The 57,671-nt window shown below is 63.6% G+C and carries 52 protein-coding genes and 1 pseudogene (2 of these 53 only partly in view); 38 read left to right on the top strand and 15 right to left on the bottom strand.

Going from position 1 to position 57,671, the window contains the following annotated elements; translation table 11 throughout:
- The 15 genes from NKH95_RS11365 to NKH95_RS11295 all read left to right on the top strand — a co-directional run.
- Window positions 1-970: the 3' portion of an FAD-binding oxidoreductase gene (locus NKH95_RS11365; protein WP_352891579.1), read on the top strand. 446 nt of this gene lie to the left of the window's left edge; the window shows 970 of its 1,416 coding nt (coding positions 447-1,416); its start codon lies off the left edge, out of view; the stop codon is at window positions 968-970.
- 95 nt (window positions 971-1,065) lie between these two features.
- A complete protein-coding gene (locus tag NKH95_RS11360; protein WP_023810148.1) occupies window positions 1,066-2,736 on the top strand; it encodes a thiamine pyrophosphate-binding protein in 1,671 nt (556 codons plus the stop codon).
- On the top strand, window positions 2,733-4,826 hold the full coding sequence (locus tag NKH95_RS11355; protein WP_352440889.1) for a hydantoinase/oxoprolinase family protein: 2,094 nt from the start codon (window positions 2,733-2,735) through the stop codon (window positions 4,824-4,826). The genes NKH95_RS11360 and NKH95_RS11355 overlap by 4 nt, the downstream gene beginning before the upstream one ends.
- Complete coding sequence (locus NKH95_RS11350) at window positions 4,823-6,442, top strand: hydantoinase B/oxoprolinase family protein (protein ID WP_352891577.1); 1,620 nt, start codon at window positions 4,823-4,825, stop codon at window positions 6,440-6,442. Before NKH95_RS11355 ends, NKH95_RS11350 begins: the two co-directional genes overlap by 4 nt.
- Window positions 6,439-7,641: a pyridoxal phosphate-dependent aminotransferase gene (locus NKH95_RS11345; protein WP_023810145.1), complete on the top strand. Its 1,203-nt coding sequence runs from the start codon at window positions 6,439-6,441 to the stop codon at window positions 7,639-7,641. Before NKH95_RS11350 ends, NKH95_RS11345 begins: the two co-directional genes overlap by 4 nt.
- A 3-nt stretch (window positions 7,642-7,644) precedes the next feature.
- Complete coding sequence (locus tag NKH95_RS11340) at window positions 7,645-8,457, top strand: NAD-dependent epimerase/dehydratase family protein (RefSeq protein ID WP_023810144.1); 813 nt, start codon at window positions 7,645-7,647, stop codon at window positions 8,455-8,457.
- A 163-nt stretch (window positions 8,458-8,620) separates the two neighbouring features.
- A complete protein-coding gene (locus tag NKH95_RS11335; protein WP_023810143.1) occupies window positions 8,621-8,845 on the top strand; it encodes an alkylphosphonate utilization protein in 225 nt (74 codons plus the stop codon).
- A gap of 257 nt (window positions 8,846-9,102) precedes the next feature.
- Window positions 9,103-9,405, top strand: a complete 303-nt coding sequence (locus NKH95_RS11330) for a DUF982 domain-containing protein (RefSeq protein ID WP_023810142.1) — start codon at window positions 9,103-9,105, stop codon at window positions 9,403-9,405.
- A gap of 452 nt (window positions 9,406-9,857) precedes the next feature.
- Entirely contained in the window at window positions 9,858-9,947 is a 90-nt protein-coding gene (locus NKH95_RS11325; RefSeq protein ID WP_023810140.1) for a K(+)-transporting ATPase subunit F, read from the top strand.
- Between the two features lie 21 nt (window positions 9,948-9,968).
- A complete protein-coding gene (kdpA, locus tag NKH95_RS11320; RefSeq protein WP_023810139.1) occupies window positions 9,969-11,672 on the top strand; it encodes a potassium-transporting ATPase subunit KdpA in 1,704 nt (567 codons plus the stop codon).
- A gap of 7 nt (window positions 11,673-11,679) precedes the next feature.
- Window positions 11,680-11,895 carry a hypothetical protein gene (locus tag NKH95_RS11315; protein ID WP_023810138.1) on the top strand — a complete coding sequence of 72 codons (216 nt, stop codon included), beginning with the start codon at window positions 11,680-11,682 and terminating at the stop codon, window positions 11,893-11,895.
- Window positions 11,892-13,985 carry a potassium-transporting ATPase subunit KdpB gene (gene kdpB, locus NKH95_RS11310; protein ID WP_128303165.1) on the top strand — a complete coding sequence of 698 codons (2,094 nt, stop codon included), beginning with the start codon at window positions 11,892-11,894 and terminating at the stop codon, window positions 13,983-13,985. The genes NKH95_RS11315 and kdpB overlap by 4 nt, the downstream gene beginning before the upstream one ends.
- Window positions 13,986-14,059: 74 nt before the next feature.
- Window positions 14,060-14,626: a potassium-transporting ATPase subunit KdpC gene (gene kdpC / locus NKH95_RS11305; RefSeq protein WP_023810136.1), complete on the top strand. Its 567-nt coding sequence runs from the start codon at window positions 14,060-14,062 to the stop codon at window positions 14,624-14,626.
- Window positions 14,627-14,680: 54 nt separating this feature from the next.
- Window positions 14,681-17,416: a DUF4118 domain-containing protein gene (locus NKH95_RS11300; protein WP_352629527.1), complete on the top strand. Its 2,736-nt coding sequence runs from the start codon at window positions 14,681-14,683 to the stop codon at window positions 17,414-17,416.
- The gene (locus NKH95_RS11295) at window positions 17,413-18,105 is read left to right on the top strand and encodes a response regulator transcription factor (RefSeq protein WP_023810134.1); all 693 of its coding nucleotides are present in this window, start codon (window positions 17,413-17,415) and stop codon (window positions 18,103-18,105) included. The genes NKH95_RS11300 and NKH95_RS11295 overlap by 4 nt, the downstream gene beginning before the upstream one ends.
- Window positions 18,106-18,117: 12 nt before the next feature.
- On the opposite strand, the gene NKH95_RS11290 is transcribed toward NKH95_RS11295, so the two are convergent.
- From NKH95_RS11290 to NKH95_RS11260, 7 genes are all read right to left on the bottom strand, one after another.
- The gene (locus NKH95_RS11290) at window positions 18,118-19,554 is read right to left on the bottom strand and encodes an MFS transporter (protein WP_023810133.1); all 1,437 of its coding nucleotides are present in this window, start codon (window positions 19,552-19,554) and stop codon (window positions 18,118-18,120) included.
- 210 nt (window positions 19,555-19,764) lie between these two features.
- Complete coding sequence (locus tag NKH95_RS11285) at window positions 19,765-20,244, bottom strand: DUF992 domain-containing protein (protein ID WP_023810132.1); 480 nt, start codon at window positions 20,242-20,244, stop codon at window positions 19,765-19,767.
- A 92-nt stretch (window positions 20,245-20,336) separates the two neighbouring features.
- Window positions 20,337-20,813, bottom strand: a complete 477-nt coding sequence (locus NKH95_RS11280; RefSeq protein ID WP_027037654.1) for a DUF992 domain-containing protein — start codon at window positions 20,811-20,813, stop codon at window positions 20,337-20,339.
- A gap of 202 nt (window positions 20,814-21,015) precedes the next feature.
- On the bottom strand, window positions 21,016-21,858 hold the full coding sequence (locus NKH95_RS11275) for a tetratricopeptide repeat protein (protein WP_027037653.1): 843 nt from the start codon (window positions 21,856-21,858) through the stop codon (window positions 21,016-21,018).
- 137 nt (window positions 21,859-21,995) lie between these two features.
- Complete coding sequence (rpsU, locus tag NKH95_RS11270) at window positions 21,996-22,274, bottom strand: 30S ribosomal protein S21 (protein ID WP_023810129.1); 279 nt, start codon at window positions 22,272-22,274, stop codon at window positions 21,996-21,998.
- A 177-nt stretch (window positions 22,275-22,451) separates the two neighbouring features.
- A complete protein-coding gene (locus NKH95_RS11265) occupies window positions 22,452-22,838 on the bottom strand; it encodes an SET domain-containing protein (protein WP_352440901.1) in 387 nt (128 codons plus the stop codon).
- Between the two features lie 109 nt (window positions 22,839-22,947).
- Window positions 22,948-23,706, bottom strand: coding sequence for an SDR family oxidoreductase (locus NKH95_RS11260; protein WP_352440902.1), 759 nt, complete (start codon window positions 23,704-23,706; stop codon window positions 22,948-22,950).
- A gap of 269 nt (window positions 23,707-23,975) precedes the next feature.
- Here NKH95_RS11260 and NKH95_RS11255 point away from each other — a divergent pair, with 269 nt between their 5' ends.
- The 8 genes and pseudogenes from NKH95_RS11255 (at window position 23,976) to NKH95_RS11220 (ending at window position 31,824) form a co-directional block, all read left to right on the top strand.
- Entirely contained in the window at window positions 23,976-25,229 is a 1,254-nt protein-coding gene (locus NKH95_RS11255) for a sarcosine oxidase subunit beta (RefSeq protein WP_352891574.1), read from the top strand.
- A complete protein-coding gene (locus tag NKH95_RS11250; protein WP_023810125.1) occupies window positions 25,229-25,669 on the top strand; it encodes a hypothetical protein in 441 nt (146 codons plus the stop codon). Before NKH95_RS11255 ends, NKH95_RS11250 begins: the two co-directional genes overlap by 1 nt.
- A gap of 11 nt (window positions 25,670-25,680) precedes the next feature.
- Window positions 25,681-25,992: a sarcosine oxidase subunit delta gene (locus NKH95_RS11245; RefSeq protein WP_023810124.1), complete on the top strand. Its 312-nt coding sequence runs from the start codon at window positions 25,681-25,683 to the stop codon at window positions 25,990-25,992.
- Entirely contained in the window at window positions 25,989-28,982 is a 2,994-nt protein-coding gene (locus NKH95_RS11240) for a sarcosine oxidase subunit alpha (RefSeq protein WP_352891573.1), read from the top strand. Before NKH95_RS11245 ends, NKH95_RS11240 begins: the two co-directional genes overlap by 4 nt.
- Complete coding sequence (locus NKH95_RS11235) at window positions 28,975-29,559, top strand: sarcosine oxidase subunit gamma (protein ID WP_352629510.1); 585 nt, start codon at window positions 28,975-28,977, stop codon at window positions 29,557-29,559. Before NKH95_RS11240 ends, NKH95_RS11235 begins: the two co-directional genes overlap by 8 nt.
- Before the next feature lie 59 nt (window positions 29,560-29,618).
- The gene (locus NKH95_RS11230) at window positions 29,619-29,849 is read left to right on the top strand and encodes a hypothetical protein (RefSeq protein ID WP_023810121.1); all 231 of its coding nucleotides are present in this window, start codon (window positions 29,619-29,621) and stop codon (window positions 29,847-29,849) included.
- 76 nt (window positions 29,850-29,925) lie between these two features.
- Window positions 29,926-30,711, top strand: coding sequence for a ThuA domain-containing protein (locus NKH95_RS11225; RefSeq protein WP_352891571.1), 786 nt, complete (start codon window positions 29,926-29,928; stop codon window positions 30,709-30,711).
- Between the two features lie 65 nt (window positions 30,712-30,776).
- Window positions 30,777-31,824 (top strand): annotated as a pseudogene (locus tag NKH95_RS11220) (Gfo/Idh/MocA family protein).
- A 50-nt stretch (window positions 31,825-31,874) separates the two neighbouring features.
- On the opposite strand, the gene NKH95_RS11215 reads toward NKH95_RS11220, so the two are convergent.
- From NKH95_RS11215 to NKH95_RS11195, 5 genes are all read right to left on the bottom strand, one after another.
- Window positions 31,875-32,123 (bottom strand): DUF680 domain-containing protein, encoded by a 249-nt coding sequence (locus tag NKH95_RS11215; RefSeq protein WP_023810118.1) that lies wholly within the window; start codon window positions 32,121-32,123, stop codon window positions 31,875-31,877.
- Window positions 32,124-32,295: 172 nt separating this feature from the next.
- Window positions 32,296-32,934 (bottom strand): TetR/AcrR family transcriptional regulator, encoded by a 639-nt coding sequence (locus NKH95_RS11210; protein WP_023810117.1) that lies wholly within the window; start codon window positions 32,932-32,934, stop codon window positions 32,296-32,298.
- 164 nt (window positions 32,935-33,098) lie between these two features.
- Complete coding sequence (locus NKH95_RS11205) at window positions 33,099-34,130, bottom strand: phosphotransferase family protein (RefSeq protein WP_352722276.1); 1,032 nt, start codon at window positions 34,128-34,130, stop codon at window positions 33,099-33,101.
- Window positions 34,127-34,612, bottom strand: coding sequence for a MaoC family dehydratase (locus NKH95_RS11200; RefSeq protein WP_023810115.1), 486 nt, complete (start codon window positions 34,610-34,612; stop codon window positions 34,127-34,129). Before NKH95_RS11200 ends, NKH95_RS11205 begins: the two co-directional genes overlap by 4 nt.
- Window positions 34,613-34,650: 38 nt before the next feature.
- On the bottom strand, window positions 34,651-35,466 hold the full coding sequence (locus NKH95_RS11195; RefSeq protein WP_023810114.1) for an SDR family oxidoreductase: 816 nt from the start codon (window positions 35,464-35,466) through the stop codon (window positions 34,651-34,653).
- Window positions 35,467-35,581: 115 nt separating this feature from the next.
- Here NKH95_RS11195 and NKH95_RS11190 point away from each other — a divergent pair, with 115 nt between their 5' ends.
- The 6 genes from NKH95_RS11190 (at window position 35,582) to NKH95_RS11165 (ending at window position 41,487) form a co-directional block, all read left to right on the top strand.
- Window positions 35,582-36,823: an acyl-CoA dehydrogenase family protein gene (locus NKH95_RS11190; RefSeq protein ID WP_023810113.1), complete on the top strand. Its 1,242-nt coding sequence runs from the start codon at window positions 35,582-35,584 to the stop codon at window positions 36,821-36,823.
- 52 nt (window positions 36,824-36,875) lie between these two features.
- Complete coding sequence (locus NKH95_RS11185) at window positions 36,876-37,913, top strand: zinc-binding dehydrogenase (RefSeq protein WP_023810112.1); 1,038 nt, start codon at window positions 36,876-36,878, stop codon at window positions 37,911-37,913.
- A gap of 215 nt (window positions 37,914-38,128) precedes the next feature.
- On the top strand, window positions 38,129-39,292 hold the full coding sequence (locus tag NKH95_RS11180) for a glycosyltransferase 87 family protein (RefSeq protein WP_023810111.1): 1,164 nt from the start codon (window positions 38,129-38,131) through the stop codon (window positions 39,290-39,292).
- Complete coding sequence (locus NKH95_RS11175) at window positions 39,285-40,274, top strand: glycosyltransferase (protein WP_023810110.1); 990 nt, start codon at window positions 39,285-39,287, stop codon at window positions 40,272-40,274. The genes NKH95_RS11180 and NKH95_RS11175 overlap by 8 nt, the downstream gene beginning before the upstream one ends.
- Window positions 40,271-41,080, top strand: coding sequence for a ChbG/HpnK family deacetylase (locus tag NKH95_RS11170; protein ID WP_023810109.1), 810 nt, complete (start codon window positions 40,271-40,273; stop codon window positions 41,078-41,080). The genes NKH95_RS11175 and NKH95_RS11170 overlap by 4 nt, the downstream gene beginning before the upstream one ends.
- A complete protein-coding gene (locus tag NKH95_RS11165) occupies window positions 41,077-41,487 on the top strand; it encodes a GtrA family protein (RefSeq protein ID WP_023810108.1) in 411 nt (136 codons plus the stop codon). The genes NKH95_RS11170 and NKH95_RS11165 overlap by 4 nt, the downstream gene beginning before the upstream one ends.
- A 61-nt stretch (window positions 41,488-41,548) precedes the next feature.
- Here the strand turns inward: NKH95_RS11165 and NKH95_RS11160 are convergent, their stop codons facing one another.
- From NKH95_RS11160 to NKH95_RS11150, 3 genes are all read right to left on the bottom strand, one after another.
- On the bottom strand, window positions 41,549-44,680 hold the full coding sequence (locus NKH95_RS11160; RefSeq protein ID WP_023810107.1) for an efflux RND transporter permease subunit: 3,132 nt from the start codon (window positions 44,678-44,680) through the stop codon (window positions 41,549-41,551).
- A complete protein-coding gene (locus NKH95_RS11155; RefSeq protein WP_023810106.1) occupies window positions 44,677-45,840 on the bottom strand; it encodes an efflux RND transporter periplasmic adaptor subunit in 1,164 nt (387 codons plus the stop codon). Before NKH95_RS11155 ends, NKH95_RS11160 begins: the two co-directional genes overlap by 4 nt.
- Before the next feature lie 192 nt (window positions 45,841-46,032).
- Window positions 46,033-46,860, bottom strand: coding sequence for a MurR/RpiR family transcriptional regulator (locus NKH95_RS11150; RefSeq protein WP_023810105.1), 828 nt, complete (start codon window positions 46,858-46,860; stop codon window positions 46,033-46,035).
- Between the two features lie 144 nt (window positions 46,861-47,004).
- On the opposite strand from NKH95_RS11150, the gene NKH95_RS11145 reads away from it, so the two are divergent.
- From NKH95_RS11145 to NKH95_RS11105, 9 genes are all read left to right on the top strand, one after another.
- Window positions 47,005-47,823 carry an N-formylglutamate amidohydrolase gene (locus NKH95_RS11145; RefSeq protein ID WP_023810104.1) on the top strand — a complete coding sequence of 273 codons (819 nt, stop codon included), beginning with the start codon at window positions 47,005-47,007 and terminating at the stop codon, window positions 47,821-47,823.
- Window positions 47,824-47,841: 18 nt separating this feature from the next.
- The gene (locus NKH95_RS11140) at window positions 47,842-49,404 is read left to right on the top strand and encodes an amino acid permease (protein WP_352891570.1); all 1,563 of its coding nucleotides are present in this window, start codon (window positions 47,842-47,844) and stop codon (window positions 49,402-49,404) included.
- 87 nt (window positions 49,405-49,491) lie between these two features.
- On the top strand, window positions 49,492-50,862 hold the full coding sequence (locus NKH95_RS11135; protein ID WP_352610298.1) for a glutamine synthetase family protein: 1,371 nt from the start codon (window positions 49,492-49,494) through the stop codon (window positions 50,860-50,862).
- 190 nt (window positions 50,863-51,052) lie between these two features.
- A complete protein-coding gene (locus tag NKH95_RS11130) occupies window positions 51,053-52,441 on the top strand; it encodes an aldehyde dehydrogenase family protein (protein ID WP_023810101.1) in 1,389 nt (462 codons plus the stop codon).
- A 17-nt stretch (window positions 52,442-52,458) separates the two neighbouring features.
- Entirely contained in the window at window positions 52,459-53,631 is a 1,173-nt protein-coding gene (locus NKH95_RS11125) for an iron-containing alcohol dehydrogenase (protein WP_352554230.1), read from the top strand.
- A 242-nt stretch (window positions 53,632-53,873) separates the two neighbouring features.
- A complete protein-coding gene (locus NKH95_RS11120) occupies window positions 53,874-54,980 on the top strand; it encodes an ABC transporter substrate-binding protein (RefSeq protein ID WP_023810099.1) in 1,107 nt (368 codons plus the stop codon).
- 63 nt (window positions 54,981-55,043) lie between these two features.
- Window positions 55,044-55,958: an ABC transporter permease gene (locus NKH95_RS11115; RefSeq protein ID WP_023810098.1), complete on the top strand. Its 915-nt coding sequence runs from the start codon at window positions 55,044-55,046 to the stop codon at window positions 55,956-55,958.
- A complete protein-coding gene (locus NKH95_RS11110; RefSeq protein ID WP_023759707.1) occupies window positions 55,955-56,746 on the top strand; it encodes an ABC transporter permease in 792 nt (263 codons plus the stop codon). The genes NKH95_RS11115 and NKH95_RS11110 overlap by 4 nt, the downstream gene beginning before the upstream one ends.
- Window positions 56,747-56,757: 11 nt before the next feature.
- Window positions 56,758-57,671, top strand: the 5' portion of a protein-coding gene (locus NKH95_RS11105) for an ABC transporter ATP-binding protein (protein WP_023810097.1). It continues 151 nt past the right edge of the window; the window shows 914 of its 1,065 coding nt (coding positions 1-914); its start codon is at window positions 56,758-56,760; the stop codon falls past the right edge of the window.

The following is a 57,671-nucleotide window of genomic DNA, read 5'->3' as shown; positions in this document are numbered from 1 at the left end:
CGGCGGCAGCCAGGCATTCCGGTATGGCATGATGCAAGACCTCGTGCTTGGCCTGGAGGTCGTGACCCCTGACGGGGCGATATGGAACGGGCTGCGCGCGGTGCAGAAGGACAATGCCGGCTACCAGTTGCGCAAGCTCTATTGCGGCGCGGAAGGAACGCTTGGCATCGTGACGCGGGCGATCCTGCGGCTCTACCCGATGCCGCAGCGGCAGGCGAGCGCGCTTGTCGTCATGCCCGATTTCGCTGCCGCGGTTTCGTTCGGCACCTTTCTGCGGGGCGAGGCGGGGGAATTCCTGACCGGCCTCGAGTTCTTCTCCGACATCGGGCTGGGACTGGCCCTCAAACACCTGCCCGACCTAGCCTACCAGTTGGTCTATGTGCTGGTCGAACTGGCATCGGCCGTCCCCCGCGTTCCACTCGACGAGATACTGGCTTCGGCGCTGGAGTGGGGGATGGAGCAAGGCCTGGTGCTGGACGGAGCATTGGCGGCGACGGGCGCGCATCGCGCACAATTCTGGCGGCTGCGAGAGGAGCAGCCGGAAGGACAGAGGCTGGAAGGCGAGCAGCTGAAGCACGACATCTCGGTGCCTCCGGGCGCTATCGCCCGTTTCGTCGAGGCCGGCGCAGAGATCTGCGACGACATTCTTCCCGGCGTGCGGATAAACCCGTTCGGGCATCTCGGCGACGGCAACATCCACTACAATCTGTCGCCGCCGGAAGGCCGCGCCGATTTTGACGGCAAGGCCGGGCGGTTCGCCGAGGCGCTATCGTCGCTCGCCACGGAAATGGGCGGCAGTTTCGCGGCCGAGCATGGACTTGGCCGCGCCAAGGTCGCCATGGCCGACCGAAACCGCAGTCCGTTGGAGCGCGAACTCATGGCGCGGCTCAAGGATGCATTCGATCCACGGGGAACGATGAATCCGGGCGTGCTGGTGCACGCTGCTCGGCAAAGAAAAACTTTCGAATAGACGGCATTTCTTGATTTCGCCCCGAACCGCCTGCGTGCACCTATGAACCGAAGGCAGGCTCGATCGACCTGCCGCCAAAGTGAGGATGTCGAAGCATGATCCGCAATGGCGGCCGCCTTCTCGTCGAGTGCCTGATCGGGCTTGGCGCGACCAGGAGCTTCGGCGTGCCCGGAGAAAGTTATCTGGCCGTCCTGGACGCGCTGCACGACACGCAGGGAAAGCTGGACTACACGCTTTGCCGCAATGAAGGCGGCGCGGCGTTCATGGCCTCGGCCTACGGCAAGCTTACCGGCTCGCCAGGCATCTGTTTCGTGACGCGCGGCCCAGGCGCCACCAACGCCAGCATCGGCGTTCACACGGCCATGCAGGACAGTTCGCCGATGATCCTGTTCGTCGGCCAGGTCGGCACCGACATGAAGGGCCGCGAAGCCTTTCAGGAAATCGACTACCGGGCGGTGTTCGGCACGGTCGCCAAATGGGCGGTCGAGATCGACGATGTCGCGCGCCTGCCCGAGATTGTGGCGCGGGCATGGACGACCGCATTGACCGGACGACCTGGTCCCGTCGTGGTCGCGCTGCCCGAGGACATGCTGACCACCATGACCGAAGCGGCTCCGCTCAGCGCACCGGTGGCCATTTTCGAGCCGGCGCCGGCGCCGGAAGCGATCGCTTCGGCCTTCAGGCTGCTGGCCAAGGCCGAGAGGCCGGTCCTGCTCATGGGCGGCGCCAACTGGACCGTGGACGGACGCGCGGCGCTACAGGCTTTCGCAGAGGTTTCCGACATCCCTGTCGTGGCGGCCTTTCGCTATCAGGACCAGTTCGACAACCATTCGCCGGTCTTTGTCGGCGAGGCCGGCGTCGGCATGGTGGCGCATGTCAAAGCCCTGCTCCGCGACGCCGACGTGATCCTGGCCGTCAATGTGCGTTTCGGCGAGATGACCACGGACGGCTATACGCTGCTGTCCGTGCCGTTGCCGCGCCAGAAACTGATCCATGCCCATGGCTCCGATCGCGAGATCGGCAAGATCTATGTGCCGGCCATCGGTATCCATGCCGGGCCGAACGCTTTCGCCCGGGCGTTGACGCCCGTCAAAGGCGGCTGGGCGGACTGGCGCGCGACGGCCCGCAAAGCCTATGAAGGGACATTCGGCGCGCCCGTCCAGCCCGGCCCGGTGGACATGGTGGAGGTCAGCGCCTGGCTGCGCGAAAACCTGCCTCCCGACGTCATTCTCACCAACGGCGCCGGCAATTTCACCGTCTGGCCGAACAAGTTCTTCAAGTTCGGGCCGGACGCACGGCTGCTCGCCCCGCAGTCTGGCGCCATGGGCTACGGCCTGCCGGCGGCAATTGCCGCCAAGGTTGCGTTTCCAGAACGCACGGTCGTCTGCTTTGCCGGCGACGGCGACTTCCAGATGAATTGCCAGGAACTCGGAACCGCCATGCAGGCTGGCGCGCAGCCGATCGTGCTGATCCTCAACAACGGCATCTACGGCACGATCCGCGCCCATCAGGAGCGCCACTATCCGGCGCGCGTTTCGGGCACGTCGCTCGAAAACCCTGATTTCGTGACACTGGCAAAGGCCTATGGCTTCCATGCCGAGCGGATCGAGGCGACGCGCGATTTCGCGGCGGCGTTCGATCGGGCGCTCGGATCCGTGACGGGAGCGGTCCTCGACATCGCCATATCTCCCGAAGCGCTGACGCCCCGACAGACCCTTTCCCAGATGCGTGACGCCGCGCTCGCTTCCCAGAAGGCCAAGGCATGACCTCCAAAGACGACATCCGTCTCGGCGCGGACATCGGCGGCACGTTCACCGACGTCGCGCTCGACCTCAGGGGAACGATCTTCTCCACCAAGGTGTTGACCAATTATGCGGCGCCCGAGCAGGCGATCCTGGACGGCATTGCCGTCGTCACGCGCGATGCCGGTATCGCGCTTGCCGAGATCGGCATCATCATCCACGGCACGACGCTGGCGACGAATGCGCTCATCGAACGCCGTGGCGCCAGGACCGCGCTGGTCACCACCGAAGGGTTCCGCGATGTCATCGAGATGCGTACGGAAAACCGCTTCGAGCAGTATGACCTCGACCTGCAGCTGCCGGCGCCGCTAATCCCGCGCGAGCACCGTTTCACGGTAAAGGGCCGGATCGGCGCGGAAGGCCAGGAGCTTCAGCCGCTCGACGAAGCCGCCCTGGAAGGCATTGCCGACCGGATCGGGGCCGGCGGCTTCGGCTCCGTGGCGATCGGCTTCATCCACGCCTACACCAACCCTGATCATGAGCGCCGGGCACGCGCTATCCTGTCCCGCAAGCTTACCATCCCGATTTCGATCAGCGCCGAAGTCTCGCCGCAGATGCGCGAGTTCGAACGCTTCAACACGGTCTGCGCCAACGCCTATGTGCGGCCGCAGATGGCGGACTATCTCGCGCGTTTCCAGACCCGCTTGAAGGAGATGGGCGCCGAGTGCCCGGTCTTCATGATCCATTCGGGCGGCGGTCTGATCTCGGTGGAGACGGCCTCGGAATTTCCCGTGCGCCTCGTCGAGTCCGGCCCGGCCGGCGGCGCCATCTTCGCCGCCGACATCGCCAGGCGATTCGGCCTGGAAAAGGTCGTCTCCTATGACATGGGCGGCACCACTGCAAAGATCTGCCTGATCGAGGATTATGCGCCACGCACCGCCAGAACCTTCGAAGTGGCGCGTACCTATCGCTTCTGCAAAGGTTCCGGCATGCCGATCTCCATTCCCGTGATCGAGATGATCGAGATCGGCGCCGGCGGCGGCTCGATCGCCTGGGTCGACGCCATGGGCCGCATCCAGACCGGTCCCGAAAGTGCCGGATCGGAACCTGGCCCGGCCTGCTACGGCCGCGGCGGCAGGCGCCCGGCCATCACAGATGCCGACCTGGTGCTCGGCAAGCTCGATCCCGACAATTTCGCCGGCGGCGCCATCAGGCTGGACACGTCCGCATCCGAACAGGCGATCCTGCGCGATGTCGGCGAACGCCTGTCGCTCGATGCCATGGCGACGGCCTTCGGCATCTGCGAGGTGGTGGACGAGAACATGGCCAATGCCGCCCGCGTCCATGCCGTCGAAAACGGCAAAAACATTTCCGACAACGTGATGATCGCCTTCGGTGGCGCGGCCCCGCTTCACGCCGCGAGGCTTTGCGAGAAACTCGGTATCGACCAGTGCATCGTCCCCAAGGGCGCGGGCGTCGGATCGGCGATCGGCTTCCTCAAGGCTCCGTTCGGCTACGAAGCCCTGGCATCCCGGCTGACGCGGCTGTCGCAGTTCAAGCCGGCCGAGGCCAATGCTTTGCTCGACGACCTCAAAGTGTCAGCCGAAAGCTTCGTGCGGGCAGGGGCCAACGGTACGATCACATGCGAAATCACCGCCTTCATGCGCTACGCCGGCCAGGGCTGGGAAATCCCCGTGCCGCTGCCGGACAAGCCGTTCGGCAACGATGCCGCAACCACGCTCGAGGATTTGTTCCAGGCGAATTACCAACGCTTCTTCGGCCGCGCCATCGAAGGACTTGGCGGCCTGGAAATCGAGATCGTCACCTGGTCCGTGAAGGCGACGGATGTCCGGCCTGCTGTCGCCAGGCACGAGCTGATCACCGGCAAGCGGACCACTCAGCCGGCAACAAGCCGCGCGGTGTTCGATCCGGCCAGCGGTGCGCCACGGACCTATGGCATCGTCGAACGGGAGGGGCTGTGCACCGGCGATCGGGTGGCGGGCCCGGTCATCATCGTCGAACGCGAGACGTCCACCGTCGTCACCACGAGCTTCGACGCCGTCATCCAGAGCGACGGCGCAATCCTTCTGATCCGCAAAGGCAGCCAGGCATGAGCGACATCAGTGAAATCCGCATGCAGGTTATGTGGAACCGGTTGATCTCGGTGGTCGAGGAGCAGGCCCTCACCTTGCTGCGCACGGCTTTCTCGACATCGGTGCGCGAATCCGGCGACCTGTCGGCGGGCGTGTTCGATCCCCGCGGCCAGATGCTGGCACAGGCGGTGACGGGAACGCCCGGCCATGTCAACACCATGGCCGAGGCGGTGCTGCATTTCATGAATGAAATCCCGCGCGAAACCATGTTCGAGGGCGACACCTACGTCACCAATGACCCCTGGTTGGGCACGGGCCACCTGCACGACATCACCATGGTGTCGCCGTCGTTCCTGAACGGCGAATTGGTTGCGTTCTTCGCCTGCACTGCGCATGTGGTCGATGTCGGTGGGCGCGGCTTCGGCGCTGACGGCAAGTCGGTCTACGAGGAAGGTATCCAGATCCCGATCATGAAGTTCGCGGAGAAGGGCAAGGTCAATTTCGATCTCGTCAGGATCCTGCGCGCCAACGTCCGCGAGCCGAACCAGGTCGTCGGCGATTTCTATTCGCTCGCCGCCTGCAACGAAGTCGGCCACCGACGCCTCGTCGACATGATGAAGGAGATCGGCCTGGCATCGCTGGACGGGCTTGGCGAGTTCATCTTCTCGCGCACCCGCGACGCCATGGTCGAACGCATCAAGGCGATGCCCAAAGGCAGCTGGTCGAACGCGCTGGTGACCGACGGCTACGACAAGCCGGTGAAGCTCGCGGCGACCGTCACGGTTCGGGACGCCGGCATCGAGGTCGATTTCACCGGTACCGACCCGATGAGCCGATGGGGCATCAACTGCCCGATCATCTACAGCAAGGCCTATGCCTGCTACGCGTTGAAATGCGTGGTGGCGCCCGATATTCCTAACAATGCCGCGTCGCTCGCCTTCTTCACCGTGTCGTCTCCGGTCAACATCCTGAACGCCGTGCGGCCGGCGCCGGTGGCGCTCAGGCACATCTTCGGCCACATGGTTCCCGATCTGGTGCTCGGCGCGATTGCCAAGGCGATGCCCGGCAAGATCCTTGCCGAGGGCGCCGGCGCACTGTGGAACATCCATATCTCGGTTCGGCCGGTCTCCGGCGGTTCGGGCCGCCGCGCCGAGGTGCTGATGTTCAATTCCGGCGGCATGGGCGCGCGCCCCGGTCTCGACGGATTGTCGGCGACGGCCTTCCCCTCCGGCGTCCATACGATGCCGATCGAGGCAACGGAGCACACCGGCCCGATCGTCATCTGGCGCAAGGAGCTGCGGCCCGATTCCGGCGGCGACGGCGAGTTCCGCGGCGGGCTCGGGCAGGTTATCGAAATCGAGGCGATCGAGGGCCATGAATTCGACTTTTCGGCCATGTTCGACCGCGTCAATCATCCCGCCCACGGGCGCAACGGCGGCGGGCCTGGAGTGGCCGGCGTGGTCAGGCTGGACGATGGCACGCAGATGCGGCCCAAAGGCTGGCAGCATGTTCCGGCCGGCCGTCGGCTGATCCTCCAATTGCCGGGCGGTGGCGGCTATGGCGATCCGTCCAAGCGCAGCACCGAGGCGCGGGCGAACGACCGCTCCAAGGAATACATTTCGGAGAACGGCAAATGAGCTACATTGCCTCGCGCCTGTCTGCGGTGAAGCCTTCGGCGTCCATGGCTGCTTCGCAAGCAGCCAAGGCCCTGCGCGCCAAGGGCGTCGACGTGATCGATCTTGGCTTGGGCGAGCCGGATTTCCCGACACCGAGCCACATCATCGAAGCGGCGCATTTTGCCGCGAAGGCCGGCCAGACGCTATACACGGGTGCCGCCGGCACGGCCGAGGTGCGCGAAGCCGTGGCCGGCAAGTTCCGCCGCGAAAACGGACTGGACTACACGGCGGACGACGTCGTCGTGGCCAATGGCGCCAAGCAGATCATCTTCAACGCGCTGATGGCGACGCTGGAGTCTGGTGACGAAGCGATCCTGCCGGCGCCCTACTTCGTTTCCTATCCCGAGATGGTGAAGCTGCTCGGCGGCACGCCTGTCGTTATCGAGTGCCCGGAAACTTCGGGCTTCCGGCTGACGCCGGAGTTGCTCGAAAAAGCCATCACGCCAAGGACGAAATGGCTGTTCCTCAACATGCCCGGCAACCCCTCCGGCGCCATATATTCGCAATCGGACCTGCGGGCACTCGGAGCGGTTTTGGCAAGGCATCCGCAGGTGCTGGTGCTTTCCGACGAGATTTACGAGCACATCCTGTTCGACAGACGCGACTTCGTCTCCTTCGGCAAGGCTTGCCCGGAACTCAGGGACCGCACCCTGATCGTCAACGGCGTCTCCAAATCCTATGCGATGACCGGGTGGCGTGTCGGCTATGCCGCCGGGCCGGCGCCGCTCACCAGGGCGATGGCGACCATCCAGAGCCAGTCCTGCACGTCCGTCTGCTCGATCGCGCAAGCGGCGACGGTGGCCGCGCTCAACGGCCCTCAGGACGAGGTGGCACGCTTTCGGCAGGCGTTCGAGGCGCGCCGCGACCTTGTCGTGGACGGCATCAGGCGAATCAACGGTCTTACGCTTTCGCCACCGGAAGGCGCCTTCTATGCCTATATTGGCTGCGCCAGCCTGATCGGCCGCAGGACCCCAAAAGGCGTCGTGCTCGAGGACGACACGGCAGTGGCGAATTATCTCCTGAACGAAGGGCGCGTGGCCTCGGTGCCGGGCGCCGCCTATGGACTTTCACCCTATTTCCGCATCTCGACCGCGACCGGCGAAGAGGTGCTGACCGAAGCGATCGCGCGCATCAACGCCGCCGTCGCGCAAGTGGAGTAGATCATGCCGCATTACGAACGCATCCTGATCACCGGCGCGGCCGGCCGCCTCGGTTCGGAACTGCGAAAGGGGCTGGTGCCGCTGGCAAAAACGATCCGCCTGGCAGGCCGCGAACCGTTCGGCGATCTTGCTCCACACGAGGAAGAAGCGGTCTTCGACCTCGCCGATATGGAGGCGACGATTGCCGCCACCAAGGATTGCGACGCGATCGTGCATTTCGGCGGCGCACCACTCGAATGCGAATGGCAAACCATCCTGGACTCCAGCATCCGCGGCTCCTATCACATCTACGAGGGCGCCCGGAAACACGGCGTGAAACGAGTCATCTATGCCTCCTCCGTACATGCCGTCGGCTATCACGAGGTCGAGGCGCATATCGGCGTCGACGTGCCGGTCCGTCCCGACAGCCTCTATGGCGTGTCGAAGAACTTCGTCGAGAGCCTGAGCCGGCTTTACTGGGACAAGTTCGGCATCGAGACGGCGTGCCTGCGCATCTTTTCATCCTTCCCCGAACCGGCGGACCGTCGCATGCTATGGTCATACCTCTCCTTCGCCGACTGTGTGCGTCTGGTCGAGGCAGCTCTCACCGCGCCGCGCGTCGGCCATACGATCTCCTTCGGCCTTTCCGACAACAAGGTGAAAACGGTCGACAACAGCGGCGCCAACCATCTGGGGTTTTCTCCGCAGGATAGTGCCGAGCCGTTCCGCGCAGCGGTCGAGGCGAAGACGCAGATTCCGGATCCCAAGGCGCCATCGGTGAAGTATCTGGGCGGGTGGTTCTGCGAGCTTGGCCATCCGGACGACGAGCCGGCGTAGCTATCGAAATACCAATCCGCTAGATGGCGCAGACCGGAAGCCGAGATGCGGCAGGCGATGGATTCACGCATGGTGGCGGAGATCGAGCAGGTTGTCGGCGGTCGTCATCGGTTTTGGGATTCTCACCTGATCTGGTAGTGGGATCCAAATCACAGGAGATGGCATGCCGAACGATGTACTCGTGCGCGACAGCAATGGCGCTCAATTGAATGACGGCGATTCCGTCACGCTGATCAAAGACCTCAAAGTCAAAGGCACTTCGGAGACGATCAAGCGCGGCACGTTGGTGAAGGCCATCCGGCTGAACGGCAATCCCGGCGAGATCGAATGCAACACCAAGCAAGTGAAAGGCCTGGTGCTCAAGACGGAGTTCGTGAAGAAGGCGTAAGCCTCAAGGCGGCAAGCGATCTCGATGGCTCCTTCGGGATTCCGGAAAGCCTGCCGTCGCCAAGTGGGTCGCGGAGCCATTGAGCGTCCGGCACCCGACAGTTGCGCTGTAAAATTGATGATTTCGCCGACCAGGCACAAAAAACCGCCAAGACCTAAGTCTGGAACCTCCTGCCGCTCCGCGCGTTTCACGGCGTCCCGTTCGCGGACCCGCCCGGATATCTCTCCAAGCGCGCGAAAAAACCAGGAGCCCGCTTCATGCACGACAAGCTGTTTCATTCACCGGTCGCACTGTCGGTCGGCCTCGGCTTCAAGCGCGAGATTGCCTCGCTGGCCGAAATGCACGATTTCCTCACCAATTGGACCACCTCCCGCCGCGGCCCGCTCTACCGAAATGCGGTGAAGGCATGTGATCTGGCCGTTCCAGGTTATGTGAGCGTCGAGCAGGCGCGCCGGGCGTTGCTCGAATTCGCGCAAGCCGCGGGCATCCTGTGGCCGGACCTCGAGCCGGTGGCGGGCGTGCACGCCGTTGCGCGTGGTTATGGCGGCTACGCCGCCTGAAGATTGATGTTCCCCGTGGCGGCTGAAGCCATACCACCATAGAAAGCTCGGCTGGCCCCCAGCCGGGCTTTCCCGTTTCCGGCAGCTCGCAAGGAAATCGCAATCCTGTGGTTGGCCGTGTGCCTTGGGCGACAATGCCTGGGTGGAGTGTTGGGAAGAGCCCGCGCAAAAATCTTTATGACATTCCTATTTCTTTCCACTGCGCCCTGTCTCGAACCTTTATGGCGATCGGGTCCATATTCCTTTCAGAAAACACAACCGGTTCCGTCGCCAAAGATGCGACGGGCCACTTCCGATATATTGCGAACTCTCCTGTCAAATTCGCAAAGTGCAAAAGAACAAAAGGAATAAACACAATGGATATAGCCGTTATCGGGATCGGAATTTTGTTCTTCGCCTTTTGTTTCGCCTACATCAAAGCTTGTGACGCGCTCTAGAGCGAGGCTGAAAAAATGATCATCGACTATATTCTCGGTGGCGGCGTTACGCTGTTCCTGCTCGCCTACCTGACATACGCCCTCGTTCGTCCAGAACGCTTCTGAAGGCACGGAAAGCCCACAGCCATGACACTGAACGGTTGGATACAGATCCTGGTCTATTGCGGGATCGTCATATTGCTGGTGAAGCCGCTCGGCGGCTACATGCACCGCGTCTTCAACGGCGACCGCACGCTGCTTTCGCCGGTCCTTCGCCCGCTTGAGCGCGGGCTTTATCGTATCTGCGGAACCAGCGAACGCGAGGAACAGCACTGGACCACCTACGCGGTCGCCCTGCTGCTCTTCAACCTCGCCGGCTTCCTGGCGCTTTATGCCCTGCAGCGTCTGCAGGGCAGCCTGCCTTACAATCCTGCCGGCATGACAGCGGTTGAACCAGGGCTGGCCTTCGACACCGCCGCCAGCTTCATGACCAACACCAACTGGCAGAACTATGGTGGCGAGAGCACGATGTCCTATCTCGTGCAGATGGCCGGGCTGACGGTGCAGAACTTCGTTTCGGCGGCCACCGGCATTGCCATCGCCATCGCGCTGATCCGCGGCTTTGCACGGGCCTCCGGCAAGTCGATCGGCAATTTCTGGGTCGATATGACCCGCTCCACACTCTATCTGCTTCTGCCGTTCTGCATCGTGCTGACGCTGGTCTATGTCTGGCTCGGCATGCCGCAGACGCTCGGCGCCTACGTCAACGCCACGACGCTGGAAGGCGCGCAACAGACCATCGCCGTCGGCCCGGTCGCTTCGCAGGTGGCCATCAAGATGCTCGGCACCAATGGCGGTGGTTTCTTCAACGCCAATGCCGCGCACCCGTTCGAGAACCCCGACGCGATCTCCAACCTGATCCAGATGGTGTCGATCTTCGCCATCGGCGCCGCCTTGACCAATGTCTTCGGCCGCATGATCGGCAACCAGCGCCAGGGCTGGGCGATCCTCTCGGCCATGGGCGTCATGTTCATCGCCGGTGTCGCCATCTGCTATTGGGCGGAAGCCGCCGGCAACCCGCTGGTGCATGCGCTGGGCATCGACGGCGGCAACATGGAGGGCAAGGAGACGCGTTTCGGCACCGCCCTGTCGGCGCTGTTTGCCGTCATCACCACGGCCGCTTCCTGCGGCGCGGTGAACGCCATGCACGGCTCGTTCACCGCGCTCGGCGGCATGATCCCGATCATCAACATGCAGCTTGGCGAAGTCATCGTCGGCGGTGTCGGCGCGGGTCTCTACGGCATCCTGATGTACATCGTCGTTGCCGTCTTCATTGCCGGCCTGATGGTCGGCCGCACGCCCGAATATCTCGGCAAGAAGATCGAGGCCAAGGAGGTCAAGATGGCTATGTTGGCCATACTATGCCTGCCGCTGGCGATGCTGATCTTCACGGCCATCGCCGTCGTGCTGCCGACCGGCGTGGCGTCGATGGGCAATGCCGGCCCGCACGGCTTCTCCGAGGTTCTGTATGCCTACACTTCGGCGGCGGCCAACAACGGTTCGGCCTTTGGCGGCCTCAGCGGCAACACGCCCTGGTACAACATCACGATCGGCATCGGCATGCTGATGGGCCGCTTCCTGGTCATCATTCCGGCGCTGGCCATTGCCGGCTCGCTGGTGGCGAAGAAAACGGTTCCGGCTTCCGCCGGCACCTTCCCGACCGATGGCCCGCTGTTCGTCGGGCTGCTGGTCGGCGTCATCCTGATCGTCGGTGGCCTCACCTTCTTCCCGGCGCTCGCCGTCGGGCCGATCATCGAGCACCTGGCGATGGCTCACGGGCAGACCTTCTGAGACCGTCATGTCCTGGTTCAATGCCATGCGCCGCAAGGTCGGCCACAGGGACGATCACGGAAAGGAGGAGAGACCTCCTCCTTTCCCGACCCTGTCGACGTTTCTCGGCCTTGCGGCAGTCATGCTCGTCCTCTGGCTGCTGGCCTACAGGCCGCCGCATTTCCTTTCGGCATCCAATCATCGGGTGCCGTCCAACAACACCGAAGCCGGAGCTTCAAAATGAGCAACTCGAAATCAGCCAGCATCATGGATGCCCGCATCTTGGTTCCCGCCATTGGCGGCGCCTTCCGCAAGCTCGATCCGCGCACGCTGGCCAGGAACCCGGTGATGTTCGTCGTTGCCGTCGTCTCGGCGCTCACCACGGTGCTGTTCGTCAAGGACCTGGTCACCGGAGGCGGCAATCTCGGCTTCACGCTGCAGATCATCATCTGGCTTTGGTTTACCGTGCTGTTCGCCAACTTCGCCGAAGCGGTCGCAGAAGGCCGCGGCAAGGCGCAGGCGGATTCGCTGCGCAAGGCACGCACCGAGACCCAGGCCAAGCTTTTGACCGGTGAAGACCGCACCAAATACAAACTCGTGCCCGGCACCAGCCTCAAGGTCGGCGATGCCGTGCTGGTCGAGGCCGGCGACATCATCCCGTCCGACGGCGAAGTGATCGAAGGCGTTGCTTCGGTCAACGAGGCTGCGATCACGGGCGAATCCGCGCCGGTCATTCGCGAATCCGGTGGCGACCGTTCGGCGGTCACCGGTGGCACCCAGGTGCTGTCCGACTGGGTCCGCGTCCGCATCACCGCCGCCTCCGGCCATACCTTCCTCGACCGCATGATCTCACTGGTCGAAGGTGCCGAGCGCCAGAAGACGCCGAACGAGATCGCGCTCAACATCCTGCTCGTCGGCATGACGCTGATCTTCGTGCTGGCCACCGCGACGATCCCGAGTTTTGCCTCCTACTCGGGCGGCTATATCTCGGTGACCGTTCTGGTGGCGCTGTTCGTCACCTTGATCCCGACCACGATCGGCGCGCTGCTTTCGGCCATCGGCATCGCCGGTATGGACCGTCTGGTGCGATTCAACGTGCTGGCCATGTCGGGCCGCGCCGTGGAAGCCGCAGGCGACGTCGACACGCTGCTGCTCGACAAGACCGGCACGATCACACTAGGCAACCGCCAGGCGACGCAGTTTCGCCCGGTCAAGGGCGTCACCGAACAGGAACTGGCCGACGCGGCCCAGCTTGCCTCGCTCGCCGACGAGACGCCGGAAGGCCGCTCCATCGTCGTGCTGGCCAAGGAGAAATACGCCATCCGCGCCCGCGACATGGCAACGCTGCACGCCACTTTCGTGCCCTTCACAGCGCAGACCCGTATGAGCGGCGTCGACATCGATGGTTCATCGGTGCGCAAGGGCGCCGTCGATTCCGTGCTTGCCCATGTCAACCAGTCGGCAGCCGCCGCCCATGGCACGCGCCCAAGCAGCGAATCCATCCGCGATCTCCAGTCCATCGCCGACGAGATCGCCAAGTCCGGCGGCACGCCGCTGGCGGTCGAACGCGACGGGCGCCTGCTCGGCGTCGTCCACCTCAAGGACATCGTCAAGGGCGGCATCAGGGAGCGTTTCACCGAACTGCGCCGCATGGGCATCCGCACGGTGATGATCACCGGTGACAATCCGATGACGGCGGCGGCGATCGCCGCGGAAGCCGGCGTCGACGACTTCCTCGCTCAGGCCACACCGGAGGACAAGCTGAAGCTGATCCGCGACGAACAGGCCAAGGGCAAGCTGGTGGCCATGTGCGGCGACGGCACCAACGATGCACCCGCCCTTGCACAAGCCGATGTCGGCGTCGCCATGAACACCGGCACGGTTGCCGCCCGCGAGGCCGGCAACATGATCGATCTCGACAGCGATCCGACCAAGCTCATCGAGATCGTCGAGATCGGCAAGGCGCTCTTGATGACGCGGGGTTCGCTGACAACCTTCTCGATCGCCAACGATGTGGCCAAGTATTTCGCCATCATTCCGGCGATGTTCGCCGTCTTCTACGTCGCACCGGGACAGACGACCGGCCCGCTGCAGGCACTCAACGTCATGCATCTGGCGACGCCGCAAAGCGCCATCCTGTCGGCCATCATCTTCAACGCGCTGATCATCATCGCGCTGATCCCGCTGTCGCTGAAGGGCGTCAAATACCGCGCCATTGGCGCCGGCGCGCTGCTCAGCCGCAATCTTCTCGTCTACGGCCTCGGCGGCCTCATCGTGCCGTTCGTCGGCATCAAGGCGATCGACATGATCGTCACCGCGCTTGGCCTCGCTTAACTCTTTGTTTTAACGCAATTCCGGACGGAAAACCGCTTCACACTTTTCCTGGAATTGCTTTGAGGAACATCTCCATGCTCACCCAGCTAAGACCCGCGATCATCATGATCGTCTTCTTCACGGTCCTGACCGGCCTGATCTATCCGATCGGCATGACCGGCATCGCCCAGGCGATCTTCCCGCGCCAGGCCAATGGCAGCCTGATCGAGAAGGATGGCAAGGTTATCGGCTCCGAACTGATCGGCCAGGGCTTTGCCAGCGACAAGTATTTCCATGGCCGCCCCTCGGCCGCCGGCGACGGCTACAACGCCGCCGCTTCGAGCGGCAGCAATCTCGGCCCGACCAATCCCAAGCTGATCGACCGCATCAAGGGCGATGCGGAAAGACTGAAGGCGGAGAATCCGAACCAGCCCGTCCCGATGGACCTGGTGACGACGTCCGGCAGTGGCCTCGATCCCGATATCAGTCCCAAAGCAGCCTACTTCCAGGTCGCCAGGGTGGCCAAGGCCAGGGGGATCGATGAAGCCAAGGTCAAGGCGCTTGTCGACAGTCAGGTCGAGGGCAGGGAACTCGGCTTCATGGGCGAACCGGTGGTCAATGTGCTCGGTCTCAACCTTGCGCTGGACGCCGCGAAACAGTGAATGGTGCGGGCTGGGGATCGACAGTATCTCCGGCGCCATCCATGATCGGTCCCGATGCCGGACGACAGAAACAACGACGCCAGACCTTCTCCCGACGCACTGCTTGACCATGCCGAGCGGGAAGGTCGCGGCCGGCTGCGGATATTCCTGGGTGCCGCTCCCGGCGTAGGCAAGACCTATGAGATGCTGATGTCGGGCCGCGCCAGGCTGACCGACGGCGTGGATGTGGTGATCGGTGTCGTCGAGACGCATGGGCGCAAGGAGACACTGGCCCTGGTCGAGGGTTATGAGGTCATTGCCCGCCGCAAGGTCGACTACAAGGGGCGCATCCTCGACGAGATGGACATCGACGCCATCCTCGCCCGGCGCCCGGCGCTGGTTCTTGTCGACGAACTCGCCCACACCAATGCGCCCGGCAGCCGCCATCCCAAGCGCTATCTCGACGTCCAGGAAATCCTGACGCACGGCATCGACGTCTACACGACGCTCAACATCCAGCATGTCGAAAGCCTGAACGACGTTGTCGCCCAGATCACCAAGGTCAGGGTTCGCGAGACGGTTCCCGATTCCATCATCGACCAGGCCGACGATGTCGAGATCATCGATCTCACTCCCGACGACCTGATCAAGCGGCTCGAGGAAGGCAAGGTCTATTTCCCCAACACCGCGCAGCGCGCGATCGAGAACTATTTCTCGCCGGGCAATCTGACGGCGCTCAGGGAGCTGGCGCTGCGCCGCACCGCGCAGCGCGTCGACGACCAGTTGCTGATCCATATGCAGGCCCACGCCATTCCTGGACCGTGGGCTGCGGGGGAAAGGGTACTCGTCTGCGTCGACGCGCGTCCGGGCGGGGCGGCGCGTATTCGCTACGCGCGCAGGTTGGCCGACCGGCTCCGTGCCCCGTGGACGGCGCTGCATGTCGACAGCCCTCGCTCGGCCAGCATGCCCGAAGCGGACAAGGATCGGCTCGCTACGAACCTGCGGCTTGCCGAACAGCTCGGCGCCGAGGTGACCACCATTCCCGGTCAGAACATCGCGCAGGACATTGTTCGCCATGCGACGGCGAACAATTTCACCCATATCGTGGTCGGCAGGCCGACCCGGTCGCGCTGGCGGGAATTGATCGAAGGCTCGCTCACCTACGATCTCATCCGCAACGCCGGTGACATCAGCGTCCATGTCATTTCAGGAACCGAACGCAACGCCGAGGTGACGTCGAGGAGTGTCAAGGCGGCGGACGAGCAGTGGCAGTTCGAGATCTGGCCCTATCTCAAGGCCACGGCCTTTGTCATCGGTTCGCTCGCCTTCGCCGTCGTTCTCGACCAGTTTCTCGACGTTCGCAACCTGGCGATCATTCTTCTCATCGGCGTACTGGCATCGGCGGTAACCGGCGGTCTGTGGCCGGCTCTGTACGCTTGTTTCGCCAGCGCCCTTGCTTTCAATTATTTCTTCCTGGAGCCTCGTTATACGCTGACGATCCGGGATCCGGAGAGCATCGTCGCGCTTGGCGTCTTTCTCGTCGTTGCGGTCATCGCCAGCAATCTGACGGCGCGCGTGCAGCGCCAGGCGGTCGCCGCCCGCTCGCGGGCGCGGGCCACGGAAGACATCTACCTCTTTTCAAAGAAGCTCGCCGGCGCCGGCACGCTCGACGACGTCCTTTGGGCCACGGCCTTCCAGATCGCCTCGATGCTGAAGCTGCGGGTGGTGCTGCTTTTGCCGGAAGACGGGACCATCACCGTCAAGGCCGGCTATCCGCCCGACGACACGCTGGCCGAAGCCGACATCGCCGCCGCCCGCTGGGCCTGGGAGCACAATCGTGCCGCGGGTCGCGGCGCCGACACGCTTCCAGGCGCCAAGCGCCTCTATTTGCCCTTGCGGACGGGGCGCACGGCCATCGGGGTCGTCGGCCTGGACAACGACAAGCAGGGTCCGCTGCTGACGCCCGAGCAGCAGCGGCTGCTTGACGCACTGGCCGACCAGGCGGCGGTCGCCATCGAACGTATTCAATTGGTTGCCGACGTCGACCGTGCCAAGCTCGCGGCCGAGGCGGACAGGCTGCGCTCGGCGCTGCTCACCTCCATTTCCCATGATCTGAAAACGCCGCTCGCTGCCATCATGGGCGCGGCTGGCACGCTGCGGGATTTTTCAGTCGCGCTTCCCGAACCGGACCGGGCCGAACTGCTGTCGACGGTGCTGGACGAATCCGAGCGGTTGAACCGCTTCATCGCCAATCTGCTCGACATGACCAAGATCGAGTCCGGCGCGATGGAGCCGAACTACGCCTTTCACTATGTCGGCGACATCGTCGGCTCCGCCTTGCAAAGGGCCAGGAAAATCATTGGCGAGCACAAGATCGAGACCGACATCCCCAAGGATTTGCCGATGTTGAAGGTCGACCCGGTGCTGTTCGAGCAAGCGTTGTTCAATCTTCTCGACAATGCGGCGAAATATGCCCCGGCAGGCTCGACGATTCGCATGCAGGGTTGGACCGACAATGGCTCCGTCCTGCTGCAAATCATGGATGAAGGGCCAGGCATTCCTCCCGGCGATCTGGAACGGATTTTCGACACGTTCTATCGAGTGCGCAAGGGCGACCAGATCCGCGCCGGTACGGGGCTCGGCCTGTCGATCTGCCGCGGCTTCGTCGAAGCGATGGGTGGCACGATCATGGCGGCAAACCGGACCGACGGTTCGGGCGCGGTGTTCACCATCAAAATGCCCAGGCCGGCAAATCCGCCCAATTTCGACGCTTCGAATACCGACGACCACGATGTGGGTGACCTGGCATGACAAACTCGAACGTCAGAATATTGGTCGTCGATGACGAGCCGCCGATCCGCAAGCTGCTGCGCGTCGGGCTCGGCAGCCAAGGTTATGCGGTCAGCGAGGCGCCGAACGCGAAGGTGGCGATCGAGCTGATGGAGGCGGAGAAGCCGGACCTCGTCCTGCTCGACCTTGGGCTGCCCGGCATGAGCGGCCATGAACTGCTGCGCAAATGGCGCGACGATGGTCTCGACATTCCAGTGGTCATCCTGTCCAGCCGGACCGACGAGGCCGGCATCGTCCAGGCCCTGGAACTCGGCGCCGACGACTATGTCACCAAGCCTTTCGGCATGAATGAGCTGGTGGCGCGCATTCGCGTGGCGCTCCGCCACAAGTTCCAGCAGCAGGGCGAGAAGCCGATTTTCCAGACCGGCGATCTCAGCGTCGATCTGGTCAAGCGCATCGTCAAGGTCGAGGGCAAGGAGGTAAAGCTCTCGCCGAAGGAATACGACATCCTGCGCATGCTGGTGCAGCACGCCGGCAAGGTGCTGACCCATCATTTCCTGTTGAAGCAGGTCTGGGGCGACTCGACCGACGTGCAGTATCTCAGGGTCTATGTGCGGCAGCTCAGGCAGAAGATCGAGAAGAGCCCCGACCAGCCGCGCTACATCACCACCGAGACCGGCGTCGGCTACCGCCTGCGCGAGGTCGAGTGAGCAGGCCAGGTTTTAGCCGATAGCTTCCCGTGGCTGGCCAAGCGGTCTGGAAACCCGCAAGGCCGCGAGGCAGCCGACAATGCCGAGCGGCACGAAGGCAAGAAACAACCACGACGCGACATTCGCCGCCGCGTCGTGGTTCAGACCTTGCGAAAAGCCGCTGGCGTTGGCGACGATGCCGGCGAGTGCGGCGCCCACGGCATAGCCGATGCGCTGCATGGTCGGCACCGCCGCCGAGGCGATGGTCTGCTCGCCCTCCGGCGCGGAGGCCACGATGACGCGCGTGAGGAAGGGCCAGGCCACGCCGAAGCCGCCGCCTTGCAGCAGGGCGCAGATCAGGATCAGCGGAATGGAGCCCAGCGGTATCGCATACGCAAAGCCTGCGATGCCGGCCGCGATCATCACCGCGCCGCCGACGATGATCAGCCGCTCGCGCTGCGGCGGCGCGTTGGCGACCAGGATCGACAGGATCGACCAGGCGATCGATTCGGCGGCGATGATGTAGCCGGTGGTCAGCAGCGGAATGTCGTGAAGACTGGTCAGCAACAGCGGCCCGTAGACGCCGAAGGAACAGGTCGCCACCGAAAAGGCGGCAACCATGGTCATGCCGGCGCCGACCGGCGTGCGCCACGAGAACAGCCGCGCCGGAAACAGCCGCGAACGCGGCTTCAGCGCGTCGATGGTGAAGAACAGCACCAGGCCTATCAGGCCGAAGGCCATCAGCAGCGAAGAGCGCAGCAAGGCGATGTCGACGCCGGCCGAGGCAATCAACACCACGGCGACGGCAAGGCAGCCAAGGGCCGCGAACGGGAAGGGCGGCGCCTTGCCCGTGCTCGTCTTGGGTTTCGTCGCCTGCGGCGTGTCGAGCACGATGAAGCTTGCCAGCGCCATGGCAGTGCCGCCGAGAGTAAAGATGCCGAAGGCCCAGCGCCATGACAACAGCTCGGTCATGATCGCGCCGAGCAATGGTCCGCTGAAGGCGGCGACGCCCCAGATCGCCGACATGATGCCGAAAAGCTGCGGCCAGATGGCGCGCGAGAACAGTCGTTCGACCGAGACGAAGGCCAGCGACACCAGCGCACCGCCGCCAAGTCCTTCGATCAGGCGGCCGGCGAGGAACAGTGGCATGGAAGGCGAGGTGGCGCATATCAGCGCGCCTGCTGCGTAGAGCAGCGCGGCGACCACCATGTTGGTGCGCAAGGGGACATAACTCACCAGTCGTCCGGCGGCTGCGCCGGCAACGATGGCGCCGAGTTCGTAGATCGCCAGCGACCAGCCGACGAGCTGTACGCCCGCCAGTTCGCCGACCATGGCCGGCATCACCGTTGCCACCATCGTCTCGTTGGTGGCGTGCAGCAGGATGCCGAGGCTGATGAAGCAGAAGCGCGCCAGGTCGCCGCTTGCCCACAATAAGCGCCAGTCGACCCTGTTCGTGCTGATCTCGGTCATTTCCACCCCTGTCTTGCATATCTCGACGCCAGCGCAGCACGCCAGAAGCCAGTACGGGTTTCCGGCAGGACCATGCGAATCGACAGCGCCGGATCGAGGCGTTGTGGCGTTCGGGGCAGGCTTGTAAAACCTCAACCGGGGTTGAGCTCAAGCGGTTTTTTTGAAGATCGTTCGCGCGGCAGCCTTTCCGGTTGCGGGTTCGTTGCGCGATCAGTTCTCGGTGCTGCGCAGCTGGAATTGGCTGACGCCGATCGCGAGGTTCATGCCGGTCTGCGTCTGCAAGCTGAGCGGCTGCAAGGTGAAGGCCTGAGAGGAGCCGCCGACCAGCAGATTGGCGCCGGCGCCGACGGCGGCCGTCACCTCCGCGCTGGCGCCGATGTAGTCGCCGGCCAGCGCACCCGGCGCATAGATGTTCTTCAGCGGCGTCAGCACGATCCACTGCATGACCGTCTGCTTCGTCGTGCCGATGTCGAGGCCGTATTTGTTGACAGCGCCGAAATAGGCTTCCGGCGCGAAGCTTTTGTCGGCGGGGTTAAAGGTGCAGCTCAGATCCTTGCTCGAGCCGAAGATGAAGCCGGTGCCGCCGCCTATGGCGCAGTCAAGCGTACCGACTTCCATGCCTCGGTCCTGCGCCTGCACCGCTCCGGATAGCGTGGTGAACATGGCGGCAGCTATGGCTGTCTTCAGCATGATGGTTCCCCTCCAAAATCAAACGGCGCGGAACCATCCTATCTGGTTCCGCGCCGCGGAGTGAGGGGCATGGAGCGCACGGCTCCATGCAATCACTTGAATGAATGGATCAACTGGAGCGAGGTCACGGCCACGGCAAGGTTGACGCCGGTCTGCGCCTGGACGCTGAGCGGCTCCAGCATGAAGGCGCTGTCCAGGCCGCCAACCAGCAGATTGGCGCCGCCGCCGGTCACCACGCTCGCTTCGGCGTTGACACCGTAGTAGCTGCCGGCGAGATCGCCTCCGTCACTGTCCCGGGTCGCAGCCAGCACGGCCCAGACGAGCTGGCCCTGATGCGTCTGGCCGACATCGAGGCCGATCTTGGAAATGACGCCTGTGTAAACCTCGGACGGCCCGTGATGATGAGGCCGGAAGACACAGGACACGCCCTTGTTGGAAGCGACGATATAAGCGGTGCCGCCGTCGATGGTGCAATCGAGCGTGCCGAGTTGCAGCTTGCCGGCGCTGGCCGGAGCCACCGCGAACATCGTCGTGGCGAGGGCAGCGGCGCAGGCGAGTTTCTTGATCATGGGAGGGTCCTTTCGCAAAATACTTTCAACAACGGCTTGGGTGGGTAGACCGTTCCGCCGAAAACTTGGCGCGATCAAGGCAGGGGCCGAAAGCCTCCTGCCGGGGTTAATGCGCGGTTGCGAAGTGCGTCCTTTCGGACACGCAAAGAATCCCGCGGCACTTGGATGTCATGCGGATTTGTATGGGAAGCCGAAACCGAGATCAGCTGACGCGGGCGAGGCCATCCTTGGCCGGCTGGTAGGTAGGGTCGAGGCGAACGGCTTCCTTATAGGATTTCGCGGCCTTCGCCTTGTCGCCGCGCCGCTCATAGATCAGCGCCTGGTTGGACCAGGCCTCGGCATTCCTGCCGTCGAGCTTGATCGCCATGTTGAAATCGGAGAAGGCATTGTCTTCGTCGTTGGTCGCCAGATAGGAGAGGCCGCGGCCATTGTAGGGTTCGGCGGCGTCCGGCGCCAGCGAGATGGCGGTCGAGAAGTCCTCGATGGCGAATTTGTGCTGGCCCTGGCTCTGATAGATCAGGCCTCGATTGTGGTAGGCGCGCGCGTCGGTCGTATCGAGCTGGATCGCCTTCTGAAAGTCGTTGAAGGCGTCCTGGGTGCGACCCGCCTTGCGGTAGAGATTGCCGCGGCCGATATAGGCGGCGTCATAGTTCGAGTTGATCTGGATCGAACGGTTGTAGTCCGCCAGCGCGGCTTCCTGGTTGCCGAGGAAGCGCTGGATGAGCGCGCGATTCGAATAGGCCTGGAAGAAATTCGGATTGAGCTGGATGGCTTGATTGAAATCCTTGAGCGCCGCCTGGTACTGACCGCCACGGCCATAGGCCGAGCCGCGCACATTGTAGCCTTCGGGATCCTGGGGATTGCGCTGGATGACCCCCGACAGCGAGGAAATGTTCTCGCTCGACCCTTGCGCCTTGTCGATGTTGTTGAATTCACCGGTCGGGCCTGCCGTTTGGCAGCCGGCAAGCGCCAGTCCGGAGAGCAGGGCTGCTGTCAGGGCGAAACCACGCAATGCGGTCCCGCGCTCCACGCTTGTTGCGTTCATGTCTGCCCTGTCCTCACTTCAAGCCGCGTCGTTCAGGTCCGGCTCCCCCTCCGGACCGGTCACATCAAACAAAAAGGTGGCGGCGATTCCACATCGCGCCACCTCTGATATCCTTCGAAAAGGACGAAAAATTGGCGTTAGAACCGCGGCGGACGCGGAGCGCCACCTGCACCGCCGGCGGCGCCAGCAGCGACCGGGCGCGGCGTCATCGGCAGCAGGCCTTCGCGCTGGGCGCGCTTGCGGGCCAGCTTGCGGGCGCGGCGAACGGCTTCAGCCTTTTCGCGGGCGCGCTTCTCGGACGGCTTCTCGTAGTGACCGCGCATCTTCATTTCACGGAAAATGCCTTCGCGCTGCATCTTCTTCTTGAGAGCGCGAAGCGCCTGATCAACGTTATTGTCGCGGACGAGTACCTGCACGGGCAATCCTGTCTTTCGGGTTTGATATCAACAGGCAAGCGGCCATAGCCACTAGCCTCCGCGGCGGTTTACACCACGAATTGTGGCGGCTGATAGCAGAATCATGCCGCGCTGTCCACAGCGGAAATGAATTTGCGGGGCCAGCCGCCGTCTGTTTGCCTTGATATAAGGAGCCGACTAGGCCGTCGCGAGGTGCAGCAGCTCGAAATCCTCGAAGAACTCGCCGTAGTCGCAGGTGATCTCCTCGCCCACGGCGATGTCGCGGGTCGCGGTGGCCCCGCCATATTGCGAAAAATCCGTATTCGGATTGCTGGAATGGTTCATGAAGCGGCCATTGTCGACTTCATAGACCAGGAAACCTGGCCGGTCCGGGCTCGGATAGGCATAGCGGTCGAGCAGCTCCCTGAGATGCGGGGGTGCCGTCTCGTATTTGTCCATGGGGATCAGCCGGTCGAAATCCGGATCGAGCCGCCAGATCGAAGCGCCTTTCCTGATCGGCTCCGCGGCGAACACGCCGACACCTTCGATCGCACTCGCAGTCACATAGGTTCTGATCAGCATCATGGTTCCAGACCCCGCTTTTGGACATAAACGGAATCGCCAAATCGCGGCGAAAAATCAAGAGCGGCCGTTTGCCTGGCGGCTATGAACATGCGTCCCGCCGCTGGAATCTTCACGTCCGGTTGATCGACACGCCGCCATCGGCAAACAGAGCCGCTCCGGTGGTGAAGCTCGAGGCGTCGGAGGCGAGATAGAGTGCCGAGCGGGCGATCTCCTCCGGCATCGCGATACGCTTCAAAGCATGCAGGCCTTCGACGAAAACCCGTGATTCCGGGGTCTTGAAGGTTGCCGCCGGTGTGTCGGTGCCGCCGGGCAGCAGCGCGTTGACCCGCACGCCTTTCGGGCCGTATTCGGCGGCCAGCACCTGTGTCAGTCCGATCAGGCCGGCCTTGCTCGCGGCATAACTAGTCATGCCGGGCATGCCGACTGTGTGACCAACGAAGGTGGAGGTGAAGATCAGCGAACCGCCGCCGCGCTCGATCATTGCCGGCACCTGGTATTTGGCGCCGAGAAACGCGCTGGTGAGGTTGGTGTCGAGCGTCTCGCGCCATCCCTCCAGCGGCAGGTCCGAAATCGGCCCCATCCGGCCAACGGCGCCGGCATTGTTGAAGGCGATGTCGAGCCCGCCGAACTTTTCGACCGCCAGATCGACAAGGGCCTTTGCATAGGCTTCGTCCCTGACATCGCCGGCAAGCGCGATGGCCGCGCCATCATTGTCTTCTATCTCGGCGACGAGCGTATCGAGCTCGGCCTGACGGCGGGCGGCGACGATGACCTTGGCGCCTTCCTCGGCAAAGAGTTTTGCCGAGGCCCGGCCGATGCCGGAACTGGCGCCGGTGACGATGGCGATCTTGTTTGCGAGTGCGAACATTTTTGCATCCTTTTCTTCGCGCCGGCCTGACCGGCAGTTGGGGTGCTTGGTCGCAGATCGAGGCAAGGCGAGCCACCCGATACGTGCCAAGATGCTGGAAAGCGCCGACGCACCAGATGCGTCTTTTTCACCACGGCGCAAAACGGCAAGCGCCGTCGCAAACAGCGCAAGGGTGGAAGCGCTGTTTCGCTAGTGATACACCTCGCGCGCCGGGACCGAACGAACGCCGGCCGCCATTCGCGAAGCCTTTTTGGGGCGAGGTTGGGACGTTGAAGAAATATTCGGTATTCGCCATCGCCCGGGAAGCCATGCGCGGCCACAAGGGCTGGGAGGAACAGTGGTCCTCGCCTGAGCCCAGGAAAGAATACGACGTCATCATCGTCGGCGCCGGCGGCCATGGCCTGGCCACCGCCTATTACCTCGCCACGGTGCACGGCATCACCAATGTCGCGGTGCTGGAAAAGGGCTGGCTCGGCGGCGGCAACACCGGCCGCAACACCACCATCATCCGCTCCAACTATCTCTATGACGAGAGCGCCGGCATCTACGACCACGCGCTGAAGCTGTGGGACGGGCTCAGCCAGGAGCTCAATTACAACGTCATGTATTCGGCGCGGGGCGTCATGATGCTCGCGCACAATGTGCACGACGTGCAGGTGCTGAAGCGTCACGTGCACGCCAACCGGCTGAACGGCATCGACAATGAGTGGCTGACGCCGGAGCAGGCGAAGGAATTCTGCCCACCGCTCAACACCTCCAAGGAGGCGCGCTATCCGGTGGTCGGTGCGGCGCTGCAGAGGCGCGGCGGCACGGCCCGTCATGATGCCGTTGCCTGGGGCTATGCGCGCGGCGCCTCGGCGCGCGGCGTCCACATCATCCAGAATTGCGAGGTCACCGGGGTCAAGCGGGCGGCCAATGGCGCGGTGATGGGCGTCGACACGACGCGCGGCTTCATCGGCGCCAAGAAGGTGGGCGTCGTTGCCGCCGGCCATTCCTCCGTCATCATGAACATGGCCGGCGTGCGCATGCCGCTGGAAAGCTATCCGCTGCAAGCGCTGGTGTCGGAACCGGTCAAGCCGGTGGTTCCCTGCGTGGTGATGTCGAACACGGTGCACGCCTATATCTCGCAGTCCGACAAGGGCGAGCTGGTGATCGGCGCCGGCACCGACCAGTATGTCTCCTACTCGCAGACCGGCGGCTTGCACATATTGCAGCATACGCTCGACGCCATCTGCGAGATGTTCCCGATCTTCACGCGCATGAAGATGCTGCGCTCGTGGGGCGGCATCGTCGACGTCACGCCCGACCGCTCGCCGATCCTGGCCAAGACGCCGGTGCCCGGCCTCTATGTCAATTGCGGCTGGGGCACGGGCGGCTTCAAGGCGACGCCGGGATCGGGCCATGTCTTTGCCCATACGATCGCCAGGGACGATCCGCATCCGATCAACGCGCCCTTCACCATCGAGCGCTTCCGCACCGGACGGCTCATCGACGAGGCGGCGGCGGCGGCGGTGGCGCACTGATGATGGCGCAGATGGCTGTCGCGATGCCGCTGATGCTGGCGGGGGAACAAGTGCTGGCGGGGGAACGGGGCATGTTCCATTTTCCCTCGCCGGACGAAGTGCGCACGCAGCCGATCAGCCGCACCGGCAACGAAACCGTCTGGCCGTTTTCGGTCGATGACGGCACGCTGGCCTGCGTCTGGAGTGGCGGCCAGAGAGTGGTGATGTTCTTCGAGGGACGACCCGAAGGACTCGACGAGGCCGAGACATTCCAGCCGCGTCAAGTCATCGTCACCACCGATCCGATGCAGCTCACCCTCGGCAACATGGCGTCCCGCGATCTGTTTCGTCCCGCTGCAAGCGTGGAAGAGCGCATCCGGCTCGTCGCACCGTTCGCGACCTTGGGACAGAAGCTTTGCGATCAACCGGCGGGCGCCCACGTCGGCCACGGCGAATTGTAGGAACCAGGACAATGCTTCTCATCCGCTGCCCCTATTGCGAGGAAGAGCGTCCGGAACTCGAGTTCCGCAACGCTGGCGAGGCGCACATCGCGCGCTCGGCCAATATGGCCGGCGAGAGCGACGACGATTTTGAAAAGTTCTTCTTCATCCGCTCCAACCCCAAGGGCATCATTTATGAGCGCTGGCGGCACATGCATGGCTGTGCGCGCTTCTTCAATGCCGTACGCGACACCGTCACCGACAAATTCGTCATGACCTACAAGGCCGGCGAGCCCAAACCCACCAAGCTGCCGAAAAACTCCAACGAAGTGGTTGCCAAATGAGCGGCGCGTTCCGCATTCCCGGCGCTGGCCGCTTCAGCCAAGCCAAGACCGCGCGGTTCAGCTTCGATGGCCAGTCCTATGCCGGCATCGAGGGCGACACGCTGGCCTCGGCGCTGCTCGCCAATGGCGTCCATCTCGTCGGCCGTTCGTTCAAGTACCACCGTCCGCGCGGCATCCTGTCGGCGGGCGCCGAGGAGCCGAACGCCCTGGTCGAAATCAGGCGCGACGCGGCACGCAAGACGCCGAACGTGCGGGCGACCGTGCAGGAGCTCTATGATGGGCTTGATGCGCAGTCGCAGAACCGCTGGCCGTCACTGTCCTTCGACCTCGGTGCGGTCAGCGATATCGCCTCGCCGCTGCTTTCGGCCGGCTTCTACTACAAGACCTTCATGTGGCCGAAAGCGGCGTGGAAGACGCTCTATGAGCCAAAGATCCGCGCCGCGGCCGGTCTTGGCGTTTCCCCGGACCAGCCGGATCCCGACCATTATTCATCGCGCTATGCGCATTGCGACGTGCTGGTGCTGGGCGGCGGTGCGGCAGGCATCGCGGCAGCGCTTGCGGCGGCCGAGACCGGCGTGCGCGTCATCCTCGCCGACGAGCAGGCCGAGTTCGGCGGCAGCCTGCGTTTCGAGAGCGGCGCGAAGATCGACGGCCAGGACGGTTTTGCCTGGGCGCAAGCTGCCGTGGCGAAGCTCGCCGCGATGGACAATGTCCGCGTGCTGTCGCGCACGACGGCGTTCGGCTACTATGCGCAGAATTTTATCGGGCTGGTCGAGCGTGTCAGCGAACATCTGAGGACCCCCGGCTACGATCTGGCGCGCGAGCGGCTTTGGCAGGTCCGGGCCAAGCGCGTGGTGCTGGCCTCCGGTGCGATCGAGCGCCACATGGTGTTTGCCGACAATGACCGGCCCGGCATCATGCTGGCGGGTGCCGCGCGCACCTATCTCAACCACTATGGCGTCGCCGTCGGCAGGAATGTCGGCGTCTACACCGCCAATGATTCCGCCTATGCAGCGGCGATCGACCTGAAGAAAGCCGGCGTCAACGTGGCGGCGATCGTCGATCTGCGCGACAATCCGACCGGACCGGTGATCGACGAGGCGAGGGCGCTCGGCATCGAGGTCAATTTCGGCCGCGCGGTGATCCGCGCCGGCGGCAAGCTCAGGGTCTCGTCGATGACCGTGCAGCCGAAGAATGGCGGCGGCGAACGCACCATCGCGGTCGATGCGATACTGATGTCGGCCGGCTGGACGCCGTCGGTGCATCTGTTCTCGCAGTCGCGCGGAAAGGTCGCCTTCAACGACGAGACCAAGCGCTTCGTGCCGGGCATCTATGCGCAGGACTGCGTCTCGGTCGGCGCCTGCAACGGCACCGACGGGCTGTCTGCGACGGTCGATGAGGCCTATGCGGCAGGCGCCAAGGCGGCCAGGGATGCGGGTGCCAAAACCGCCAAGGGCAGCAAGCCGAAGGTAGACGCCTCGGAGAGCTGGTCGCGCGGCATGCTGGGTGCAGCGCCCGGCGCCGGGTCGGATACGACGGTGAAGGCCTTCGTCGATTTCCAGAACGACGTCACCGCCAAGGACATCCGCCAGGCGGTGCACGAAGGCATGCGCTCGATCGAGCACGTCAAGCGCTTCACCACCAACGGCATGGCGACCGACCAGGGCAAAACCTCCAACATGCACGGCTTGGCGATTGCCGCCGAGACGCTGGGCAAGCCGATCCCGGAAGTCGGCCTGACCACGTTCCGGGCGCCCTATACGCCGGTCACCTTCGGCGCGATCGTCAGCCATGCGCGAGGTCCGCTGTTCGACCCGACACGCAGAACCGCGATCCATCCCTGGGCCGAGGCGCAAGGTGCCATGTTCGAGGATGTCGGCCAGTGGAAGCGCGCCTGGTATTTCCCCAAGGCGGGCGAGGACATGCACGCGGCGGTCGACCGCGAATGCGTCGCCGTGCGCAAGACGGCTGGCCTGTTCGATGCCTCGACGCTGGGCAAGATCGAAGTGGTCGGGCCGGACGCGGCCAAATTCATGGAGCTGCTCTACACCAACCCATGGGAGAAGCTGGAGCCCGGCCGCTGCCGCTACGGCATCATGCTGCGCGAGGACGGGTTCATCTATGATGACGGCGTCGTCGGCAGGCTGGCCCCCGACCGTTTCCACGTGACGACGACGACCGGCGGCGCGCCGCGCGTCATGAACCACATGGAGGACTATCTCCAGACCGAGTTCCCGCATCTCAATGTCTGGCTGACCTCGATCACCGAGCAATGGGCTGTTATCGCGGTGCAGGGACCCAAGTCGCGCGACATCATCGCGCCGCTGCTCGAAGGCATCGACATGTCGGACGAGGCGCTGCCGCACATGTCGGTGCGCGAAGGCAAGATCTGCGGCGTGCCGACGCGGCTGTTCCGCATGTCGTTCACCGGCGAGCGCGGCTTCGAGGTGAACGTGCCGGCCGACTATGGCCAGGCGGTCTGGGAAGCGCTGTGGGCCGAAGGCCAGAAGCATGGTGCGGCTGCTTATGGCACCGAGGCGATGCACGTGCTGCGCGCCGAAAAGGGCTACATCATCGTCGGCCAGGACACCGACGGCACGGTAACGCCGAACGACGCCGGCCTCGATTGGGCGGTCGGCAAGAAGAAGCCGGACTTCGTCGGCATCCGCGGCCTGACGCGGCCAGATCTGGTCGCCAAGGGCCGCAAGCAATTGGTCGGCCTGAAGACCAGGGATCCCAAGGTGGTGCTGGAAGAGGGCGCGCAGATCGTCGAGGACCCGAAGCAGGCGATCCCGATGAAGATGATCGGCCATGTCACCTCGAGCTACTGGTCGGAAAATTGCGGCCGCTCGATCGCTCTGGCGCTGGTCGCCGGCGGCCGCGACCGGATGGGCGAGACCCTCCATGTGCCGATGCCGAAGGGGGTGATCGAAGTGGAGGTTACCGGCATGGTGTTCTTCGACGAGACGGGAGGGCGCCTCAATGGCTAAGGCCGCTGCAAGAAAGACGGCTCCGGCTGCATCGCCTTCGGTCGAACGCCGTCCGGCGCTGGCTGGGCGCAGCACCACTGCCGCCAGCGTCAAGGTCGAGGTGCTGCCGCCGGCCGAGCGCGTTTCATTACGGGCGCCGGAGGCTTCGGTCGCAGCGCTTTCAAAGGCGCTCGGCGTGACCTTGCCGAACAAGCCGAAAACCGCTGCCGCGAACGGCGGGCGCACCGCTCTGTGGCTCGGCCCCGACGAATGGCTGGTCATCGATGAGGCCGACAACGATCCGCTCGCCGATTGCGCCAAAGTATCCGCGCTGCATTCGGCGGTCGGCGTCTCGCATCGCAACATCGCGATATCAGTGACGGGTGCCGGAGCGGCGGCGACCATCAATGCGGGCTGCCCGCAGGACCTGTCGCTCGACGCCTTCCCGGTGGGAGCAGCGTCGCGCACCATCCTGGGCAAGACCGAGATCGTGCTGCTGCGCACGGGTAACGACGCCTTCCGGGTCGAATGCTGGCGTTCCTTCTCGGACTATGTCTTTACTTTGCTGTCCGAGGGATCGCGCGACGCGGCGGTCTGAACTCGGAACGTTTTGCAGGGCACGCTCGTTCTGCATCCGCACGCCGAGGGAGAATGCCGATGCCGTCGAATTCCGCGCCGAAGTCGCCGGTCATAAAGACATCGGCTGTCCGCTCGCTCGAACACGAGCGGCACGAAGCGCCGAGCGCCGAAGACGAACTCGAGGAAGGCCTCGAAGACACGTTCCCGGCCAGCGATCCGATATCCATCACTGGAACGGCCATTCCTGGAGCTCCGGCAAAACCAGGCAAGGCCAAGACCGTGCCCGGGCGCAAGAGGCGCAAGCCGTAGTTTCCATCGGGCAAGATCTCATCGGGCCTTCTCAATCCCCTTGGACATGCTATTTAAAGCGCTTTGGGAGATGAAAATGCCGACAAAAGCGATCGTATGGGGCGAGAACGTCCACGAGCAGACCAATGAAGCCGTGCGCGACCTCTATCCCTTGGGGATGCACGGCACCATTGCCGCCGCCCTCAACCAGGACAAGGGCATCGAGGCGACCACCGCCACCTTGCAGGAACCCGAACATGGCCTGAGCGAGAAGCGCCTGGCGGCCACCGACGTGCTTTTGTGGTGGGGCCACGCGGCGCATGGCGAGGTCAAGGACGATATCGTCGAGCGGGTGCAGAAGCGGGTCTGGGAAGGGATGGGCCTGATCGTGCTCCATTCCGGCCACTACTCGAAGATATTCAAGCGGCTGATGGGCACGCCCTGTTCGCTGAAATGGCGCGAGGCGGGCGAGCGCGAGCGCGTCTGGGCGATCAACCGCGGCCACCCGATCGCGCAAGGCATCGGCGAGTGCCTGGAGATCGGCGAGACGGAAATGTATGGCGAGCCGTTCGCCGTGCCGGAGCCGCTCGAGACGGTGTTCGTCTCCTGGTACGAGGGTGGTGAGGTGTTCCGATCCGGGCTGACCTACCAGCGCGGTGCAGGACGGATCTTCTACTTCTCGCCCGGCCACGAGACCTATCCGATCTATCACAATGAGGGCGTGCAGCAGGTGCTGCGCAACGCCGTCCATTGGGCGCACAACCCGGCGCCGGCCTGGTCCGGCATCACCAACGCGCCGAACGTGCCGACGGATGCGGCCAAGGAGAAGATCGTGCAGAAGGGGCTGCGCCTGCATGCCGACGGCGACAACGGCCTGAGTTGATTCGGGCCTGAGCTGATCGGGGGCTTGAGTTGCTTAAGGCGTGAGTTGATTGGGGCTTGGGGCTAATGCACCGAATTCTTCTGCTCGGCACCGGCGGTATCGCCGGGCATCATGTCGAGGAGTTTGCCGAGATCCCGGGCTGCAGCATCGTCGCCTGTGTCGACCAGGTGCCCGGCCGCGCCGCAGCGTTTGCCGCCGTCAGCAAGATCGGCGAATCTTTCGAGAGCCTGGAGGCGGCGATCGCCTGGGGTCAGTTCGATGCCGCCATCAACGCGACGCCGGATGGTGCGCATATGGCGACGACGCTGGCGCTGCTTGCCCAGGGAAAGCATGTGTTTTGCGAAAAGCCGCTGGCGCCGAACCACGCCGACGCGCTTGATATGACCGAAGCGGCGAGGCTGCAGGGGTGGTCAACATGGTCAACCTGACCTATCGCAACTCACCGGCGATTCATGAAGCGCGGCGCATGGTGCTGGCCGGCGAGATCGGCGAGCTGCGCCATGTCGAGGCGAGCTACCGGCAAAGCTGGCTGGTCAGCCAGTCATGGGGCGACTGGCGGGTCGAGGACAAATGGCTGTGGCGCTTGTCCAGCCGGCACGGTTCAACCGGCGTGCTGGGCGACGTCGGCATCCACATCCTGGACTTCGCCACCTATGGCGCCGATCAGGACATCGTCAGCCTCCACGCCGATCTGGTGACGTTTCCGAAGGCCGAGGGCGAGCGCATCGGCGACTATCTGCTGGATGCCAATGACAGCGTGGCGATGACGGCCCGGCTCAGTTCCGGCGCGCTCGCCACGATCGCGGCGAGCCGCTACATGACCGGCCACGCCAACGATTTGTCGCTGGCCCTGCACGGCACCAAGGGCGCCATCAGGGTCGAGACCGACGGCAAGGCATCCAACCTGTCGGCCTGTCTCGGCGGCGATGTCGATCTTCAGCAATGGCGAACGCTGGCGCTGCCCAGTGTCAAGCGCAATGCGCGACGCTTTGCCGATGCGCTGGATACAGGCCGGAATCCGATCCGTCGTTCCGGCGTGCCGCCGACATGCAGAAGCTGATTGACGCGGCCTTCGAGAGTTCAGCGGCGAAGCTGCCGGTTTCGGTCAGCTGAAGTTTCCACCTGACCGGCTTGTGCCGGCCAGAAGTGATGTCCTGCAAATATCAGAACGAGCTCGGCACGATCCAAGGATTGATGTCGATGCCGAGGCGCGGACCTTTGCCTTCAGCGGTATTTTCCGTGGCGCCCTTCTTCTCGACCGAACCGGTCGAAGCGCAATCGAGCTTCACGTTGGTCTTGGTGTCAACGCAGGCCGCCACCGGCGCATGCTTGACGGGGTGGGTGGTGTTGGCGGCGAAGGCCGAGCCCGAAAGTGCCAGCACGGCGGCGAGGGTGAGGAGTATCTTTTTCATTGTCAGTCTCCGTTTTCGACGGGTGAATTTCTCTCGTACATGTACGATGCACTGTACATATACGCCCGTCGATCGCGAAGTTCAAGGAAAACCGTACGCGTACAATAAATTTTTTGTTAACCAAGAAACCCCCCAGGTCTGGAGGGGATACACAAACCAAAGGAAACGGCGTTCAGCAGTTGACCGGTGTCTCGGTCAGTGGCGGCACGTTTTGCGTGCTGAGCGTGGCAAGCGTGAAATCGCACATCCGCTTCACGAAGGCCTGCGGGTCGCCGAAGGGGTAGAACGGAAAGGTGATGAGCAGCGAGATCGTGCCGTGGCCGACCGCCCACAGCATGGTGGCGATGGCGCGCGGATCGCCCTGCAATTTGCCGGCGGCGACGCAGGCCTCGACCCTGCTGATCAGCACCTTCATAGCAGGGTTGCTCTCTTCCATTTCGTTGTAGCCTTCTGGCAGCTTGGTCTTTTCGGTCATGAACACGGTGCGGTATTCGTTGGGATTGCCGAGTCCGAAAGCGGCATATTCGGTCATCACCGCCTGCAAGGCCTCGATCGGATCGTCGGACGGATGCTCCTCGATGCGGCGGGCAAGCGTCTCGAATGCATCCTCGGCCAGAGCGAACAGGATGTCCTGCTTGTCGGCGAAGTAGGAATAGACCGACATCGGGGCGTAGCCGACCCGCTTGGCCAGCTTGCGGATGGTCAGGCCTTCATAGCCTTCCTCCTGGACGAGCTTGTGCGCGGCCTCGACCAGTTCGGAGCGCAGTTCGGCCTTTTGTTTCTCGCGGCGTGTCGGGACGCTCGGCGGCAAGATCTGGTGCCTTTGGTTGGTTGGTGTCTGGCTAAATTATATACGCTGTACGGAAACGGACAAGAGCGCGGGAGGTTCCCAAGCGGTATGCTTCGGATCGTGCCGACGCTTGTCGAAGTTGGCGGCACCCGTGATCAGCACCTTTGCTCCGTCAAAGCGGCCCATCACGCCTCCTTGTCGATCAGCTTCGCGGCAAGACGCGAAAGCAGCTTCACCGCCTCGCCATAGGTCCGGGCTTTTTCCGGATTGGAGGCGTTGCCGTCCAGCGCCCGCTTGTAGACGCCTTGGCAGATCGCGGCCAGCCGGAAGAAGGAAAAGGCCAGGAAGAACGTCCAGTTGCCGATACCGGTGAGCCCGCGCCGCCGGCAGTAGGCGGCGACGTAGTCCGTTTCGGAGGGCAGCCCGAGCGCCGCGCGGTTGATGCCGCCCAGGCCGCGAAAACCCGACGCGTGCGGCAGCCGCCATTGCATGCACTGATAGGCGATATCGGCGAAGGGGTAGCCTGATGTCGACAGTTCCCAGTCGAGCACCGCCAGAACTTTTGGCCGGTGGGGCGCGAAGATCAGATTGTCCAGCCGGTAATCGCCATGGACCAGGGAGACGCGGCCGTCATCCTCCGGTATGTGTGTCTCCAGCCAGGCAATCAACCGGTCCATATCGGCCACCGTGCCGGTCTCCGAGGCGCGGTACTGGCTGGTCCAGCGCGCCAGCTGGCGCTCGAAATAACTGCCCGGTCGGCCGAAATCGCCGAGCCCCACGGCCTCGACATCGACCTCGTGCAGCGCGGCAAGAGTGTCGTTCATGGCATCGTAGATGGCGGCGCGTTCATCGTTGTCGCGAGCCTCCGGCAGGGCCGGATCCCAGAAAATGCGGCCGTCCAGGAAATCCATCACGTAGAACATACGGCCGATGGGCGAGTCTTCCGCCGACAGATGCAGCATGGCAGGCACAGGCACGGCGGTGCCGGCAAGCGCGCTCATTACCCTGAATTCGCGATCGACCTGATGCGCCGATTTCAGCAATTGCCCCGGCGGCTTGGCGCGCAGCACATAACGGCCGCTTGCCGCCGTCAAAAGGTAGGTCGGGTTCGATTGGCCGGATTTGAACTTCTCAACTGCCTCAAGGCCGGAAAAGCCAGGTATGTTCGCCTCGAGGTAAGGCGCAAGCGCTGCCTGGTCCAGAACGGGATCACTCATGCCGTCTCGGGCTGGCGTTCGATCAAGGTCAGCGTCAACCAGCGCGCGGTCAGTGCCGGCTTCTTCGAACCCTCGATCTCGATCGTCACGTCATGCGCGGTCTGCACCCAGCCCGACGGCCTGACCTTGACGTCGGCCAGCACGAACCGCGTGCGGATGCGCGCGCCGGTCTTCACCGGCGCTAGGAAGCGCAGCGAATCGAAGCCGTGGTTGACGCCCATCTTGCCGTTTTCCAGCGGCGGCATGGTCTCGAAAGTCATCGCCGACAACAGCGACAGCGACAGGAAGCCGTGCGCGATGGTGCCGCCGAACGGCGTTTCGCGCATGGCCCGCTCCGGATCGCAGTGGATGAACTGGTGGTCGTCGGTGGCGTCGGCGAACTGATCGATCATGCGTTGCGTGACCGCCCGCCACGGCGACACGCCAACCTCCTTGCCGACACTGGCCAGAAGCACATCGAGACTGATCGGTTCCACGCTCATGTCCTCCAGTTCCCCCCGGCTTCTGTGGCCGGAAAATGTCATTCCTTGAACAAGGTCAGCCCATGCTGCACCGACTGTCCGCCGTCGATCGGCAGAATGGCGCCGGTGATGTAGCTGCCTGCACGGCTGCACAAATAGAGCGTTGCGCCGGCAATGTCATCCGGTGCGCCGATACGGCCGATCGGAACATGGCTGCCGACGTGCCTGGCCTGCTCATCCGTGCCCGTGGCGAATGCCGTCATCCGGCTCTGGAAGGGGCCGGGAGCGAAGGCATTGACGGTGATGCGGCGGCCGGCGAACTCGAGCGCAAGGGTGCGGGTCAGATGATGCACGGCTGCCTTGGACGCCGTGTAGGAATAGGCGTCGTCGGCCAGCGGCTGCGTGCCCATCACCGAACCGAGATTGATCACCCTGGCCGGATCGGCGTCGCTGGCGGCAGCGTCGAGCAGTGGCAGCAATTCGCGGGTCAGATGGAAGACCGCGGTGACATTGACGCCAAACACCTTGGCCCAAGCCGAATAGGGGAAGCTTTCCAGCGGCGCGCCCCAGGAGACGCCGGCATTGTTGACCAGAATATGCAGTTTCCCGGTCCGCGCCTTGACCGCGGCGACGAGTGCAGCGATGCCGGCTTCGCTAGAAACGTCCCCGGCGAAGCCCTCGGCCCGGCCCGGTGCACCAAGCTCGTTCAACTCTTCGGCGACCTGGATGCAATCCTCGCCCTTGCGCGACGCGATCATCACGCTGGCGCCGGCCCTGACCAGCCCGGTCGCCGCCATGCGGCCTATGCCGGTCGCGGCACCCGTCACCAGCGCGGTCTTGCCGGCCACCGAAAACAGCTCGTCCAGATAGCTCATCACAATCCTCCGCGCTCGGCATGCGGGCAAACAGTTCGCGTTGACAAGGCTATCCGAAGTACGGTCATCCTTGCCACTGACAAAATGCCTGGCATGCATGAAGGGTTAGCGACCGATGACGGAGATGAATCTCGGCATGACCGAGCGGCTGAAGCCGATCCACGCGCGCGTCGCGGCCATGGTTCGCGACGAGATCATGCCGCTCGACAGGGAATTCCTGAGCGAGGTGGGCAAGGCAGGCAACCGCTGGGTCTACAGTGCGCGCCAGAGCGAGATCCTCGAAGGGCTGAAGAAAACCGCAAGGGAGCGCGGCCTGTGGAATTTCTGGCTGACCGGCTCGGAACGCGGCTACGGCCTTTCCACCGTCGAATATGCCTATCTGGCCGAGGAGATGGGCAAGGCGCATCTTGGCGCCGAGACCTTCAACTGTTCGGCGCCCGACACCGGCAATATGGAGGTGCTGGAACGGTACGGCTCGGCCGACCACAAGAAAGAATGGCTGGAACCGCTGATCGAGGGCAAGATCCGCTCGGCCTATCTGATGACCGAGCCGGATGTCGCGTCGTCCGATGCCACCAACATTGCCATGCGCTGCGAACGCCAGGGCGACGACTACGTGCTCAACGGCGAGAAATGGTGGGCTTCGGGCGCCGGCGATCCGCGCTGCGCCATCTACATCGTCATGGTCAGGACCGGCGGCGATGACGAGCCGCAGCACCGCCGTCATTCGATGATCCTGGTGCCATCAGGCACAAGGGGTGTGACCAAGGTCCGGGCCATGCAGGTTTATGGCGATGACGACGCGCCGCACGGCCACATGCATCTTCGCTTCGACAATGTGCGGGTACCGACATCGAACCTGATCCTCGGCGAGGGCAGGGGGTTCGAGATCGCGCAAGGGCGGCTCGGTCCCGGCCGCATCCACCATTGCATGCGCGCCATCGGCCAGGCCGAGATGGCGCTCGAGATGCTGTGCCAGCGTTCCTTGCGCCGCGAGGCCTTCGGCCAGAAGCTGGCAAAGCTCGGCGCCAATTTCGACATCATCGCCGAATGCCGCATGGAGATCGAGATGGCCCGGCTGCTCTGCCTCAAGGCGGCGTGGATGATCGACCAGGGCGACGCCCGCGCCGCAGCCCCCTGGATCAGCCAGATCAAGGTGGTGGCACCCCGCGTCGCGCTCAAGGTCACCGACGAGGCGGTGCAGATGTTCGGCGCGCAAGGCATCAGCCAGGACACGCCGCTGGCGCGGTCGTGGACGCATCTGCGGACCTTGCGCCTTGCCGACGGGCCGGACGCCGTGCATCGCCGTCAGGTGGCGCGCACCGAGCTGAAGAAATACACGCAAGAAAAGGTCTGAGCGCCGGCATCGTCATCTGGCGATGCCGACAGTCCAAGCACGGAGTGTTCCAATGGCCGTCCCCTCCGAAATGAAGGCGCTGCTGCTGGTCGGCGACGGCTACACCAGGACGCCGAGCGGCAGTGTGCTGGAGGCGATGGAGCCGTATCTCGAGCCGGGCAACATCGCGGTGCCGACACCCGGACCGACGCAGGTGCTGATCAAGGTCAGCCTCGCCTCGATCAACCCCTCCGACATCGCCTTCGTCAAGGGCCAGTACGGCCAGCCGCGCGCCAAGGGACAGCCGGCCGGCTTCGAGGGCGTCGGCATCGTCGTCGCCAGCGGCGACGAGACCTATCCCCAAAGCCTGATCGGCAAGCGCGTCGCCTTTGCCACCGGCGTCACCAACTGGGGCTCGTGGGCCGACTATGCCGTCGCTGAAGCTGCTGCATGCATTCCGCTGCTCGACACGGTCCGCGACGAGGATGGGGCGGCGATGATCGTCAACCCGCTCACCGCGCTCGCCATGTTCGACGTCGTCAAGGAGGAAGGCGAGAAGGCCTTCGTCATGACCGCCGGCGCCAGCCAGCTCTGCAAGCTGATCATTGGCCTGGCCAGCGGAGAGGGCTTCCGGCCGATCGTCACCGTGCGCCGCGACGACCAGATCGCGGCGCTGAAAGCGCTCGGCGCGGCGCACGTCCTCAACGAAAAGGCGCCGGATTTCAAGGCAGCGCTGCGCGAGGTGATGAAGGCCGAACAGCCGCGCATCTTCCTCGACGCGGTGACCGGGCCGCTGGCTTCCGCCATCTTCGACGTCATGCCGAAGCGTTCGCGCTGGATCATCTATGGGCGGCTCGATCCCGAACACACTGTTATCCGCGAGCCCGGCCAACTGATCTTCCAGCACAAGCATATCGAAGGGTTTTGGCTGAGCGAGTGGATGCGCCAGTTCCGCGATCGCCGCGGCCCGGCGATCCTGGAAGCGCAGAAGCGTTTTTCCGATGGGCGCTGGTCGACCGACGTGACGGCGGTGGTGCCGCTTGCCGAGGCGATGGCGCGGGTGCCAGCGGAACTGGCCAAGCCGAACGGCAAGGTGTTCATCCGGCCTTAGGCCAATTCGAAAGATTCGAGCAGCTTGGACGGGAGGGGCCTCGGAGGGCTTTGCGGGCAGAGATTGCCGGTTATCCGCCGACGCGGGACCGTCAGGCCGATATCCTGGTCCATCAAGCCCCCTATGCCACGCCGCTGCGTCCGTGATATGCCGCCGCCATCGAATGCCGGGACAGGCTGGACTGAGCCTGTTCCGGGATTGTGTGGGGTGCCTTGATGACGATTTCCAAGCCGGTTTTCGACCGTTTGGGGTTTGGCCTGTGGATCGGAGCGTTCCTGGTCGTTCTTGCCATGGTCCTGTGGTCGCCGTACACGCGGACGGTATGGAAGGCCTATATAGATGGCAGCGAGGCGCTTCTGGCCGGTCTGCCACTCTACGACACCCAATCCGAGATGGGGTATCTCTACGCGCCGGCCTTCGCCGCGCTCTACACTCCAATAGTCAAGCTCGGTCCGCATCTGGGCGGCGTGATGTGGCACTCCCTCGGGTTTGCGGTGCTGACCTATGCCGCGATGCGGCAGGTGCGCAAGCTCGGTGGTGACGAGTTGATGTGGCTGCTTTCTTTCGGCCTCTTCCTCGCTGTGCCGATGGCGCTCGGCGCGATCCGCAACGGCCAGGCGACGATCCTTTTGACCGGCGCTTGCTGGCTTCTCACATTGTCGGCGCTGGAAGGACGACGGGCGGAGACGTTCTTCTGGGCTTCGCTCGCCATCATCGCCAAGCCGACCGCGATCATAATGCTGTTGTTGGTAGGAGCCCTTCGGCTTCGGTTGATACCGGTGCTGGTGCTGGCGGTGCTGTTCGTGCTCGCACTGCCTTACGCTTTTGCTCCCGCCGGCTATCTCAACGATCAGTATCGTGTCTTCGCCCAGATGCTGACCTCCATGGCCGTCGAGAACACCAGCCATTTCGTGTCCACCGATTTCACGGCACCGTTCACCACGATAGGGCTGCCGATACCGGAATTCGGCGCAACGATCGTGCGCATGGTCATGGCCCTGCTTACGCTTTCAGCCGTCATCTGGTTCGACCGCAGGCTCGAACAGGGAAAGGCGGCGCTGGCGATCTTCCTGACGGCCACCTTCTACATGTGCGTCTTCAACCCGCGCGTCGAACCCAACACCTTTGCCATGATCGCGGTACCAGCCGGTCTTGCCATCGCCCTGTTGTGGCGCGAAGAACGGGGCGGCGTCCTCGCCTCGGTGCTGTCGATGACGCTGTTCGTGACCGGGCTGAGCGGCGTCGAGCGCCATGTGCACGATTTCCTCTTCCCCTGGTTCCGGCCGGTCGCCGTCACTTTCATCGCCGGTTCGCTGATCTGGTGGTTCTGGGCCAAGGCACGGGAAAAGGTGGTGAATGCGGGAGTCGCGAATGGCTGAGTTGCGACAGAGCCTCGATATCGTTGCGCCATTCTTCAACGAGGCGGCATCGGCATCGGCCTTCGCGCGCCTGCTAGGCGAGCTCGAAGCGGCCGTGGCACAGCGCTTCGGCATGACCGTGCACAAGATCCTGGTCGATGACGGCAGCGGTGACGATGGCGCTGGACGATTTTCGCAAGCGCTGACGGGATCGTGGGAGATCGTCCGCCTCAGCCGCAATTTCGGCAAGGAAGTCGCTGTACTCGCCGGCCTCGACCAGTCGCGCGGCGACATGGTGCTGATCATGGACGCCGACCTCCAGCATTCCCTGGACATCAGCCTGAAGCTGATCGCCGAGCTGGTGGACCATCCGGACATCGACGTCGTCTTTGCCCAGAACGACCGCCGCGAGGCGAGCTGGCGGCGCAGCCAGCTTGCACGGCTTTTCTACAGCCTGATCAACAGCAGCCAGCGTTTCGATATTCCCGAAAATGCCGGCGACTTTCGCGTCATGCGCGGCGCTGTCGCGCGCGCTCTGACCAGCCTGCGTGACAAGCGTCGCTTCAACAAGGGCCTGTTTGCCTGGGCCGGCTTTCGCCAGAAGGCGTTGCCCTATTCGCCGGAAGGCCGCGCCAGCGGCACATCGAAATGGAGCCGGCTCAACCTCATCGCCTTCTCGCTGGAGGGGTTCACCTCGTTCTCCGTCATTCCGCTACGCCTGATCAGTCTTAGCGGGCTGCTCGCGGCGATGGCCGGCGCGCTCTATGGCGCCAAGGTGTTCTTCGAGGTGATCTTCTACGGCATTGCCGTTCCGGGCTACCCCAGCCTGCTGGTTGCCGTCGTTCTGCTCGGCGGCCTCAACCTGACCTTGCTTGGCCTGATCGGCGAATATGTCTGGGTGACGCTCAGCGAGAGCAAGGATCGGCCGGTCTATCTCGTGCGCGATGTCGTGCGCAGCGAGGCCCCCGCCGACCGGCCGGAGCCGGGCACTTCGAACAGATGACGCGGCGCATTCGCCTGATCGCTGACGATTACGGCCTGGCGCCTGGCGTTTCCGCCGGGATTCTCGATCTTCTCGATCGGGGGCGCCTGACCGGCACCAGCTGCATGACCGGCTTTCCCGAGTGGGCAAAGGAGGCAGAGCGCATAAAACCGCTGTGCGGCCGGGCCGCGGTTGGGCTGCACCTCACCTTGACCGACCAGTTGGCCGCCACCGGCCGGTCGGCCTTGGCGCCGGAAGGCCGGCTGCCACCGCTCCGCGCACTGGCCTTGCCTGTTCTGCGCGGCCGCATCGGCGACCGCCATGTCCATGCCGAGCTTGACGCCCAGTACGGCCGCTTCGTCGAGGCGCTTGGCCGCCGCCCCGATTTCGTCGACGGGCACCAGCATGTGCATTTCCTTCCCGTTGTGCGCACATGGCTGCGCACACGGTTTCCAGAAGGCGCCGACAGGCCGGCCCTGCGCGGCGCCCCGGCGCTGGCCGCAGGGTCGAAAGTCGCCGCCATTGCCGCGCTGGCTGCCGGGTTCAACCGCTCGATGCAGCGCGCGGGCTTCATCGTTTTCCAGCCGCTCGCCGGCATCTATGACTGGCGACAGCCCGAAAAGTTCGCTGCGGTTCTGCAGGCGGCCGTCGAAGGGTTGCCGGAGCGAGGGCTGTTCATGTGCCATCCCGGCCATGTCGACGAGACGCTGCGCGCGCGCGACACCATGCAAGATGTGCGCGAGGTGGAATTCGCGGCCCTCGCATCGGACGAATTCGGCGCTGGTCTGGCCCGCGCCGGCGTCGAGATCTTGGACGGCAAGAGATGAGCGAAGCCGATCGGCCCCAGCGTTCGGCCGGCAGCAAGATCGTCCGCTTCGCCATTGTCGGACTGGCGAACACGGCCATCGACCTTGCCAGCTTCTTCCTGCTGCTCAAGCTCGGGGTTCCGCCGGTGCCGGCCAACATCGCTGCCTGGTTCGTCGCCGTCACCTTTTCCTTCGCGGCGAACGGCTTGTGGTCGTTCGAGCGCAATCGAGCCATCCGGCTGCATGATGCGTTCCTTCGTTTCGCCACGCTTGGAGCGCTGATTTCGCTCGGTGTCTCCAGCCTCTCGATCGCGCTATTCGCCGGCATAATCGGGGTGTGGCCGGCGAAAATCGGGGGCGTCGTGGTGGCGGCGGTGCTGAATTTCCTCGCCGCGCGCTGGTCGATCGAAGGTCGGTTGCTGAGATAGCCGGAATTATTTTTCTTACGAAATTCCGGACGAAAAACCGCTACACACTTTCCTGGAATTTCTATTCTGCCGGCTCCACATTGGTGTAGGCGGCTTCCTCCAACTCGCGCTTCAGCCGGGCTTCCTCGTGGGTCTTCGGCGTGACGAAGCGGCCAAGCAGGAGATAGGCGACCGGCGTCAGGAACAGCGTCGAGACGGTGGCCAGCCCCAGGCCGCCGACGATGACCCAGCCGAGCGCGACGCGCGCCTCGGCACCGGCGCCGCTCGCCAGCACCAGCGGCAGGCCGCCGAGCACGGTGCAGATCATCGTCATCATCACCGGCCGCACGCGGATGATCGAGGCCTGTTCGATCGCCTCGCGCACGCCAAGCCCGCGGTCGCGCAACTGGTTGGCGAATTCGACGATCAGGATGCCGTTCTTGGCCATGACGCCGACCAAAAGCACCAGGCCGATCTGGCTGTAGGCGTTGAGACTGGTGCCCGAGAGGAGAAGCGCGAAAATCGCACAGGCCAGCCCGAGCGGCACCGTCGCCATGATGATGACGGCGCTGACAAAACTTTCGAACTGGGCGGCCAGCACCAAAAGGATGATGACCAGCGCGAAGCCGAAAATGGTGACCATGGCGCTGTTGGTCTCGCCTAGCGTCGCCGCCTCGGCCAGGGGCAGGATGCGGCTGCCTGGCGGCAGCAGCGGTGTGGCGATTTGCTCGGCGCGGGTGAGCGCGTCGCCAAGCGCGAAGTCGCCGCTGAGGTTGGAGGTGATCGCCACAGAGGGCTGCTGCTGTTCGCGCGACAGCGACGGTGGCACGGCGCGTTCGGTCAGCGTGGCGATGGTCGACATCGGCACGAAACGTCCGTCGGCTGTTTTCAGGAAGATGTTTTCCAGATCCGTCGGATCGTTGATCGGATTGGTGGTCGAGACCAGCTTCACGCCGTAGCTGCGGTCGGCGATGTAGACGTCGACGACGTCGTTGCCGTCGAGCATGGCCTGCAAGGTGTTGGCCAGTCCTGATATGTCGATGCCGAGGTCGGAGGCGCGCTCGCGGTCGATGGCCACGGCTAGCTGCGGCTGCGTCGGGTCGATCGACAGGCGCGGTGTCTGGAAGCGCGGGTCCTTCTGCATCTCGGCGATGATCTTCACGGCGGCATCGCCGAGTGCCTTGCGGTCGTTGCCGACCAGCGCGAACTGCAGGCCGTTGCCGGCGCCACGGATACCGAGGCTGTTGGGCTGCACCGGGAAGATGCGCACGCTCGGCACCTGCCTGGTCAGCTGGCTGATCTCGGCCATGATCTCCTGCTGGCTGCGGCTGCGCTCGTTCCACGGCGCCAGCGTCATCACCATGAAGCCGGAGTTGTAGGAGCCGTTCTGGCCGGCATTTTCGAAAGTGCTGCGGATCTCGCCGGAATCGCGCATCGGCTGGATCAGTCTCTCGATCTTCTGCATCTGCTGCGTTGTGTAGTCGAGGCTGACGCCTTGCGGGGCGCTGATGCGCAGAAGCACGGCGGCGCGGTCCTCGGTCGGCGTCAGCTCCTGGCGGATGGTGCCGAACAGCGTGAAGGCGGTGCCGGCGAACAGCACCGCGACCAGAAGCACGATCCATGGCGCGTCGAGGCAGGCGTGCAGGCTGCGCTTGTAGGCCGTATTGAGCGCGCCGCCGATGCGGGCGCCGATGCCATGGCCACCTTCGTGGTGGAGCGATGCGCTGGTCAGCATGCGCGAGGCGAGCATTGGGCACAGCGTCAGCGCCACCACGCAGGACAAGAGCACCGACATGGCAAGCACGAAGCCGAATTCGCGGAACAAGCCGCCGGTCTGGCCGGGCAGGAACGAGATCGGCACGAAGACGGCGACCAGCGTCAAGGTGGTGGCGATGACGGCGAAGAACACCTCCTGCGCGCCGAGCACGGCGGCGGCGCGCGGCCCCATGCCTTCGTTGCGTCGTCGCACGATGTTTTCGAGCACGACGATGGCGTCGTCGACGACCAGACCGGTCGCCAGCACCAGCGCGAGCAGGGTCAGGATGTTGACCGAGAAGCCGGCCAGATAGATGGCGGCGATGGTGCCGATCATGGCGACCGGCATCGACAGGCCGGGGATCAGCGTCGCACGCCAGTCGAGGAGAAACATGTAGATGACGATCAGCACCATGGTGACGGACAGGCCGAGCGCGATCTCGACCTCGTGCACCGCCCCCTTGACGAAGACAGCGTCGTCGCTGGTGATCTTGATCGACATGCCCTCGGGCAGGTTTTCCTGCAGCTTGGCGACGGCGGCCTGGACGCCGGTCGAGATGTCCAGCGTGTTCGATTCCGCCTGGCGGATGATGCCGATGCCGATGCCGGTCTTGCCGTCCGAGCGCAACGTGGTCTGGCCGACGTCGGGGCCGAGCGTGACGGTGGCGACATCGCGGATGCGCGTCGTGCCGCCGACAATTATGTTTTCGAACTCTTCAGGCGTGGTCACGTCGGCAGTCGTGCGGACGATCAGGTCCTGGTTGGTCGTGGTGATCGAACCGGCGGGGGAATCGAAGGCGACCGAGGCAAGGGCGGCCCTGAGGTCGGCGACCGTGAAGCCGAGGCTGGCCAGCTTGTTCTGGTCGACATCGATGCGGAAGATCTTGTCGCGGTCGCCATAGACCTGAACGTCGGCAACGCCGGGCACGGCGGCCAGCTCGTCCTCGATCTGGTCCTGGACCACCACGGTCATGTCCTGGATCGACATGTTGTCCGAGGTCACCGCCAGTCGCATCACCGCGTCGGAATTGGCGTCGGCCTTGACGATGCGCGGCGGATCGGCGGTGTCCGGCATCTGGTTGGCGACGCGGCCGACGGCATCACGCACGTCCGAGGCGGCGACATTCAGATCGACGCCATCGTTGAACTCGATGGTGACGCGGCTCGAGCCGAATGAGGAAGACGACGAGATCGACTTGACGCCGGAGACGCGGGCGACGGCGCCCTCGATGGTGTCGGTCAGTTCGCGATCGACGGTCTCGGCCGCCGCGCCCTCGAAGGTGGTGGAAACGGTGACCACCGCGCGATCGACGTCCGGCAGTTCGCGGATCTCGACGCCGTAGAAGGCGGCCAGGCCGGCGACCGCAATCAGTGTGTTCAGCACGAAGGCCATCACCGGCCTGCGGATGAACAGGGCGGTGAAGCCGGTCTCGCTGGCAGTGTTGGCGGGGCTGGTCATGTGCCTGCGGCGGCGTCCGCGGCGCGCTGCTCTTCGCCGGCGAGGCGGACCGCGCCGCCCTCGCTGACGCTCTGGGTGCCTTCTGTGACCACCATGTCGCCATTGTCGATCTCGGCGTCGATCAGCACGGTCTCGGTGTTGCGCTGTACGATGCGCACCGGGACCCGCCTGGCCTTGCCGTCCTCGATCTGCCAGACATAGGCGCCGTCCGCCCCCCACAGGATCGCCAGCGGGCTGACGGCCGGATAGGTTTGCCCCGGAAATTTCATGGTGATGCCGAACGACATGCCGGCGCGCAGTGAATCCGCCGGGTTGGCGATCTTGGCCTTGACCAGCAGGGTGCGGCTCTTTTCATCGATGTGGTTGTCAATGGCCGAAACGGTGCCGCTATAAGCATTGCTGGGATTGGCGATCGGCGTCGCCGTCAATTGTGCACCGATCTTGACGGCGGCAGCGAAGCGCTCGGGCACCAGGAAGTCGACCAGGATCGAGGACCGGTCGTCGAGCGTGGCGATGGCCGACTGGTTGGTGACATAATTGCCGGCCGAGATCGGCAGGATGCCGACGGTGCCGGCGATCGGCGCCAGAATCGACCGGCGCTGCAGTGCGAGTTCCGCATCCTGAAGCGCCAGCTTGGCGCCCGCCAGCACCACCTCGGCGTCAGCCACTGCGACTGGTGTCGCGGCATTGGAGGCACGAAGCGACCTGACACGGTCGAGTTTGGCCTGCGCATCCTGCAAGGCGAGCTTGGCGCGGTCCTGAGAGATCACTTCGGTCTCGGAATCCAGGGTGGCGAGAATCTGTCCCTTATCGACATGGCTGCCGGATTCGACCAGCAGTTCGGCGAGGCGGCCGGAGCTGTAGGGATTGACGGCCACCGAGGCGTTGGCACGGCCGGTGCCGATTGCCTGCAGGCGGTCGTTGATAACAGCCGAAGTGGCCGCAAGGGCGACCACGTTCACCCGCTGGTTGCCGCTATTGCGGCCGTTTGACTGCTTCGCGTTGGCGGCGCCGGTCTCAGCCGGGGGCGTTGCCGCGGAGGCCCAGTCGATGCCCCAGCGTGCCAGCACGTCCGGCGCGCCGGGATAAAAGCGCAGCCAGGCGGCTGCCGCCACCACCAGCACCACAAGTGCAAAAAGTATCTGTTTCCAGGCGGCCATCGGCACTCCGGTTGGTAAAACAATCCTTCCGTCTACCGGTTTCCCGAAATGAAGCAGACGCAGCGAGGCTATTGTAAGGCAAAGAAGCCGCCTCGATATCGCGTCTTTATGACAATTCTCCGGGGGCTGCGCACATTAAATATATGTAACGTTGAGAAAATATGCATAACGCTTTGGATCATCACACAGGCACTAACGCAGACTTTCCATCTCGCGAATGCGTTTGGCGCCTTCTGCTTCCAGTTGCCTGGTGACGGCGCCGATCAGCGTTTCGGCGACGACGAAAAGGGCAGCCGAAGAGTCCCATGCCGACGGCACCGCGGTTCGTCCGGCGATAACATGACGAGCAAAGCGGGCGATCGGCGACAGCCACTGGTCGGTGAACAGCACGATCTGGACGCCACGCTGATGCGCCTTTTCGGCGAAGCGGACGAGGCTGTCCTGGTAGCGCCTGATGTCGAAGATCACCAGCACGTCGCGCTTGCCCATGTCGATCAATCGGTCGCGCCACATGCTCTCCTGCCCGGCGAGGTGAAAGACATCCGGCTGGATGACAGCGAGGTGGGCGGCCATGTAGCGCGCCAGCGGATCGGTGAAGCGGCCGCCGATCAGGAAGGTCTTGCCGCGCCGGTCCGCTAGCCGGGCGGCGATGTCGGCAAGCTGCCTGTCGGACAGGTGTCTGAACGTCTCGCGCATGTTGTCGAGCGTCGCTTCCAGCATCGGCGACACCGTCCCACCACCAGGCGAGGGCGGATTGAGCGTCCTTGTCGCCGGCGATTGCAGTTGCGCCGCCAGTTCGTCCTGCAGGCTCGACTGGAATTCCGGATAGTTCTGAAAACCCAGCCGGGCGACGAAACGCAGGATCGTCGGCGAGGAGACGCCCGCCGCGGCCGAGAATTCAGCGACCGTTTTCAGGCCGATCATCGGATAGTTGGCGATCAGTGTCTGGGCCGCGCGCCGTTCGCCGGCCGGCATCGTGCCGAGGCGATCGGCGATCAGTTCGGCAATGCTGGAAATCATGTTTTCCCCACCCCTGGCCCGGCCGAAGGCCTTTTCCGAGATCGCATTTGACAAAGCCGGACAAACTGTATGAAATCATCCACAGGGACGCAATGAGGCAAAATACGTAACATACGATACAGCGCTCCCCGGGGACGGCACAGTATGGAGAAAGCACGGCCCGCCAGCCTTGCATCGTCTGATACCGTAAGGGTGACGAACCCCGGCGGATCGAGCCCTTTCGTGCTGACTTGCGATCACGCCTCGAACTTCCTGCCGGCCGAATTCGGTACGCTCGGCCTTGCCGCCGAGGACCTGTCCCGTCACATCGCCTGGGATCCCGGCGCGCTGCCGGTTGCCCGCCGCATGGCGCAGGCGCTCGACGCGACGCTGGTGGAAACTCGTATTTCTCGCCTTGTCATCGACTGCAACCGGCCACTCGACGCGCCCGACCTGGTACCGCCGGTCAGTGAGACAACGGCCATACCGGGCAATGCCGGCCTGTCGGAGAGCGAGCGGGCGGCGCGTGTTGCCCTGTCATGGCAGCCGTTCCACAACACGATTGCCGGTATCATCGACAACAGGCTGTCACAGGGTCAGCAAACCCGGCTGGTTTCGGTCCACTCCTTCACGCCGGTCTACAAGTCCATGAGCCGGCCCTGGCATATCGGCATCATCCACGACGAGGATCGCCGGCTGGCGGCGCCGCTGATATCGGCGCTGAAGCGGCTTGCCGGCGTCACCGTCGGCGTCAACGAGCCTTATTCGCCTGATGACCGCGTCTATTTCACGCTGGAACGGCATGCGCGCTCGCGCGGCCTGCCCTGCGCGATGATCGAAATCCGCAACGACGAAATCGCCGGCGAGACCGGGCAGCGGAAATGGGCGGATCTGCTCACGGGCATTTTTTCGGATCTGGAGCCAGAGGAGGCCGGATATTCCAGATCGCATTCAGTCGGAAAGTCAGTTCAATCGGCCAATTAGAACCACAGGGGAATGAAAATGGCAGGACCGGATTATACGGACGTTGACAAGAAGGAGGACCTGAAGGTTCTCCATGGCATGGGCTATGCCCAGGAACTGTCGCGAAGCATGAGCCGCTTCTCGAATTTCGCGATATCGTTCTCGATCATCTGCATCCTTTCGGGCGGCATCAACTCCTTCGCGCAAGCCACATCGTCGATCGGCGGCGCAGGTGCGGGCATCGGCTGGATCGTCGGCTGCTGCGTGTCGGGCTTCTTCGCCCTTGCCATGGCGCAGATCGCCTCGGCATTTCCGACCGCCGGCGGCCTCTATCACTGGTCGTCGATCCTCGGCAACCGCTTCACCGGCTGGCTGACGGCCTGGCTAAACCTGTTCGGCCTGATCACCGTGCTCGGCGCCATCAACATCGGCACCGCTTTCTTCTTCGTTGGAACGTTCGGAAGCTGGTTTGGCATCACCGGCACGCCGGGCGAAATCGTCGGGTTCGTCGCCTTCATCACCGTGCTGCAGGCGCTGTTCAACCATTTCGGCATCAAACTGACGGCAATGCTCACCGATGCTTCGGGCTTTCTTATCCTGGGCGCAACAGCAGTGCTGATCGTGGCCTGCCTGGTGTTCGCACCGGCAATCGACATCAGCCGGCTGTGGACGTTCACCAACTATTCAGGCGATGCGGGCGGCGGTGTTTTTCCGCAAACCGACTCCATGAGCTACCTGTTCCTGCTCTGCCTGCTTCTGCCCGTCTATACCATCACCGGCTATGACGCCTCGGCCCACACCTCCGAGGAGACCGTCAAGGCAGCACACTCCGTCCCGCGGGCGATCGTTTCGTCGGTGCTGTGGTCGTCGCTGATCGGCTGGGTGATGCTGTGCGCAATCGTTCTCGCGATCCCGGACCTGGCTGCCGGCGCCAAGCAGGGATGGAGCGTATTCTTCTCGACAATGGATGCAATCCTGCCGGTGTGGCTGAAGGAACTGCTTTATTTTGCAATCCTGATCTCGCAATTCCTCTGCGGCCTCGCCACCGTGACCTCGGCTTCGCGCATGCTGTTCGCCTTCTCTCGCGACGGCGGCATGCCTGTTGGCTCCGCGGCTCTCGCCAAGGTCAACCCGACCTGGCGCACGCCGGTCAATGCGATCTGGACGGCCGCGATCCTCGAGATCCTTTATGTGTTCCTTGCCCAGTTTATTTCGATCGGCGGCACCAACATCTACACCATCGTCGTCAATTCGACGCTGGTGTTCCTGTTCCTGTCGTTCACCATCCCGATCGCACTCGGCATGGTCGCATTCGGCACGGCCAAGTGGCCCAAGCCTGGCCCGTGGAACCTGGGCGCCGGACTGTTCAAGCTCTTCTGTGCGCTGTCGATTGTCGGCATGGTGATCATCTTCTACATCGCCATCCAGCCGCCGAACGACAAGGTGCTTTACATCACCATAGGCTTCATCTTGCTGACCGCCGTGCTTTGGTTCGGTTTCGAGAACCGCCGCTTCCAGGGTCCGCCGATCGGTGACCAGATTGCCAAACGCCAGGCCGCGATCAGGGCAGCCGAGGTGGCTATCGGCGAAGCTGGCGCCTGATATCGCCCTATATGGCCATGGCCGGCCTCGCGCCGGCCATGGCTACGTTTATCCCTTTCAATCGACAAGTGCTGGAGTGCCAAAGGAATGGCCGGAAATTTCTCGTTCGATCAGTTGAAGAAAGCGGTCTCCAGCGGTGAGATCGACACCGTGCTGGCCTGCATCGTCGACATGCAGGGACGGTTGGCGGGAAAACGCTTCCTGGCGCAGTACTTCATCGATTCCGCGCATGACGAAACGCATGGCTGCAACTATCTGCTGGCGGCCGACATCGATATGGAACCGGTGCCGGGCTACAAGGCCGCGAGCTGGTCGAAGGGCTATGGCGATTTCGTCATGAAGCCGGATCTCGCCACGCTGCGGCGCATTCCCTGGCTGGAAAAGACCGCACTCGTGATCTGCGACGTGCTCGACCACCACACCCATGATGACCTGCCGCACTCGCCGCGCGCCATCCTCAAGAAGCAGGTCAAGCGGCTGAGCGAGCGCGGCTATATCGGCTATTTCGCTTCCGAGCTCGAATTCTATCTGTTCAACGAGACATACGATTCTGCCCGAAAGAAGCACTGGCAGGGTCTCGACACCGCATCGCCCTATATCGGCGACTACCAGATCGGCATCACCACCAAGGAAGAAGGCGTCATGCGCCGGCTTCGCAATGAGATGGAAGCGGCCGGCATCCCGATCGAAAATTCCAAGGGCGAGTGGGGTCCGGGCCAGGAAGAGATCAATGTGCGCTATGCCGAGGCGCTCGACATGGCCGACCGCCACGTCATCCTGAAGAACGGCGCCAAGGAAATCGCCGAGTCCGAGGGCAAGGCGATTTCGTTCATGTCCAAGTATAATTACGGGCTCGCCGGCAATTCCAGCCACATCCACAATTCGCTGTGGAGCGCCGACGGCAAGACACCGCTGTTCTTCGACAAGACGGCCGACTGGACGCTGTCGACGCTTGGCCAGCAATGGGCCGCCGGCCAGCTCAAATACGCCAAGGAATTCACCTGGTTCCTGGCGCCCTATATCAACTCCTACAAGCGCTTCCAGGCCGGCACCTTCGCGCCGACTAAGATCATGTGGAGCGAGGACAACCGTACCGCCGGCTTCCGCCTGTGCGGCGAGGGCACCAAGGGCATCCGCATGGAATGCCGCATCGGCGGCGCCGACCTCAACCCGTATCTTGCGTTCGCCGCGCTGATCGCCGCAGGCCTCGCGGGCATCGACGAGAAGCTGGAATTGCAGAAGCCGTTCGTCGGCGATGCCTATCAGGCATCGCGCCTGCCGGAGATCCCGAAGACGCTCCGCGATGCGACCGAGACGCTGGCGAAGTCGAAGATGCTGAGGCAGGCGCTCGGCGAGGATGTGCTCGAACACTATGTCCACACCGCAAAGTGGGAGCAGTTCGAATACGACCGCCGCATTACAGATTGGGAACTGCACAGAGGGTTCGAGCGGTACTAGTATCGACTGTTCGTCGGCGCCGTCGGCGCCGTCCCTTACCCTTCCTCTCCGTGTGAAGAAAACGGAGAGGAGGCGAAGACGCTGGAGCTCCATCCTTCTCCCCGTCACTATGCGGGGAGGGGTGCCGGCAGGCGGATTAGGGGCAGCGTCAGCCCACAAGACTTTGTTGTAGAATGCGAGGACTTCCAAAATGACCGAAACGGTCAAACTCATATCCCCCATCGATGGCTCGATCTATGCCGAGCGGCCGATCGCGACCGACCAAGCGATCAACGCCGCGGTCGAGCGTGCCAAGGCGGCGCAGGAGAAGTGGGCTGAGACGCCGATCGTCGAGCGCGGCAAGTTTATGCTGGCCATGCTGGAAGCGCTGGTCGCGATGACCGACGAGATCGTGCCGGAGATCGCCTGGCAGATGGGGCGCCCGGTGCGTTATGGCGGCGAGTTCGGTGGTGTCAAGGAGCGCACCACCTACATGGTCGAGATCGCCGAGGCGGCGCTCAAGGCGGTGCCGGCCTCCAACCCGAAGGACGGCTTCCGTCGCTATGTGAAGAAGGATCCGCTTGGCGTGGTCATGGTGATCGCGCCGTGGAACTATCCCTACCTCACCGCCGTCAACACCATCGTGCCGGCGCTGATGGCCGGCAACACCGTGGTCCTCAAGCATGCGGCGCAGACGCTGCTGGTCGGCGAGCGCTTTCAGCAGGCTTTCGACAAAGCGGGCCTGCCCAAGGGCGTATTCCAGAATGTCGTGCTCAACCATGCCCAGACCGAGAAACTGCTCGGCTCGGGCAAGATCGACCATGTCAATTTCACCGGTTCGGTCGGCGGCGGCCGTGCCATCGAAAAGGCCGCGGCCGGGACCTTCATGACGCTCGGCCTCGAACTTGGCGGCAAGGATCCGGCCTATGTGCTGCCCGACGCCAAGATGGACCATGCGGTCGCCAATCTGGTCGACGGCGCCTTCTACAATTCCGGCCAGTGCTGCTGCGGCATCGAACGTGTCTACGTGCACGAGAAGGTCTATGACGAATTCGTCGAAGGCTTCATCGCCGAGACCAAGAACTATGTCGTCGGCAACCCGCTCGACCAGGCGACGACGATGGGACCGATGGCGCAGGCGCGCTTCGCCGACCTGATCCGCGAACAGAAGGCCGAAGCGCTGCGCAAGGGTGCCAAGGCGCACATCAATATGAAGGTGGCTAACGACAAGGCGGGTTCGCCCTATCTGGCGCCGGAAGTGCTGACAGAAGTCGACCATCAGATGAGCGTCATGCGTGAGGAAAGCTTTGGCCCGATCGTCGGCATCATGAAGGTGCGCAACGACGAAGAGGCGATCGCGCTGATGAACGACAGCCCCTACGGGCTGACCGCTTCGATCTGGACGCGCGATACCGAGCATGCGGTGGCGATCGGCAACCGCGTCGAAACCGGCACGGTGTTCATGAACCGCTGCGACTATCTTGACCCGGCCTTGGTCTGGACCGGCGTCAAGGACACCGGCAAGGGTGCGGGCTTGTCGGCCATCGGCTACGATAATCTGACCCGGCCGAAATCTTTCCATCTGCGCGAAGCCATCTGATTTATTGAAAGACAAAAATGTCCAAGCTGATCTCCAAATGGAACTATCCCACCACCGTCCGCTTCGGCGCCGGTCGCATCAAGGAATTGCCCGAGGTATTGACGGCCACCGGCATCAAGCGGCCGTTGTTCGTCACCGATCCGGGCCTGGCGAAACTGCCGGTCGTCGCCTCGACCTTGAAGATCCTCGACGATGCGAAGGTCCCTTACGGCGTTTTCTCCGAGGTCAGGCCGAACCCGGTCGAATCCAACCTGACCGCCGGCATCGCCGTGTTCAAGAAGGGCAAGCATGACGGCGTCATCGCCTTCGGCGGCGGCTCGGCGCTCGATCTTGGCAAGCTGATCGCCTTCCAGGCCGGGCAGACGCGGCCGGTGTGGGATTTCGAGGATGTCGACGACTGGTGGACGCGCGCCAACTCGGATGCCATCGCGCCGATCATCGCCGTGCCGACCACCGCCGGGACCGGATCGGAGGTTGGCCGCGCCGGCGTCATCACCAATGAGGCCACGCACACCAAGAAGGTCATCTTCCATCCCAAATTGTTGCCGGCTATCGTCATTGCCGATCCGGAGCTTTCGGTCGGCATGCCGGGCTTCATCACCGCCGGTACCGGCATGGATGCGCTGGCCCATTGCCTCGAAGCCTATTGCGCGCCCGGCTACCATCCGATGGCCGACGGCATTGCTGTCGAAGGTGTCCGGCTGGTCTTCGAGAACCTGCCCAAGGCCTATGCCAACGGCAGGGATCTCGTTGCGCGCGCCCATATGATGAGCGCCGCTGCCATGGGCGCCACCGCCTTCCAGAAAGGGCTCGGTGCCATCCATTCGCTTTCGCACCCTGTCGGCGCGCTCTACGACACCCATCACGGTATGACCAACGCGGTGTTCATGCCCTATGTTCTGGCCTTCAACCGGGACTCCATCGAGGAGCGTATTGGCCGGCTCGCCGCCTATTGCGGCATCAAGGGCGGCTTCGACGGCTTCGCCAAAGCCATCATCAAGCTGCGCAAGGAATTGAAGGTGCCGCATGCGCTGCCGGGCCTTATCAAGGGGCTCGACATGGACAAGAAACGTAAGGCGCTGATCGCCGACATGGCGGTGGTCGATCCGACCGCCGGCGGCAACCCGGTCAAGCTGACCAAGAAGGCGGCGCTGACCTTGCTCGAAAACGCCATCGCCGGCACGATCTGAGGCGTTTTCCGCGCCGCAAAGTGATCTGAAAAGGGGCTATGAAAACAAGGGGGAGGATGACGGGCAAGGCAAAAACTAGTTAGCCGGAAAAAGAATCGCGGAGCGATTGCTACATCAGGTTAAAAAGAGTTTACTTTTTCGCACTGCGAGCAGCCGCTTTCACAAAGCTTTCATCTGGCTGTCACATGAAAACGATACCGCATCGCAGGCGTCCAACGGCGTCAGTTCAACGGAGAGAACACATGTTCAAATTCACGGGGAAAGTGCTTTCCCTTTCGGCCGCGACCCTGATGGTGTCGTCGGTGATTTCGTCCGCGGATTCGATGGACGATCTCGTCAAGGCCGCCAAGGCGGAAGGCCAGCTCACCACCATCGCGCTGCCGCATGACTGGTGCGGTTACGGCGACGTCATCGCCGGCTTCAAGGCGAAGTATCCGGAAATCACCGTCAACGAACTCAATCCCGATGCCGGTTCCGGCGACGAGATCGAGGCGATCAAGGCCAACAAGGACAACAAGGGCCCGCAGGCGCCTGACGTCATCGACGTCGGCCTGTCCTTCGGTCCGACCGCCAAGGCCGATGGCCTGATCCAGCCCTACAAGGTGTCTACCTGGGACTCGATCCCCGACAGCGCCAAGGATGCCGAAGGCTTCTGGACCGGCGACTATTACGGCGTGCTTTCCTTCCAGGTGAACAAGGACCTCGTCAAGGAAGCTCCGGCCGACTGGGCCGACCTGCTGAAGCCGGAATTCGCCAACTCGGTAGCCCTTGCCGGTGATCCGCGTGCCTCGAACCAGGCGATCCAGGCGGTTTATGCCGCCGGCCTGTCGTCAGGCGCCGCCGCCGGTGAAGCTGCCGGCACCGCGGGCCTCGACTTCTTCAAGAAGCTCAATGCCGCCGGCAATTTCGTGCCGGTCATCGGCAAGGCTGCGACGCTCGCCCAGGGCCAGACCCCGATCCTCGTCACCTGGGACTACAACGCGCTCGCCGGCCGCGACACGCTGAAGGGCAATCCGCCCGTCGACGTCGTCGTGCCGAAGACCGGTGTTGTCGCCGGTGTCTATGTGCAGGCGATCAGCGCCTACGCGCCGCATCCGAATGCAGCCAAGCTCTGGCTCGAATACCTCTACTCGGACGAAGGCCAGATCGGCTGGCTGAAAGGCTATTGCCACCCGATCCGCTTCAACGATCTCGCCAAGAACGGCAAGATCCCGGCTGAGGTGCTAGCCAAGCTGCCGCCGGCCGAAGCCTATGCGTCCGCCGTGTTCCCGACACTCGACGAGCAGGGCAAGTCCAAGGAAGCCATCACCAAGAACTGGGATGCCGTCGTCGGCGCCAACGTCAAGTAATTCACACCATGCCGGGCGGCCTCGCGGCCGCCCGGTCCTTCTCTCGAAGACGGTAGCCGGCGCATGACCGATATCTCATTGTCCGACCACGCTGTTACCGGGAAGACCGCGCCTCCCGCCGAAGCACGCAGCATGCGGCTGCCGACCCAGTGGCTTGGCGTTGCACCGTTCTTCATCTTCGCCATCATGTTCCTCATCCTGCCCACGCTCTATCTGATGCTGGGTGCATTCCAGAACGATGCCGGCGAATTCACTCTCGAAAACATCGCAGCGCTGGCGCAACCGTCCATCGTTGCCGCCTACTGGATTTCTATCAAGATCAGTCTTGCTTCATCGCTGATTGGCGCATTCGCGGGCCTGGCGATTGCCATTGCCATCGTGCGTGGTGGCCTGCCGGACTGGATACGTTCGGCGACACTGACGTTTTCCGGCGTGGCCTCCAATTTTGCCGGCGTGCCGCTGGCCTTTGCCTTCCTCGCCACGCTCGGCCGCCTCGGCCTTGCGACGGTGATCCTAAACACCGTGTTCGGCCTTAACATCTACGCGCATGGCTTCAACATCCTGTCATTCTGGGGCCTGACACTGACCTATGTCTATTTCCAGATACCGCTGATGGTGGTGATCATCGTGCCAGCCATCGACGGGCTGAAGAAGGAATGGGGCGAGGCAGCCGCGACGCTGGGCGCGACCATGTCCCAGTACTGGCGCATGGTGGTCATTCCGGTGATCTGGCCGAGTTTCCTCGGCACCGTGATCCTGTTGTTCGCCAACGCCTTCGGCGCCATCGCCACCGCCTATGCGCTGACCGGCTCGTCGCTCAACATCGTGCCGATCCTGCTCTATGCCCAGATCCGTGGAGATGTGCTGCACAATGCCCATCTCGGCTATGCCATCGCCTTCGGTATGATCGTCATCACCGGTCTTGCCAATGTGTTCTACATCTGGTTCCGGACCCGTTCCGAGAGGTGGCTGAAATGAAGTCGGGAAAGTTCTGGGCCTGGCTCGTCTTCGCTCTTGGCGCGGCCTACTTTTTCATCCCGCTGATCGCGACCGTGGAGTTCTCGATGCGCATGCGGCGCGGGGAGTACTCCTTCGACGCGTACAAGGTCGTGTTGGGCGACGCCCGTTTCCAGGCCACCTTCGGCTATTCGGTACTGGCCGCCGTTTTCACCATCATTCTCGGTGTGCTGATCGTGGTGCCCGCCGCTTATTGGATCCGGCTTCGGCTGCCGCAATTGCGGCCGATCGTCGAGTTCATTACCCTGTTGCCGCTGGTTATCCCAGCCATCGTCATCGTCTTCGGCTACATCAGAATGTACGGGTCGAATTCGCCGCTGCCGTTTCTGGCGACCGATACAGGCACCAATGCCTTGTTGGTCATCGGCTATGCGACACTGGCGCTGCCCTATATGTATCGCGCCGTCGACACCGGGCTTCGCACAATCGACGTACGCACGTTGACGGAAGCGGCACAGATCCTTGGGGCTGGCTGGGGCACCATCATCACCCGTGTCATCCTGCCCAACGTGCTGATCGCGGTGCTCTCGGGCGCCTTCCTCACCTTCGCCATCGTCATCGGCGAATTCACCATGGCCAGCCTGCTCAACCGGCCTGCCTTCGGCCCTTATCTGCAGAATATTGGTGCCAACCGCGCCTATGAGCCGGCGGCACTTGCCATCATCGCCTTCGCCATCACCTGGGGCTGCATGTCGTTGATCCAGATCCTGTCCCGCTTCGCGCCGAGATCGGCGAACCGTCCGAACTGAAAGTCAAAGCCATGGCCGACCCGTTCCTCTCCATCCAGCACGTTCGCAAATCCTTCGGCGCCACCACAGTGGTGGAGGATTTCAATCTCGACGTCGAGCGCGGCGAATTCGTCTCCTTCCTGGGTCCGTCCGGTTGCGGCAAGACCACCGTCCTGCGCATGGTCGCCGGTTTCGAGGAGCCGAGCGCGGGCACGATCGTCGTCGGCGGCAAGGACATTACGCGGCTGAAGCCCAACCAGCGCAATGTCGGCATGGTGTTCCAGGCCTATGCGCTGTTCCCGAACCTGACCGTGGCGCAGAACATCGGCTTCGGCCTGAAGGTCGCCGGCATGCCAAGGGCGGACATCGATGCTCGTGTCGCCGAGATGCTCGGCATCATCAAGCTGCCGCAGATGGCGGATCGCTATCCCTACCAGCTCTCGGGCGGCCAGCAGCAACGCATCGCGTTGGCCCGCGCCATCGCGCCGAAGCCGAAGCTCTTGCTGCTCGACGAGCCGCTGTCGGCGCTCGATGCCAAGGTGCGTGTGTCGCTGCGCGAGGAAATCCGCTCGATCCAGAAGAAGCTCGGCATCACAACCATTTTCGTGACGCACGACCAGGAAGAGGCGCTGTCGATCTCCGACCGCATCGCCGTCATGTATGGCGGGAAGGCCGAGCAGGTCGGCACGCCGTTCGAGATCTACAACCGCCCGGCGACCAAGTTTGTCGCCAATTTCGTCGGCACGCTGAACGTGCTGGAAGGCACCGTCACCGATGCGGCTGCAGGCACGGTGCGGGTCAATTCCGAACAGGTCTCGCTTAAGGGCAAGCTCAACGGTTCCAAGTCAGGCGACACGCTGTCGCTGGCGTTGCGGCCTGAGGCAATCTCGCTCGGACGACAGCCCGGCCGCGATTCCAGCCTTTCGGGAGAGATATCCGAGGTGCA

Origin of the sequence: Mesorhizobium sp. M0848, from assembly GCF_040319805.1 — a bacterium.
Classification (GTDB): domain Bacteria; phylum Pseudomonadota; class Alphaproteobacteria; order Rhizobiales; family Rhizobiaceae; genus Mesorhizobium.
Note: the sequence above shows the minus strand (reverse complement) of the source record. Positions and strands in the feature narration are given on the sequence as shown.

Coding starts and splice junctions, on each gene's coding strand:
- NKH95_RS11360 (WP_023810148.1), top strand. CDS start 1,066: ATGATCCGCAATGGCGGCCGCCTTCTCGTCGAGTGCCTGATCGGGCTT.
- NKH95_RS11355 (WP_352440889.1), top strand. CDS start 2,733: ATGACCTCCAAAGACGACATCCGTCTCGGCGCGGACATCGGCGGCACG.
- NKH95_RS11350 (WP_352891577.1), top strand. CDS start 4,823: ATGAGCGACATCAGTGAAATCCGCATGCAGGTTATGTGGAACCGGTTG.
- NKH95_RS11345 (WP_023810145.1), top strand. CDS start 6,439: ATGAGCTACATTGCCTCGCGCCTGTCTGCGGTGAAGCCTTCGGCGTCC.
- NKH95_RS11340 (WP_023810144.1), top strand. CDS start 7,645: ATGCCGCATTACGAACGCATCCTGATCACCGGCGCGGCCGGCCGCCTC.
- NKH95_RS11335 (WP_023810143.1), top strand. CDS start 8,621: ATGCCGAACGATGTACTCGTGCGCGACAGCAATGGCGCTCAATTGAAT.
- NKH95_RS11330 (WP_023810142.1), top strand. CDS start 9,103: ATGCACGACAAGCTGTTTCATTCACCGGTCGCACTGTCGGTCGGCCTC.
- NKH95_RS11325 (WP_023810140.1), top strand. CDS start 9,858: ATGATCATCGACTATATTCTCGGTGGCGGCGTTACGCTGTTCCTGCTC.
- kdpA (WP_023810139.1), top strand. CDS start 9,969: ATGACACTGAACGGTTGGATACAGATCCTGGTCTATTGCGGGATCGTC.
- NKH95_RS11315 (WP_023810138.1), top strand. CDS start 11,680: ATGTCCTGGTTCAATGCCATGCGCCGCAAGGTCGGCCACAGGGACGAT.
- kdpB (WP_128303165.1), top strand. CDS start 11,892: ATGAGCAACTCGAAATCAGCCAGCATCATGGATGCCCGCATCTTGGTT.
- kdpC (WP_023810136.1), top strand. CDS start 14,060: ATGCTCACCCAGCTAAGACCCGCGATCATCATGATCGTCTTCTTCACG.
- NKH95_RS11300 (WP_352629527.1), top strand. CDS start 14,681: ATGCCGGACGACAGAAACAACGACGCCAGACCTTCTCCCGACGCACTG.
- NKH95_RS11295 (WP_023810134.1), top strand. CDS start 17,413: ATGACAAACTCGAACGTCAGAATATTGGTCGTCGATGACGAGCCGCCG.
- NKH95_RS11290 (WP_023810133.1), bottom strand. CDS start 19,554: ATGACCGAGATCAGCACGAACAGGGTCGACTGGCGCTTATTGTGGGCA.
- NKH95_RS11285 (WP_023810132.1), bottom strand. CDS start 20,244: ATGCTGAAGACAGCCATAGCTGCCGCCATGTTCACCACGCTATCCGGA.
- NKH95_RS11280 (WP_027037654.1), bottom strand. CDS start 20,813: ATGATCAAGAAACTCGCCTGCGCCGCTGCCCTCGCCACGACGATGTTC.
- NKH95_RS11275 (WP_027037653.1), bottom strand. CDS start 21,858: ATGAACGCAACAAGCGTGGAGCGCGGGACCGCATTGCGTGGTTTCGCC.
- NKH95_RS11265 (WP_352440901.1), bottom strand. CDS start 22,838: ATGATGCTGATCAGAACCTATGTGACTGCGAGTGCGATCGAAGGTGTC.
- NKH95_RS11260 (WP_352440902.1), bottom strand. CDS start 23,706: ATGTTCGCACTCGCAAACAAGATCGCCATCGTCACCGGCGCCAGTTCC.
- NKH95_RS11250 (WP_023810125.1), top strand. CDS start 25,229: ATGATGGCGCAGATGGCTGTCGCGATGCCGCTGATGCTGGCGGGGGAA.
- NKH95_RS11245 (WP_023810124.1), top strand. CDS start 25,681: ATGCTTCTCATCCGCTGCCCCTATTGCGAGGAAGAGCGTCCGGAACTC.
- NKH95_RS11240 (WP_352891573.1), top strand. CDS start 25,989: ATGAGCGGCGCGTTCCGCATTCCCGGCGCTGGCCGCTTCAGCCAAGCC.
- NKH95_RS11235 (WP_352629510.1), top strand. CDS start 28,975: ATGGCTAAGGCCGCTGCAAGAAAGACGGCTCCGGCTGCATCGCCTTCG.
- NKH95_RS11230 (WP_023810121.1), top strand. CDS start 29,619: ATGCCGTCGAATTCCGCGCCGAAGTCGCCGGTCATAAAGACATCGGCT.
- NKH95_RS11225 (WP_352891571.1), top strand. CDS start 29,926: ATGCCGACAAAAGCGATCGTATGGGGCGAGAACGTCCACGAGCAGACC.
- NKH95_RS11215 (WP_023810118.1), bottom strand. CDS start 32,123: ATGAAAAAGATACTCCTCACCCTCGCCGCCGTGCTGGCACTTTCGGGC.
- NKH95_RS11205 (WP_352722276.1), bottom strand. CDS start 34,130: ATGAGTGATCCCGTTCTGGACCAGGCAGCGCTTGCGCCTTACCTCGAG.
- NKH95_RS11200 (WP_023810115.1), bottom strand. CDS start 34,612: ATGAGCGTGGAACCGATCAGTCTCGATGTGCTTCTGGCCAGTGTCGGC.
- NKH95_RS11195 (WP_023810114.1), bottom strand. CDS start 35,466: ATGAGCTATCTGGACGAGCTGTTTTCGGTGGCCGGCAAGACCGCGCTG.
- NKH95_RS11190 (WP_023810113.1), top strand. CDS start 35,582: ATGACGGAGATGAATCTCGGCATGACCGAGCGGCTGAAGCCGATCCAC.
- NKH95_RS11185 (WP_023810112.1), top strand. CDS start 36,876: ATGGCCGTCCCCTCCGAAATGAAGGCGCTGCTGCTGGTCGGCGACGGC.
- NKH95_RS11180 (WP_023810111.1), top strand. CDS start 38,129: ATGACGATTTCCAAGCCGGTTTTCGACCGTTTGGGGTTTGGCCTGTGG.
- NKH95_RS11175 (WP_023810110.1), top strand. CDS start 39,285: ATGGCTGAGTTGCGACAGAGCCTCGATATCGTTGCGCCATTCTTCAAC.
- NKH95_RS11170 (WP_023810109.1), top strand. CDS start 40,271: ATGACGCGGCGCATTCGCCTGATCGCTGACGATTACGGCCTGGCGCCT.
- NKH95_RS11165 (WP_023810108.1), top strand. CDS start 41,077: ATGAGCGAAGCCGATCGGCCCCAGCGTTCGGCCGGCAGCAAGATCGTC.
- NKH95_RS11160 (WP_023810107.1), bottom strand. CDS start 44,680: ATGACCAGCCCCGCCAACACTGCCAGCGAGACCGGCTTCACCGCCCTG.
- NKH95_RS11155 (WP_023810106.1), bottom strand. CDS start 45,840: ATGGCCGCCTGGAAACAGATACTTTTTGCACTTGTGGTGCTGGTGGTG.
- NKH95_RS11150 (WP_023810105.1), bottom strand. CDS start 46,860: ATGATTTCCAGCATTGCCGAACTGATCGCCGATCGCCTCGGCACGATG.
- NKH95_RS11145 (WP_023810104.1), top strand. CDS start 47,005: ATGGAGAAAGCACGGCCCGCCAGCCTTGCATCGTCTGATACCGTAAGG.
- NKH95_RS11140 (WP_352891570.1), top strand. CDS start 47,842: ATGGCAGGACCGGATTATACGGACGTTGACAAGAAGGAGGACCTGAAG.
- NKH95_RS11135 (WP_352610298.1), top strand. CDS start 49,492: ATGGCCGGAAATTTCTCGTTCGATCAGTTGAAGAAAGCGGTCTCCAGC.
- NKH95_RS11130 (WP_023810101.1), top strand. CDS start 51,053: ATGACCGAAACGGTCAAACTCATATCCCCCATCGATGGCTCGATCTAT.
- NKH95_RS11125 (WP_352554230.1), top strand. CDS start 52,459: ATGTCCAAGCTGATCTCCAAATGGAACTATCCCACCACCGTCCGCTTC.
- NKH95_RS11120 (WP_023810099.1), top strand. CDS start 53,874: ATGTTCAAATTCACGGGGAAAGTGCTTTCCCTTTCGGCCGCGACCCTG.
- NKH95_RS11115 (WP_023810098.1), top strand. CDS start 55,044: ATGACCGATATCTCATTGTCCGACCACGCTGTTACCGGGAAGACCGCG.
- NKH95_RS11110 (WP_023759707.1), top strand. CDS start 55,955: ATGAAGTCGGGAAAGTTCTGGGCCTGGCTCGTCTTCGCTCTTGGCGCG.